Source organism: Pedobacter sp. MR2016-19 (genome assembly GCF_014947265.1).
Taxonomy (GTDB): domain Bacteria; phylum Bacteroidota; class Bacteroidia; order Sphingobacteriales; family Sphingobacteriaceae; genus Pedobacter.
This window is the reverse complement of the sequence record NZ_JADCNK010000024.1, coordinates 1-56,876: the sequence shown is the minus strand read 5'-3', so window position 1 is coordinate 56,876 and position 56,876 is coordinate 1. Positions and strand designations below refer to the sequence as shown.

General features: G+C 37.7%; 63 protein-coding genes and 3 pseudogenes (1 of these 66 running past the window's edge). 47 read left to right on the top strand and 19 right to left on the bottom strand.

From position 1 onward, the window contains the following. From gcvP to IM793_RS21830, 3 genes are all read left to right on the top strand, one after another. On the top strand, positions 1-778 hold the 3' portion of the coding sequence (gene gcvP / locus IM793_RS21840; protein ID WP_193425044.1) for an aminomethyl-transferring glycine dehydrogenase. 2,099 nt of this gene lie to the left of the window's left edge; only the last 778 of its 2,877 coding nucleotides appear in the window; the start codon falls outside the window, past its left edge; it ends in the stop codon at positions 776-778. Between the two features lie 425 nt (positions 779-1,203). Continuing rightward, complete coding sequence (locus IM793_RS21835) at positions 1,204-1,416, top strand: helix-turn-helix transcriptional regulator (RefSeq protein ID WP_193425041.1); 213 nt, start codon at positions 1,204-1,206, stop codon at positions 1,414-1,416. A 242-nt stretch (positions 1,417-1,658) separates the two neighbouring features. After that, on the top strand, positions 1,659-2,246 hold the full coding sequence (locus tag IM793_RS21830; RefSeq protein WP_138820014.1) for a YceI family protein: 588 nt from the start codon (positions 1,659-1,661) through the stop codon (positions 2,244-2,246). Positions 2,247-2,613: 367 nt separating this feature from the next. Here the strand turns inward: IM793_RS21830 and IM793_RS21825 are convergent, their stop codons facing one another. After that, complete coding sequence (locus tag IM793_RS21825; protein ID WP_193425039.1) at positions 2,614-3,381, bottom strand: MBL fold metallo-hydrolase; 768 nt, start codon at positions 3,379-3,381, stop codon at positions 2,614-2,616. A 347-nt stretch (positions 3,382-3,728) separates the two neighbouring features. On the opposite strand from IM793_RS21825, the gene recJ reads away from it, so the two are divergent. The 12 genes from recJ to IM793_RS21765 all read left to right on the top strand — a co-directional run bounded on the left by recJ (position 3,729) and on the right by IM793_RS21765 (position 12,327). Next, on the top strand, positions 3,729-5,429 hold the full coding sequence (recJ, locus tag IM793_RS21820; protein ID WP_193425036.1) for a single-stranded-DNA-specific exonuclease RecJ: 1,701 nt from the start codon (positions 3,729-3,731) through the stop codon (positions 5,427-5,429). An 89-nt stretch (positions 5,430-5,518) separates the two neighbouring features. Next, positions 5,519-6,259 (top strand): LPS export ABC transporter ATP-binding protein, encoded by a 741-nt coding sequence (gene lptB / locus IM793_RS21815; RefSeq protein ID WP_090502159.1) that lies wholly within the window; start codon positions 5,519-5,521, stop codon positions 6,257-6,259. A gap of 168 nt (positions 6,260-6,427) precedes the next feature. Then, positions 6,428-7,945, top strand: coding sequence for a GH3 auxin-responsive promoter family protein (locus tag IM793_RS21810; protein ID WP_193425034.1), 1,518 nt, complete (start codon positions 6,428-6,430; stop codon positions 7,943-7,945). Between the two features lie 31 nt (positions 7,946-7,976). Further along, on the top strand, positions 7,977-8,201 hold the full coding sequence (locus IM793_RS21805; protein WP_227256344.1) for a hypothetical protein: 225 nt from the start codon (positions 7,977-7,979) through the stop codon (positions 8,199-8,201). Between the two features lie 5 nt (positions 8,202-8,206). Further along, positions 8,207-8,614, top strand: a complete 408-nt coding sequence (locus IM793_RS21800) for a putative toxin-antitoxin system toxin component, PIN family (protein ID WP_193425032.1) — start codon at positions 8,207-8,209, stop codon at positions 8,612-8,614. 12 nt (positions 8,615-8,626) lie between these two features. Beyond that, the gene (locus IM793_RS21795; protein WP_193425030.1) at positions 8,627-9,034 is read left to right on the top strand and encodes a hypothetical protein; all 408 of its coding nucleotides are present in this window, start codon (positions 8,627-8,629) and stop codon (positions 9,032-9,034) included. After that, a complete protein-coding gene (locus IM793_RS21790) occupies positions 9,035-9,661 on the top strand; it encodes a DUF2306 domain-containing protein (RefSeq protein WP_227256343.1) in 627 nt (208 codons plus the stop codon). It begins immediately after the preceding gene. 17 nt (positions 9,662-9,678) lie between these two features. After that, positions 9,679-10,563: a YARHG domain-containing protein gene (locus IM793_RS21785; protein ID WP_193425029.1), complete on the top strand. Its 885-nt coding sequence runs from the start codon at positions 9,679-9,681 to the stop codon at positions 10,561-10,563. A 17-nt stretch (positions 10,564-10,580) separates the two neighbouring features. Beyond that, on the top strand, positions 10,581-11,009 hold the full coding sequence (locus IM793_RS21780) for a YkvA family protein (RefSeq protein WP_132403581.1): 429 nt from the start codon (positions 10,581-10,583) through the stop codon (positions 11,007-11,009). Beyond that, positions 10,993-11,313 (top strand): DUF2752 domain-containing protein, encoded by a 321-nt coding sequence (locus tag IM793_RS21775; RefSeq protein WP_193425027.1) that lies wholly within the window; start codon positions 10,993-10,995, stop codon positions 11,311-11,313. The genes IM793_RS21780 and IM793_RS21775 overlap by 17 nt, the downstream gene beginning before the upstream one ends. An 8-nt stretch (positions 11,314-11,321) precedes the next feature. Next, positions 11,322-11,819 (top strand): CCC motif membrane protein, encoded by a 498-nt coding sequence (locus IM793_RS24920; RefSeq protein WP_207908514.1) that lies wholly within the window; start codon positions 11,322-11,324, stop codon positions 11,817-11,819. Positions 11,820-11,916: 97 nt separating this feature from the next. Then, positions 11,917-12,327, top strand: a complete 411-nt coding sequence (locus IM793_RS21765; protein ID WP_025145566.1) for a BrxA/BrxB family bacilliredoxin — start codon at positions 11,917-11,919, stop codon at positions 12,325-12,327. Between the two features lie 392 nt (positions 12,328-12,719). On the opposite strand, the gene cdaA is transcribed toward IM793_RS21765, so the two are convergent. Both cdaA and folP read right to left on the bottom strand, forming a co-directional pair. Beyond that, positions 12,720-13,511 (bottom strand): diadenylate cyclase CdaA, encoded by a 792-nt coding sequence (cdaA, locus tag IM793_RS21760; protein ID WP_121287783.1) that lies wholly within the window; start codon positions 13,509-13,511, stop codon positions 12,720-12,722. Positions 13,512-13,615: 104 nt separating this feature from the next. Then, positions 13,616-14,467: a dihydropteroate synthase gene (gene folP, locus IM793_RS21755; protein ID WP_193425025.1), complete on the bottom strand. Its 852-nt coding sequence runs from the start codon at positions 14,465-14,467 to the stop codon at positions 13,616-13,618. Positions 14,468-14,566: 99 nt separating this feature from the next. Here folP and IM793_RS21750 point away from each other — a divergent pair, with 99 nt between their 5' ends. The 6 genes and pseudogenes from IM793_RS21750 (at position 14,567) to IM793_RS21725 (ending at position 18,327) form a co-directional block, all read left to right on the top strand. Further along, complete coding sequence (locus IM793_RS21750; protein ID WP_121287840.1) at positions 14,567-15,112, top strand: DUF1599 domain-containing protein; 546 nt, start codon at positions 14,567-14,569, stop codon at positions 15,110-15,112. Between the two features lie 36 nt (positions 15,113-15,148). Next, positions 15,149-16,300 carry a BT_3928 family protein gene (locus IM793_RS21745; RefSeq protein WP_193425023.1) on the top strand — a complete coding sequence of 384 codons (1,152 nt, stop codon included), beginning with the start codon at positions 15,149-15,151 and terminating at the stop codon, positions 16,298-16,300. A 2-nt stretch (positions 16,301-16,302) separates the two neighbouring features. Then, on the top strand, positions 16,303-17,358 hold the full coding sequence (locus IM793_RS21740) for an ABC transporter permease (protein WP_121287786.1): 1,056 nt from the start codon (positions 16,303-16,305) through the stop codon (positions 17,356-17,358). 3 nt (positions 17,359-17,361) lie between these two features. Beyond that, complete coding sequence (locus tag IM793_RS21735) at positions 17,362-17,697, top strand: hypothetical protein (protein ID WP_193425020.1); 336 nt, start codon at positions 17,362-17,364, stop codon at positions 17,695-17,697. A 34-nt stretch (positions 17,698-17,731) separates the two neighbouring features. Beyond that, positions 17,732-17,803 (top strand): annotated as a pseudogene (locus tag IM793_RS25195) (hypothetical protein); the annotation flags it as partial. 20 nt (positions 17,804-17,823) lie between these two features. Further along, a complete protein-coding gene (locus tag IM793_RS21725) occupies positions 17,824-18,327 on the top strand; it encodes a shikimate kinase (protein ID WP_193425018.1) in 504 nt (167 codons plus the stop codon). Positions 18,328-18,434: 107 nt separating this feature from the next. On the opposite strand, the gene crtD is transcribed toward IM793_RS21725, so the two are convergent. Then, positions 18,435-19,922: a 1-hydroxycarotenoid 3,4-desaturase CrtD gene (crtD, locus tag IM793_RS21720; RefSeq protein WP_193425016.1), complete on the bottom strand. Its 1,488-nt coding sequence runs from the start codon at positions 19,920-19,922 to the stop codon at positions 18,435-18,437. A 39-nt stretch (positions 19,923-19,961) separates the two neighbouring features. Between crtD and rhuM the strand changes: the two genes are divergently transcribed. Further along, entirely contained in the window at positions 19,962-20,954 is a 993-nt protein-coding gene (gene rhuM / locus IM793_RS21715; RefSeq protein WP_193425013.1) for a virulence protein RhuM/Fic/DOC family protein, read from the top strand. 1 nt (position 20,955) lies between these two features. Here the strand turns inward: rhuM and IM793_RS21710 are convergent, their stop codons facing one another. After that, positions 20,956-22,659 carry a M28 family peptidase gene (locus IM793_RS21710; protein WP_193425010.1) on the bottom strand — a complete coding sequence of 568 codons (1,704 nt, stop codon included), beginning with the start codon at positions 22,657-22,659 and terminating at the stop codon, positions 20,956-20,958. A 260-nt stretch (positions 22,660-22,919) separates the two neighbouring features. Between IM793_RS21710 and IM793_RS25190 the strand changes: the two are divergent. Next, positions 22,920-23,099 (top strand): annotated as a pseudogene (locus IM793_RS25190) (DUF4143 domain-containing protein); the annotation flags it as partial. A gap of 230 nt (positions 23,100-23,329) precedes the next feature. On the opposite strand, the gene IM793_RS21700 reads toward IM793_RS25190, so the two are convergent. After that, positions 23,330-23,788, bottom strand: a complete 459-nt coding sequence (locus IM793_RS21700; protein WP_193425008.1) for a DoxX family protein — start codon at positions 23,786-23,788, stop codon at positions 23,330-23,332. Positions 23,789-23,900: 112 nt separating this feature from the next. Then, complete coding sequence (locus IM793_RS21695; RefSeq protein WP_193425005.1) at positions 23,901-25,295, bottom strand: S41 family peptidase; 1,395 nt, start codon at positions 25,293-25,295, stop codon at positions 23,901-23,903. A gap of 366 nt (positions 25,296-25,661) precedes the next feature. Between IM793_RS21695 and IM793_RS21690 the strand changes: the two genes are divergently transcribed. The 3 genes from IM793_RS21690 (at position 25,662) to IM793_RS21680 (ending at position 27,894) form a co-directional block, all read left to right on the top strand. Further along, positions 25,662-25,772 (top strand): hypothetical protein, encoded by a 111-nt coding sequence (locus tag IM793_RS21690; protein ID WP_025145553.1) that lies wholly within the window; start codon positions 25,662-25,664, stop codon positions 25,770-25,772. A 206-nt stretch (positions 25,773-25,978) separates the two neighbouring features. Then, positions 25,979-27,388 (top strand): 23S rRNA (uracil(1939)-C(5))-methyltransferase RlmD, encoded by a 1,410-nt coding sequence (gene rlmD, locus IM793_RS21685; RefSeq protein ID WP_193425002.1) that lies wholly within the window; start codon positions 25,979-25,981, stop codon positions 27,386-27,388. Between the two features lie 92 nt (positions 27,389-27,480). Next, positions 27,481-27,894: a hypothetical protein gene (locus IM793_RS21680; protein ID WP_193424999.1), complete on the top strand. Its 414-nt coding sequence runs from the start codon at positions 27,481-27,483 to the stop codon at positions 27,892-27,894. Positions 27,895-28,021: 127 nt separating this feature from the next. Here the strand turns inward: IM793_RS21680 and IM793_RS21675 are convergent, their stop codons facing one another. Together IM793_RS21675 and IM793_RS21670 are read right to left on the bottom strand one after the other, a co-directional pair. After that, positions 28,022-28,726, bottom strand: a complete 705-nt coding sequence (locus IM793_RS21675; protein ID WP_193424995.1) for a head GIN domain-containing protein — start codon at positions 28,724-28,726, stop codon at positions 28,022-28,024. Positions 28,727-28,898: 172 nt separating this feature from the next. Beyond that, positions 28,899-30,152 (bottom strand): serine hydrolase, encoded by a 1,254-nt coding sequence (locus tag IM793_RS21670; protein ID WP_370629846.1) that lies wholly within the window; start codon positions 30,150-30,152, stop codon positions 28,899-28,901. Between the two features lie 272 nt (positions 30,153-30,424). Here IM793_RS21670 and IM793_RS21665 point away from each other — a divergent pair, with 272 nt between their 5' ends. The 12 genes and pseudogenes from IM793_RS21665 to IM793_RS21615 all read left to right on the top strand — a co-directional run bounded on the left by IM793_RS21665 (position 30,425) and on the right by IM793_RS21615 (position 38,106). Next, positions 30,425-30,931 (top strand): phosphoribosyltransferase family protein, encoded by a 507-nt coding sequence (locus IM793_RS21665; protein ID WP_090502125.1) that lies wholly within the window; start codon positions 30,425-30,427, stop codon positions 30,929-30,931. 192 nt (positions 30,932-31,123) lie between these two features. Beyond that, positions 31,124-31,747, top strand: a complete 624-nt coding sequence (locus IM793_RS21660) for a 1-acyl-sn-glycerol-3-phosphate acyltransferase (RefSeq protein WP_193424992.1) — start codon at positions 31,124-31,126, stop codon at positions 31,745-31,747. Continuing rightward, complete coding sequence (locus IM793_RS21655) at positions 31,744-32,841, top strand: glycosyltransferase family 2 protein (RefSeq protein ID WP_193424989.1); 1,098 nt, start codon at positions 31,744-31,746, stop codon at positions 32,839-32,841. Before IM793_RS21660 ends, IM793_RS21655 begins: the two co-directional genes overlap by 4 nt. Then, complete coding sequence (locus IM793_RS21650; RefSeq protein WP_193424986.1) at positions 32,811-33,485, top strand: carotenoid biosynthesis protein; 675 nt, start codon at positions 32,811-32,813, stop codon at positions 33,483-33,485. Before IM793_RS21655 ends, IM793_RS21650 begins: the two co-directional genes overlap by 31 nt. Before the next feature lie 32 nt (positions 33,486-33,517). Next, positions 33,518-33,724, top strand: coding sequence for a DUF2683 family protein (locus IM793_RS21645; protein ID WP_193424984.1), 207 nt, complete (start codon positions 33,518-33,520; stop codon positions 33,722-33,724). Continuing rightward, positions 33,706-33,876 carry a hypothetical protein gene (locus tag IM793_RS24905; RefSeq protein WP_227256342.1) on the top strand — a complete coding sequence of 57 codons (171 nt, stop codon included), beginning with the start codon at positions 33,706-33,708 and terminating at the stop codon, positions 33,874-33,876. The genes IM793_RS21645 and IM793_RS24905 overlap by 19 nt, the downstream gene beginning before the upstream one ends. Positions 33,877-33,888: 12 nt before the next feature. After that, positions 33,889-33,987, top strand: a pseudogene (locus tag IM793_RS24900) (type II toxin-antitoxin system mRNA interferase toxin, RelE/StbE family); the annotation flags it as partial. Between the two features lie 16 nt (positions 33,988-34,003). Further along, positions 34,004-34,855 carry a 4-hydroxy-3-methylbut-2-enyl diphosphate reductase gene (locus IM793_RS21635; protein WP_193424981.1) on the top strand — a complete coding sequence of 284 codons (852 nt, stop codon included), beginning with the start codon at positions 34,004-34,006 and terminating at the stop codon, positions 34,853-34,855. A 37-nt stretch (positions 34,856-34,892) separates the two neighbouring features. Beyond that, positions 34,893-35,435: an isochorismatase family protein gene (locus IM793_RS21630; RefSeq protein ID WP_193424978.1), complete on the top strand. Its 543-nt coding sequence runs from the start codon at positions 34,893-34,895 to the stop codon at positions 35,433-35,435. A gap of 7 nt (positions 35,436-35,442) precedes the next feature. Continuing rightward, positions 35,443-36,159, top strand: a complete 717-nt coding sequence (locus IM793_RS21625) for a fatty acid desaturase (protein ID WP_193424975.1) — start codon at positions 35,443-35,445, stop codon at positions 36,157-36,159. A 415-nt stretch (positions 36,160-36,574) separates the two neighbouring features. After that, positions 36,575-37,585: a ferrochelatase gene (hemH, locus tag IM793_RS21620; protein ID WP_193424972.1), complete on the top strand. Its 1,011-nt coding sequence runs from the start codon at positions 36,575-36,577 to the stop codon at positions 37,583-37,585. A 14-nt stretch (positions 37,586-37,599) separates the two neighbouring features. Next, complete coding sequence (locus IM793_RS21615; RefSeq protein ID WP_193424970.1) at positions 37,600-38,106, top strand: gluconokinase; 507 nt, start codon at positions 37,600-37,602, stop codon at positions 38,104-38,106. Here the strand turns inward: IM793_RS21615 and IM793_RS21610 are convergent. Continuing rightward, on the bottom strand, positions 38,084-39,331 hold the full coding sequence (locus tag IM793_RS21610) for a 3-deoxy-D-manno-octulosonic acid transferase (RefSeq protein WP_193424967.1): 1,248 nt from the start codon (positions 39,329-39,331) through the stop codon (positions 38,084-38,086). The genes IM793_RS21615 and IM793_RS21610 overlap by 23 nt on opposite strands. Positions 39,332-39,594: 263 nt before the next feature. On the opposite strand from IM793_RS21610, the gene galE reads away from it, so the two are divergent. The 3 genes from galE (at position 39,595) to IM793_RS21595 (ending at position 42,123) form a co-directional block, all read left to right on the top strand. Beyond that, on the top strand, positions 39,595-40,617 hold the full coding sequence (galE, locus tag IM793_RS21605) for a UDP-glucose 4-epimerase GalE (protein WP_193424965.1): 1,023 nt from the start codon (positions 39,595-39,597) through the stop codon (positions 40,615-40,617). Next, entirely contained in the window at positions 40,618-41,175 is a 558-nt protein-coding gene (locus IM793_RS21600; protein WP_193424962.1) for a hypothetical protein, read from the top strand. A 210-nt stretch (positions 41,176-41,385) separates the two neighbouring features. Further along, the gene (locus IM793_RS21595) at positions 41,386-42,123 is read left to right on the top strand and encodes a tyrosine-protein phosphatase (protein ID WP_193424960.1); all 738 of its coding nucleotides are present in this window, start codon (positions 41,386-41,388) and stop codon (positions 42,121-42,123) included. A 168-nt stretch (positions 42,124-42,291) separates the two neighbouring features. Here IM793_RS21595 and IM793_RS21590 read toward each other — a convergent pair whose 3' ends face one another. Then, a complete protein-coding gene (locus IM793_RS21590; RefSeq protein ID WP_121287811.1) occupies positions 42,292-43,521 on the bottom strand; it encodes an ABC transporter permease in 1,230 nt (409 codons plus the stop codon). 102 nt (positions 43,522-43,623) lie between these two features. Further along, complete coding sequence (locus IM793_RS21585) at positions 43,624-43,977, bottom strand: iron-sulfur cluster assembly accessory protein (protein ID WP_121287812.1); 354 nt, start codon at positions 43,975-43,977, stop codon at positions 43,624-43,626. A 92-nt stretch (positions 43,978-44,069) separates the two neighbouring features. Here IM793_RS21585 and IM793_RS21580 point away from each other — a divergent pair, with 92 nt between their 5' ends. The 3 genes from IM793_RS21580 (at position 44,070) to dnaA (ending at position 48,286) form a co-directional block, all read left to right on the top strand. Continuing rightward, complete coding sequence (locus IM793_RS21580) at positions 44,070-44,600, top strand: hypothetical protein (protein WP_193424957.1); 531 nt, start codon at positions 44,070-44,072, stop codon at positions 44,598-44,600. 153 nt (positions 44,601-44,753) lie between these two features. Further along, on the top strand, positions 44,754-46,301 hold the full coding sequence (locus IM793_RS21575) for a methylmalonyl-CoA mutase (RefSeq protein ID WP_193424954.1): 1,548 nt from the start codon (positions 44,754-44,756) through the stop codon (positions 46,299-46,301). Between the two features lie 554 nt (positions 46,302-46,855). After that, positions 46,856-48,286, top strand: coding sequence for a chromosomal replication initiator protein DnaA (gene dnaA / locus IM793_RS21570; protein WP_121287815.1), 1,431 nt, complete (start codon positions 46,856-46,858; stop codon positions 48,284-48,286). 164 nt (positions 48,287-48,450) lie between these two features. Here the strand turns inward: dnaA and IM793_RS21565 are convergent, their stop codons facing one another. From IM793_RS21565 to IM793_RS21545, 5 genes are all read right to left on the bottom strand, one after another. Then, positions 48,451-48,999: an NUDIX hydrolase gene (locus tag IM793_RS21565; RefSeq protein WP_193424952.1), complete on the bottom strand. Its 549-nt coding sequence runs from the start codon at positions 48,997-48,999 to the stop codon at positions 48,451-48,453. 43 nt (positions 49,000-49,042) lie between these two features. Beyond that, positions 49,043-49,432, bottom strand: a complete 390-nt coding sequence (locus IM793_RS21560; RefSeq protein WP_193424950.1) for a hypothetical protein — start codon at positions 49,430-49,432, stop codon at positions 49,043-49,045. 131 nt (positions 49,433-49,563) lie between these two features. Beyond that, entirely contained in the window at positions 49,564-50,337 is a 774-nt protein-coding gene (locus IM793_RS21555; protein ID WP_193424948.1) for a YgcG family protein, read from the bottom strand. 3 nt (positions 50,338-50,340) lie between these two features. Further along, positions 50,341-50,784, bottom strand: coding sequence for a TPM domain-containing protein (locus IM793_RS21550; protein WP_193424945.1), 444 nt, complete (start codon positions 50,782-50,784; stop codon positions 50,341-50,343). Between the two features lie 81 nt (positions 50,785-50,865). Continuing rightward, complete coding sequence (locus tag IM793_RS21545) at positions 50,866-51,447, bottom strand: LemA family protein (RefSeq protein WP_132403466.1); 582 nt, start codon at positions 51,445-51,447, stop codon at positions 50,866-50,868. A 591-nt stretch (positions 51,448-52,038) separates the two neighbouring features. Between IM793_RS21545 and IM793_RS21540 the strand changes: the two genes are divergently transcribed. Genes IM793_RS21540 through IM793_RS21530 form a run of 3 tightly spaced genes read left to right on the top strand, consistent with a single transcriptional unit; the run spans position 52,039 to position 54,458 of the window. Next, entirely contained in the window at positions 52,039-53,580 is a 1,542-nt protein-coding gene (locus IM793_RS21540) for an NAD(P)/FAD-dependent oxidoreductase (RefSeq protein ID WP_193424942.1), read from the top strand. Positions 53,581-53,613: 33 nt separating this feature from the next. Then, a complete protein-coding gene (locus tag IM793_RS21535; RefSeq protein ID WP_193424940.1) occupies positions 53,614-54,081 on the top strand; it encodes a DinB family protein in 468 nt (155 codons plus the stop codon). Positions 54,082-54,098: 17 nt separating this feature from the next. After that, the gene (locus IM793_RS21530) at positions 54,099-54,458 is read left to right on the top strand and encodes a CoA-binding protein (RefSeq protein WP_121287823.1); all 360 of its coding nucleotides are present in this window, start codon (positions 54,099-54,101) and stop codon (positions 54,456-54,458) included. On the opposite strand, the gene IM793_RS21525 is transcribed toward IM793_RS21530, so the two are convergent. Continuing rightward, the gene (locus IM793_RS21525) at positions 54,455-55,564 is read right to left on the bottom strand and encodes an acyloxyacyl hydrolase (RefSeq protein ID WP_193424937.1); all 1,110 of its coding nucleotides are present in this window, start codon (positions 55,562-55,564) and stop codon (positions 54,455-54,457) included. The two genes, IM793_RS21530 and IM793_RS21525, sit on opposite strands and share 4 nt — an antisense overlap. Further along, positions 55,564-56,520 (bottom strand): lipid A deacylase LpxR family protein, encoded by a 957-nt coding sequence (locus tag IM793_RS21520; protein ID WP_193424934.1) that lies wholly within the window; start codon positions 56,518-56,520, stop codon positions 55,564-55,566. The genes IM793_RS21525 and IM793_RS21520 overlap by 1 nt, the downstream gene beginning before the upstream one ends. Positions 56,521-56,876: the final 356 nt, after the last annotated feature.

Genomic DNA, 56,876 nt, shown 5'->3' with positions numbered 1-56,876 from the left:
CTTACACAAAACTTTCTGTATCCCTCATGGTGGTGGCGGTCCTGGTATGGGTCCAATCGGTGTGGCTAAACATCTGGTTCCTTATCTTCCAGGTCATGCGGTGGTTGATATCGACAAAGGAAAATCTATTTCTGCAGTTTCATCTGCGCCTTGGGGTTCGGCTTCGATTTTGATCATTTCTCACGCCTATATTGCGATGATGGGTGCTGATGGTTTAACCAATGCCACTAAATATGCCATTTTAAACGCAAACTATATGAAAGCGCGTTTAGAGCAACACTATCCGGTACTTTATTCAGGAGCTCAGGGCCGTTGCGCACACGAGATGATCCTGGATTGCCGTTCGTTCAAAGCTTTCGGAATCGAGGTGACTGATATTGCAAAACGATTAATGGATTACGGTTTTCACGCACCAACAGTATCGTTCCCGGTTGCGGGTACTTTAATGGTTGAGCCTACAGAATCAGAACCTAAACATGAGTTAGACCGTTTCTGTGATGCATTGATCGCGATTAAAAACGAAATTACTTCGGTAGAAAACGGAACTTTAGATAAAACAGATAATCCTTTAAAAAATGCTCCACATACGGTTTCGGTAATTACCGCTAACGAATGGGATCATGCTTATAGCCGTCAAACTGCTGCTTTTCCTCTTCCATATGTTTTAGAGCGTAAGTTCTGGCCTTCAATTGGTCGTGTTAACGATAGTCATGGTGATAGATCATTGATCTGTGCATGTCCTCCGGTTGAGAGTTATTTAGAAGAGATCGTACCGTAAGGATGTAAAAGGGAAGAGGTAAAACGGATAATGGGGTTCCTTTTCCATTGCCTTTAATCAAACGCCCGGGTTCGTGTCCTCAAGAACATATTGATCTGCAAGTTTTATAAATCCATTTTATAAAACTTGCAGATTTTTTTTTGGAAATTAATGTCGGTTTTTCATCGGAGGCTGCAGTCCTGCCATTCGCTTCAATCTTTTTGTGGTACTGTCATGCTGAGGCACGAAGCATCTGTTTCATAGGTTGCAGATGCTTCGTGCCTCAGCATGATAGCATATTCGAGGTTGCTGCAAAACAAAAAGGATTTCCGCTGCTGTCAGGTTTAGGAATGAAAAGTTGTAAGTAAAACCAATATTGCAGTTGTTAACTCTTTTGCACCTGTAGATAACTGGCATAAATATTATATTTGGGTTACCTATCAATTATGGCTAAAATCAACTATAATAGAATAAAGGCCGCTCTGGCTGAAAAGGGGATTACCAATAAAGAATTGGCCGATGCACTAAAAATTGCACCGGAGACCGTATCAAGCTGGTGCACCAATACGGCTCAGCCTTCAATTAAAAGGCTGTTTGATGTAGCAACATTTTTGGATGTTGAAGCAGGCGAGCTATTGGTTAGCTGGAGAAAGAGATGATATTTAGAGGTTAGAACAACTTTCCATCCTATGCCTTTTTAAGTTTAGCACAAAAACCCTCTATCTTAAACCTTCCGCCTTTCTATTCACATAAAAAATAAACAGATTAAACCTTAACCTAATACTACAGTCAATAGAATGATTTTAAATAAATCGATTTTTTTTGAAAAAACTTAACATAGGTCAATAGCAATAGATTGCTAGTTCATCTATATTTGTATCAAATTTTAAAAAACCAGAAAATGAAATTAAAAATTAGCTCAATTTTTTTATTAGTGGCAGTAGTAGCATTGTCAGCCTTTAAAAACCCAACCAAACCAGTAACTTATACTGTAGATGCAGCAAAATCGACCATTACCTGGATCGGTAAAAAAGTAACAGGTTCTCACAATGGAACAGTAGCTTTACAATCAGGTAGCTTAGCCGTTAACGGTAAAAGTGTAACTGGTGGTACTTTTGTTATTGATATGACTTCAATTAAAGATGCTGATGGCAGCGCGAAATTAGAAGGTCACTTAAAAGCAGACGATTTCTTTGGTACAACTAAATTCCCAACTTCAACTTTCGTAATTACTAAAGTTGCTGGTTCAGGTGCTAACGTAACCGTATCAGGTAATTTAACCATCAAAGGTATCACTAAACCATTAAGCTTCCCTGCAACTGTAACGGTAAATGCAGATGGAACAGCTTCAGCTTTAGCTGGTAAAATCATTGTAGACAGAACTAAATATGACATCAAATACGGTTCAAAATCATTCTTCGATAGCATTGGCGACAAAGCAATTGATGACAACTTCGAATTGACTGTTAAATTGGTAGCTAAAAAATAATTATTTCCGTCTCGGAAAAAGGAAAGCCTCGACATTTGTCGGGGCTTTTTTTGTTTAACCGCAAAGTTTTAACCACAGAGTACATTGAGTTTTACACAGAGCAACACAGAGACTCTATAGCTATAAGCACCCAACTCTGTGTACTTTGTGCCCTTCCTCTGTGACCTTTGTGGTAAAAAAGGTGCTATTTTTTGTTTAAACGCGAAGTGGCGCTAAGTTTTTACCACCGAGTGCATTGAGTTTTACACAGAGGAACACAGAGACTCTATAACTATAAGTACCCAGCTCTCTGTACTTTGTGCCTTTCTCAGTAGCCTTTGTGGTAAAAAAGCAACTCTGCGCGCTTTGCGGTAAAAAACGAGTTGGCTTATCTAATCTTAAACCCACCCTCAACAACATCAACAAAACCAGTTGCTGCGCTTTTACCATGGTAGAACAAACATTCCCAGTTTTCTTCTGCGGCTCTTTTTCCAAACTCTTTTCGTAATTCCATTGCCTTGCGACCGTCGAAATCGTATTTGGCAATAAAATTTTTAACCAGTTCTTCAGGTTCAGGCAAAACATCGCCACCAAAAAATACCTTTTGATTGCCTTCGGTTAAAAGAAAAACCTGGTGGTTTGGACAGTGCGCTCCAGTAAATTCATAAGCAATGGTTTCATCCAAAGCACCATCGCTCTCCACAAATTTTAATTGCGCGTTACGCTGTACGAAATCGAAAATATCGGTATGGTAAGACGAAGACGTGCTGCTAAATGCCGTTTCCCATTCACCGCGGTTAATAACATATTCTGCATCAGGGAAACTCAATTCAATCTTGTCATTACCAAGTTTATGGATCATACCGCCCGAGTGATCATAATGTAAGTGCGACATTAAAACTTTGGTTACATCAGTGGGATCGAAACCTGCATTGCGGATATTTTTATGTAAAATCAGTTCACCATGGTCATCACTAAAACCTAAACCCGTATCGAAAAGTACAAGGTCGTTTTTCAGTTCAACCAAAAAAGGCTGAACATTGATTAATAATGAAGCGGGTCTGTCTTTGTAACTATGAATAGCTGGGTCGAAAGGTACAAATTTCTTTGACGCATCAACAGAATATGTTCCTTCGAAGAGGGTGTGAACTTGCAAAATATGAGTCTTTTAATGTTTATACAAAGGTAACAATCTAAACCTGAGTATTTGTTTTGGTAAAAGCTTGGATACTTCCTTTTTTTGTAAAATAGCATATTTAAATTTCTCTCATGAACCTCTGAATTATAATTTCCCATTCGCAATTCTCATTTGCAGAAAGGTATTGTAACGGGATGGATCTACCTTTGCCGATTGGTCTGGATGGTAAATGCGGAATGGACAATTTAGTGATTTCGAAGTAAAACCTAACTTTTTGTATTTAAATGCTTTGTACAATAGCCCATTAAAGTTTACGACCAGCGTATTCAATTAAAATGTATATTTACTGTTCGGAGACAGAATAAATGGAAAAAAGATGGGTACTGGCATCAGATTGTAATGATGATACAGTAGCAAAAATAGCAGCGCAACTTAACATAGACCGATCACTTGCACAGATACTTGTGCAGCGGAATATATGTGATTTTGATCAGGCGAAAGATTTCTTTAGACCAGATCTTGATCACCTTCATGATCCTTTTTTAATGAAGGATATGGATGTTGCTATCGCCCGTATCGAAACCGCATTAGCCACCCACGAAAAAATATTGATTTATGGCGATTACGATGTTGATGGTACCACTTCGGTTGCACTGGCTTTCAGTTTCTTTTCGCAGCTCACTAAAAGTATAGAATATTATATCCCCGATCGCTACCTGGAAGGTTATGGCATTTCTACTGCTGGAATTGACTACGCTAGCGAAAATGGATTCTCGTTAATTATAGCATTAGATTGTGGAATAAAATCGATCGATAAAATTGATTATGCCAATACTTTAGGCGTCGATTTCATTATCTGCGATCACCATTTACCTGGAGATGAACTCCCTCAGGCCATTGCCGTTTTAGATCCTAAACGTTCAGACTGTCCATATCCTTTTAAAGAACTTGCCGGCTGTGGGATCGGTTTTAAACTGGCGCAGGCCTATGCGCAAAAGCATGAACTAGCAAAAGAAACCTATCTGCAATATTTAGATTTGGTGATGGTCAGTATCGCGGCCGATATTGTTCCAGTAGTGGGAGAGAACAGAATTTTAGCTTATTATGGGCTGAAAAAACTCAACTCCAATCCTTGCGAAGGCTTACGCGCCTTAATGGAAGTTTCAGGCAAAACGGAAAATTATACCATTACTGATGTGGTTTTTACATTAGGTCCGCGGATTAATGCCGCTGGCAGGATAGACCATGCCAAACATGCCGTTGCCATGCTGCTCTGCCAGGTAGATAGTAACTCACTGGAGCAAAGCGAACTCATCAACCTTAAAAATACCGAACGTAAAACCTACGATCAGGACATTACCCGTGAGGCTTTGGCTTTAATTGGCGAGAGTGATATCCTGATTAACAAAAAAACGACTGTCGTTTTTAACGAGAACTGGCATAAAGGGGTTATCGGGATTGTAGCTTCGCGTTTAACTGAAAAGTACTATCGCCCAACGATTGTATTAACAAAGTCTAACGGACATGTAGCAGGTTCTTGCCGGTCGGTAGTTGGTTTTGATTTATACGAGGCCTTAAGTGGTTGCGCTCATTTATTAGATCAGTATGGCGGGCATAAATTTGCTGCAGGCTTAACCATGCAACAACACAATGTAGATGCCTTTGCTGATAAGTTTGAAGAAATTGTGGCAGCAAGCATCACAGAAGAGCTGCTTACACCAATGATCAGGATTGACGCCGAAATTGAACTGGCGCAGATAGATGGCAAGTTTTACAGGGTTTTATCACAGATGGGGCCATTCGGGCCAGAAAATATGGCACCTATATTTGTTACCCATAACGTATATCTCGCACAGCATGCCATGGCAGTTGGCCAAAATCATTTAAAAATTAATATAAAACAACAAAATTCGCCTATTTTTGAAGGCATTGCTTTCGGGCTGGCCGAATTTCAAAACCTTTTACAACCAAAAGTACCTTTTTCGGTTTGTTATACGTTAGAAGAAAACGTATGGAAAGATAAGAAGCGTTTGCAGTTAAATATTAAAGGAATAAAAGTTAATTAACTTATAAAATAAATCGTCATCCTGAATTTATTTCAGGATCTCTTGAGTTAGATGATGAATCAAATTCAGCATGACGGATCGATAGATATATGATTTTAAAAGCCGAAAATCTGGTTAAAAAATACAAGCAGCGTACCGTTGTAAACAACGTTTCCTTTAACGTAAGTCAAGGGGAAATTGTTGGCCTTTTAGGTCCGAATGGTGCAGGGAAAACAACTTCCTTTTACATGATCGTAGGTTTGATCAAACCAAATGAAGGCCGCATTTTCTTGGAAGAGGAAGACATTACCGAAGATCCGATGTACCGCAGGGCACAAAAAGGAATCGGTTACTTAGCCCAGGAAGCATCTGTTTTTAGAAAACTTACTGTAGAAGATAATATCCTGGCCATCTTGGAAATGAGTAAATTGACGAAGGAAGAACAGCGAGATAAACTCGAAGAACTGATCAACGAGTTTAGTTTACACAAAGTGCGTAAAAACCGTGGAGATTTATTGTCAGGAGGTGAACGCCGTCGCACGGAAATTGCCCGTGCTCTGGCCGCAAATCCTAATTTTATTTTATTGGATGAACCATTTGCAGGGGTAGATCCAATTGCTGTAGAAGAAATTCAAAGTATTGTTGCCAAACTGAAACATAAAAATATTGGAATTTTAATTACCGATCACAACGTACAGGAAACACTGTCGATTACCGATAGGGCATACTTGCTTTTTGAAGGGAAAATTTTAGAACAAGGTGTTCCTGAAGTTTTGGCTGAAAACGAAATGGTTAGAAAAGTATATTTAGGATCGAATTTCGTATTGAAACGTAAGAAATTTGATGTTTAATAATATTCAACAAACAATATTTAAATTAGAGTGTTGCCTATTTGCGACGTTAAACCAAAAGCTATAAAATTTTACTGTGTATAAAAATCTCTGTTTATCCCCGTTAAACCAAGGGGCAGATGTGAAAATCTGTGGCAACATGATGCCAGTTAATTCTAACATTTAAAGATGGCATTTGTAAATTCAATTTTTACCTGGTTAATGAAAAAGCGGATCCACCAGATCGAACTTTTTATGAAATATCCCCATGATGTTCAGGAAGAGTGGTTCCATAATTTGATTGATAGTGCCGAAAATACCGAATGGGGCAAGTTGTACGATTATAAATCAATCTTAACTCCACAACAATACCAGGAGCGTGTTCCGATTCAAAACTACGATACCTTAAAGCCTTACATTGAGCGCATGCTTAATGGCGAACAGAACATCCTATGGCCATCTGATGTCAAGTGGTTTGCAAAATCATCAGGTACCACGAGTGATAGAAGTAAATTTATCCCGGTTTCTCCGGAATCTTTGGAAGAATGCCATTTTAAAGGTGGTAAAGACATGCTATCCATTTATTGCAATAACCGCCCGGATAACCAGATGTTTACCGGAAAAGGTTTGGTTTTAGGTGGCAGCCATCAGGTGAACCAGTTAAACGAAGATTGTTTTTATGGTGATTTATCGGCTGTACTGATTAAAAACCTGCCAATTTGGGCTGAATATTACCGTACGCCTGATATGTCTATCGCTTTGATGGACAATTACGAAATCAAGATGGATAGGATGGCTGAAGCCACCATCAATGAAAATGTGACCAGTATTTCGGGCGTACCCACCTGGACCATCGTATTGGCTAAAAAAGTGCTGGAACTTACCGGAAAGCAGAATTTATTGGAGGTTTGGCCGAATTTAGAATTATATATCCACGGAGCAGTAAACTTCGCGCCTTATCGTGAACAGTTTAAACAGCTGATTCCGTCCGCTGACATGTATTATCTGGAAACTTACAATGCGTCCGAAGGATTTTTCGGTATTCAGGACCAAGATAACTCAGAAGAAATGTTGCTGATGCTGGATTACGGTATTTTCTACGAATTTGTTCCGATGGAAAACATTGGAGAAGAGAATCCTAAGGCTCTGTTACTGGGCGAAGTAGAACTCCATAAAAACTACGCTATTGTGATTTCTACCAATGGTGGCTTATGGCGTTACATGATCGGCGATACCATTCAATTTACTTCTCTTTCTCCCTACCGCATTAAAATTACAGGACGTACCAAACACTTTATCAATGCTTTTGGCGAAGAAGTGATTATAGACAATGCAGAACAGGCCTTAACCAAGGCCTGCCAGGAAACCGGTGCCGAAATAAAAGATTATACTGCTGGGCCAATTTATTTTAAAGATGAAAAAGCGGGTGGGCACGAATGGATCATCGAATTTGATAAACAGCCAAGCGATTTTGAAAAGTTCGTTGATATTATGGATCAGACACTCCGCGAAGTAAACTCCGATTATGATGCCAAACGCTTTAAGGATATGGCACTGGCCCGTCCTAAAGTACATAATGCCCCCGCAAATACTTTCTATAATTGGTTAAAAGCAAAAGATAAACTAGGCGGACAGCATAAAGTACCACGTTTAGCTAATGAGCGAAAATATGTTGATGATATTCTGGATATGATGAAATCTTCTTAAAATATTATTGATTATATTTGTTTAGTTCACAATGAAAAATATGGAAGCGACAGGGAAATTGACAAATGTTCAGCTAGAGCTATTAAAATTATTTCAATATAATTTACCCGATAATCAATTAAATGATATTAAAGAAATGTTGACCAAATATTTCGCAAAATCAGCATCGGATGAAATGGATAAACTCTGGGATGAGAAAAATTGGGACGAAAATACAATTGAATCCTGGAAGAATGAACATCTAAGAAAAAAATAACATTAATGAAAGTTGTACTAGATATTAATGTACTTCTTGTCTCAATTCCTAAAAAATCAAAATATAGGCCTATTTTTGATGCCTTAATTAGTGGAGATTTTCGCTCAGTAATTAGTAACGACGTTCTTTCAGAATACGTCGAAATTTTAGAACAAAAAACAAATTTTCTCATAGCAAGTAATGTTGCAGAATTGTTGCTAAATCTTAAGAATGTAGAAAAAGTTGACATATATTTTGAGTGGAAACTAATTTTATCCGATTTAGATGATAATAAGTATGTTGATGCTTATGTGTGTAGCAATGCTGATTATATTATAACAAATGATCATCACTTTAAAATCTTAAAGCAAATAGAATTTCCTAAAGTTAATGTGCTAACAATTGATGAATTTTTATCTGTAATCGAAGAATAACGCTATTCAATCATGAAAAATATTCTATTTCTTCTTTTTATTCTTGTGTCATCAATATACCAATCAAAAGCACAGGTAAAGGAAAGCTACAAAGCACAGGTTGACTATAAAATTGTAGAAACTTCCCCACGCTGCAAACAGCTTACCAAAGGCTTGTACGAAAGGATTGTTAAAAACAGTGGCACTTCTTACGGCATTATGCTCGAGAGTAGCCCTAACCCTAAAACGGATCCATCGCAGGAATACTCAAAAACCTATAATTTTAACCTTCACGAAAGTTATGCCGATAGGATGCCTATTCTTGCGAGGTTTGTATTTGACCCCAAAAAGCAACAGCTTTACGAAGAAGATGTAGTAAACAATAAACTGATTGCAATCGCTTTCGATAAAAAGTTATTGAGGCTCTTTAATCAAAAATAAATGAAAAGCATCAGCTATAAACAGGTAGCCTGGCTATTGTTTTTTGCCTATTTTTTTATGCTGATGGTGCAGATTACTTTGCGTTACATTCCGCTGAGTAGTGAAGTATCTTTTCTGCAAATTAAACAAACCGAAGTATCAAATATCAAAGCTTATCTCCCTATATTTTATGTGCACGTTTACAGTGCAATATTTGTATTATTGGCTGGTTTTACGCAGTTTAATCCTAAAATTTTATCCAGATATCCGAAGATACACAAATGGTTAGGCTATTTATATGCTGGTCTTGTATTGTTCCTTGCTGCACCATCTGGCATTTTTATGGGCTGTTTTGCAAATGGGGGCTTAATGGCTAAAACTTCATTTGTTATTTTGGGAGTTTTATGGTTCTGGTTTACATTGAAGGCCATTTTGCTTATCTTGAAAAGAAAAGTAACGGTCCATAAAAAGTTTATGTACCGCAGTTTTGCCCTGGCAGCTTCAGCCATCACTTTAAGGTTGTGGAAAGTTATTTTAGTATATTTATTCCACCCGGCGCCGATGGATGTTTATCAGATTATTGCCTGGCTCGGCTGGATCCCCAATTTATTGATCGCCGAATGGCTGATTAAAAAGAAAATTCTTTAACCTATTAAAAAACATAAATGAAAAAAATCTTATTATTCGCGCTGATCCCTTTTTTGATGTTATCCTGTAGAGATACTAAGAAAACCAATACCACAAAAAATACTACGGTAGCCCAACAGGAAATACATAAAGAACTTTATGGTTTTTGGGTTGGTGATTTTTACACTAAAGAAGAGCTGGAATATGATGGCGATATGCAGGGTTCTTTTGATAAACTGAACATTAACATTAAAAAAATTACTAAGGATACCGTAATTGCACAGAGCGTGGTGGCGGGGAACAGCCGGCCATTATTGGGTAAACTATCAGAAGATGGAAGTAAAATCACTTTTATTTTAGATGAACCCGGTAGCCATAAGTACGATGGAAAGTTTGAAATTACCCTGGTTGGCGATACCCTGATCGGCAAATGGAATGCCTATAATAAGGAGCTTAAATGGCCTGAAAAAGAATTTAAATTATTAAAAAAGAAATTCGAATACAATGCAAGTTTGATGTTGCCCACAGAAGCGAGCTACGTAGATTGGAGCGAGCATAAAATGATAAAAAGAGTGGATACAGCAGAAGATGGAAGAGTAGATACACTCGAGGCTAATCCTTTTTACAGAAGTGCTTCCGATCAGATTTTTAAATTAAATGCTTCTACCAATCTGCTTAAAGAAGACGATGTGAAGAATTTAAGGAAATTAGACTTACAGATTATTAAAAATACCATTTTCGCCAGACATGGTTACGTCTTTAAAAAACCAACTTTTAGAAATTTTTTCGATCCTGTAGAATGGTATGTCCCTGTTAAAAACAACGTTGATGATGATTTAACGTCGATAGAAAATAAAAATATCAAGTTATTAGATCGCTTTACCAAATATGCGGAAGACAATTATGATGCTTTTGGCCGTTAATTTGTAAAGTATTAATTATGAAACTGAATAGGGATAAAATACTCGGATTTTTTAAGAAATCGCAAAGCAAAGCCTCGGTAATCTTAAGTGATAAAACCAAAGCCAGCAATACGATTAAAGATGCACTTGGCAAGGCGGTAACCAATAAAGGTGATTTAGAAGGGGTTTGGACCAAACTGGTATTGTTGTTTGCGGTATCTAAAGATTATGTGAATGGCGATTATACCGAAATCCCTAAAAGATCGATTATTGCCATTTTAGGAGGTCTGATTTATTTCTTATCTCCTATTGATGTAATTCCGGATTTTGTACCTGTTTTAGGTTTCATTGATGACATCTATATCTTAAATCTGGTGTACAGGCAGGTGCTCAAAGACCTGGAAAAATATAAAGTCTGGAAAGATGCCCAGGGGAAAATAATAGATATAGATGGCTCAACCACATAAAAGTTTTTTAGACTGGTTGGGCGAGCATCTTTTCAGTTGTCCGTTTAAAACCCATTTCGGGATCGATTGTCCGGGTTGTGGCTTGCAACGCTCAGTTTTAGCATTATTTCGTGGCGATTTAATCGCATCATTCAAGTTTTACTCTGCAACAATTCCCCTCATTTTTTTAGTGATATTTACCATTGTTCATCTTAAGGTTGATTTTAAGTTCGGTGCACAGCTAATAAAAATCGTTTTTGCAGGGGTTGCAGTAATTATTTTAATCAATTACATTTACAAAATATACACTCACCAATTTATCTAAATATACCTATGTCAGAAGAACAGGAAAATCCTCAAGAAAATAGACCTATAGATCTTTCAAAGAATCAAAATCCCGAACCAGCCCCTTTTCAGCCACTTGATCAGGGACCTGCAACGCCACCACCTTTCCAACAACCGCCGCCATTTCAGCAGCCACCACCGTTTGGCCAGTTTGGAGGGGGAGGTTTTGGTCAGCAGAACTTACCAAATGCTACAGCTTCTCTCGTATTGGGTATTTTAGCGATCCCAGCTTGTTGTTTCTACGGGATATTTGGAGTGATATTTGGTGTAATTGCATGGATATTAGGTGCTGGTGATATGAAAAAATATCAGCTTAACCCGGGTTTATACACAGAATCATCATATAAAAATGCAAAAGCAGGTAAAATCTGTGGAATGATTGCGACTATTTTAAGTGTGTTATTTATCGTGATCGTTGTATTAATGATAGCTGGAGCAATTACTAATCCTCAAATGTTTGATAACTTTATCAAAGGTTTGAAATAGATCATTAATTTTACCTTAAAAATATAAATCGGATGGCGCATGCCATTCGATTTTCTTATTTTTGTACTATTGATATTGTAAAATAAAAACTAAGATAATGTATCCAGAATATTTAGTAGAGCCAATGCGTAAGGAATTAACTAACGTTGGTTTTCAAGAGTTAAAAAATGCAGCAGACGTAGATCAGGCTATTAAAGGCGAAGGAACTGTGTTGGTTGTGGTGAACTCAGTTTGTGGTTGCGCAGCAGCAAATGCGCGTCCGGCAGCTCGCGCAGCAGCCGCACACGAAAAACATCCTGATAAATTGGTTACCGTTTTTGCAGGTATGGAAAAAGAAGCGGTAGATCAGGCTAGAAATTACATGATGCCTTTTCCTCCATCATCTCCGGCAATGGCTTTGTTTAAAGATGGTAAATTGGTTCATATGATCGAGCGCCACCAGATTGAAGGAAGACCAGCACAGATGATTGCTGATAACCTGATCGGTGCTTTTGAACAATATTGCTAACATTTAATCACAGCTTGTTGGCTTACACCGATAGGTGATTCTTAAAATTATATTGAAAAGGTGAATGGAAACATTCGCCTTTTTATATTTATGAGTTTCGTTAATTTGTCATCCTGAATGCAATGAAGGATCTAAATAGACGATATATGCGAAAATAATTAGATCTATATTATAGTTTAAGGTTCTGTGTGTTCAGTAAGAGATTCTTCACTGCGTTCAGAATGACAACACTCACCTAATCTTATCGTCTCGCTAAGGCTTTAGTTTTTTATGGAATCTTGGAGAAAATTTAAGTAAATAAAGGTCTTCACTGCATCCGATAGCTGTCGGATCAGAATGGACAGAGAAGTAAAAATCTGTGTAATCACTAAAAATCACCTTAATCTGTGCTTTTAAAAATCCTTATTCAGCAATTTCTCCAGTTCTCCGAAAGAAACATTCATTCTTACCCTTCCTTGTTTGGCATATGAGATTTCTCCGGTTTCTTCTGATATAATTACCGCAACAGCATCAGTTGTTTCCGAAACACCAATACCTGCACGGTGTCTTAATCCAAATTGGGAAGGTAACTGGTCGTTATCTGTTAAAGGCAAAATACAGCTGGCACTTTTAATTCTGTTTTCAGAGATCACTACAGCGCCATCATGCAGTGGACTGTTTTTCTGGAAGATACTTTCCAGCAAACGTTTCGATATTTTGGAGTCAACAAATTCGCAGCTATTGGCAAAAAATTGTTCATCATAAAATTTAACGAATACGATTAATGCCCCTGTACGCGTTTTCTTCATGCTTTTACAGGCGTCGATAATTGGTTTTATCCGGGTTAAATTATTCCTCTCAATTTCTTTCCGGCCAAATAAATAACCCCACCACGCTTTGTTTTTTTGTAAAAAAGCATTTTTCCCGATCAGTAAAAGGAAGCGCCTGATCTCCGGGTGGAAAATTACGATCAATGCAATAATCCCCACGCTCATAAACTTTTCTATGATTGCGGTCAATAACTCCATGTGTAAAGCCTTTACTATCCAGTAAAAAACTGTAATAATAAACATTCCAACAAGCAGGTTAACAGCTAGTGTATTGCGGATTAGGGTATAAACGTAATAAATTAATAAGGCCACCAAAATAATATCAACGATATCAGTTGGCGATACTTTAAGGAAGTCAAAATCAAAACCTTTCATTAGTGGCAAGATAGCAAAACGGATTTCAGTTTACAAGATAGGTTAACTGTTTAAAGCTGTTAATTGTAGATAAAATATTATAGATGTACAAAAACGCTAACCACTCAACCCAACCTCTCCACCAACCGCACACACTCTACCGCTTCCTTAACATCATGTACCCTTAAAATACCTGCACCTTTTTGCAGCGCAATGGTATTAAGTACGGAAGTTCCGTTCAGGGCCTCTGCTGCCGAAGTGCCAAGCGTTTTATAAATCATTCCTTTACGTGAAAAGCCCACTAAAATAGGCAGCTTGAATATTTTAAAGGCCTCCATCTGCCTGAGCAACTCGTAATTATGTTCGGTCGTTTTTCCGAAGCCAAAACCAGGATCTATGATTATATCATGGACGTGCAGGGCCTTAAGTGCCGCAACTTTTTTCGCCAGGTAATCGATTACTTCCAGCAATACATTATTATAAACCGGATTTTGATGCATATTTTGAGGAGTACCCTGCATGTGCATCATCATGTAAGGTACCTGTAGCTTAGCTACTGTCTCAAACATCTGCTCATCCATATCGCCAGCGGCAATGTCATTGATGATATGTGCACCGGCCGAAATGGTTTCCTCAGCAACTTTTGCCCTGAAAGTATCGATAGAAATGACTGCTTCCGGAAATGTTTTTACCAAACTTTCTACCACGGGCACCACACGGTCTATTTCTTCATTGATTGAAATGTCCTTTGCGCCTGGTCTCGATGAGTATCCCCCTATATCAATAAATGTGGCACCTTCATCAAGAAACCGGGCTGCTTTGATTAAAGCCTCGTCTATTGATTTTGTGCGGCTATTGTCGTAAAAAGAATCGGGGGTTATATTTAAAATACCCATCACTTTTGGGCTGCTTAAATCGATCATTCTATCCTTAATATTTAAGCTTTTTTTGGGCTCAAAAAAGTTTTTTTCTGCCATAATAAACCCTTTCGGGATTTGGGTTTCGCTTTAAAGATGTATCTTTAGCTTTTGTTTTTTCAGAACAAAAATACACTAAAAACTAAATAATTATTGGCTTTGACACAAACAAATACCTCTACCGAGTTTGATGAAGTGATTGCAGTTTGCAGATCATTATTTTTAAAAAAAACTAAAGATTACGGCACTGCTTGGCGGATTTTAAGGCCAAGTTCGATCACTGACCAGATTTTTATCAAAGCACAACGCATCCGTACCCTGGAAGAAAAAAAAGTAAGTAAGGTGGGAGAGGGTGTGATTTCTGAATACATTGGGATTATTAATTATTGTGTTATTGCCATGATGCAGCTGGAATTGACCGAAAGCGACCCCAATGAAATGCCCTATGATGAAGTTGAAAAAAGGTTTGTAGAAAAGGTAACAGAAACTAAAGATTTAATGTTCGCCAAAAACCACGATTATGGTGAGGCCTGGCGCGATATGCGTATTAGCTCGTTAACCGACCTGATTTTGATGAAAATATTTAGGGTTAAACAGATAGAAGATAACGAAGGACAAACGCTGGCTTCAGAGGGTGTTAACGCGAATTATCAGGATATGCTGAACTATTCGGTTTTCGCGCTGATCAAACTCGGCGTTAAATAAATAGCATTATAAGGCTTTAAAAAAATAAATATATAGATGCGAAATATAATTTTAAGATTCTCCAGGATTTTTGTCGGTGCTTTATTCATATTTTCAGGATTGATCAAAGCTAACGATCCGCTTGGCTTTGGTTATAAGTTGCAGGAATATTTTGAAGTTTTTCATATGAATTTCCTCAGCGGTATGGCCACAGGTATAGCCATTTTGCTCTGTACTTTGGAAATTGTGCTGGGTGCGTTATTGTTATTGGGTTTCTGGAGTAAAAAAGTAGCCTGGGGCTTATTGTTGCTGATTATATTTTTTACGCTGTTAACATTTATTTCTGCCGCATTTAAAGTGGTTACCAGCTGCGGTTGTTTTGGCGATGCCATTCCGCTAACGCCTTGGCAATCGTTCAGTAAAGACCTGATCCTTTTGGCGCTGATTATTGTGATTTTCTTAAACAAAAACCTTATTCAGCCATTATTTAAAAAAGAAGCTACACAGAGAAATATTGCTATTACAGTAACGGTTATATCCTTAGGTTTTGGGTTATATACTTACAATGTTTTGCCGATTATTGACTTTCTGCCTTATAAAGTTGGCTCACATCTTCCTTCATTAATGGTAATTCCTCCGGGAGAAAAGCCTGATGAATTTGAAATCATGTACCACCTCAAGAATAAAAAGACCAAAGAGGAGAAAGATATGAGCGATAAAGCCTATCTTAAAACTGAGATCTGGAAGGATGAAAATTGGGAAATTATTGGTGAACCGGCAAAAAGACTGCTTAAAAAAGGCTTTGAGCCTAAAATCAAAGATTTGAATATTACTGACGCTTCAGGCACTGATTATACCAAGGAACTGATCGAAAATCCATACTATAATCTGATTTTTGTGGCTTACGATCTTCATAGTACAAATGAGGCAGCTATTGGTAAATTAAACGCACTTGCCATTAATGCTACACAGCAGTTTAATATCCGTACGGTTTTGCTTACTTCCAATTCTGCACAGGATGCTCAGGCGTTTATCAAAAAGAACAACTTGTTTTCTGAAGTGTTTTATGCAGATGCAGTGCCTTTAAAAAGCATGGTAAGGGCAAATCCTGGTGTTTTGTTAATGAAGAATGGTGTGGTGATTAATAAATGGCATTTTCATAATGTGCCAACTTTTGACCAGTTAAGCAGAAAATATTTCGATAAATAAATATGATCGGATACGCACTGAAAAAACTGATGTATGGACTACTGGTAATGGGTGGTGTAATATTGGTTGTTTTTGTGCTGTTTAATATTTTGCCCGGCGATCCTGCAAGGATGACAATGGGGCAGCGAGCCGATGTTCAGTCACTTGAAGCAGTTCGCAAAGAATTTGGTTTAGACCGATCAAAGCCTGTGCAGTTTATTTTATATATTAACGATTTATCTCCAATCAGCATTGTGGATAACGATAGTACCAGTCAGCAGAAATACCATTATGCAAAACTCATTGCTTTTGATAAAAAAGTACTGGTATTAAAATGGCCCTATCTGCGGAGCTCGTACCAAACCAAACGCGATGTAACTGCAATCCTTTCTGAAACCGTACCAAATACCTTCATCCTTGCTTTAACGGCCATGATTTTTGCCACCATCATTGGTGTGTTTTTGGGTGTGCTATCAGCGGTTTATAAAGATTCATGGATTGATAAATCAGCAAATGCATTTGCCATCCTGGGGATATCTGCACCTTCTTTTTTTGCGGGAATTATTATTGCCTGGCTTTTCGGATTTGTGCTGAGCAACTACACAGGTTTAAAAATGAGTGGTAGCTTATATTCTTACGATCCTTTTAATGGTGAGGTATTGACCCTGAGAAATTTATGGTTACCGATGATAACGCTGGGTTTAAGGCCATTGGCCATTATAGTACAGCTTACCAGAAGCGCCATGCTGGATGTTTTGGCGCAGGATTATATCAGGACTGCAAGGGCCAAAGGCTTAAGTAGAAATGCCATAATTTATAAACACGCTTTAAAAAACGCCATGAACCCGGTTATTACCGCTATCTCAGGATGGTTTGCCTCTTTATTGGCAGGTTCTTTTTTTGTAGAGTACATTTTCGGCTATAATGGCTTAGGAAGAACAACGGTAACCGCTTTAGAAATGTCCGATTTTCCGGTTGTAATGGGTTCAATTCTTTTTATCGCTTTCGTATTTGTAGTCATTAATATCCTGGTTGATATTTTATATGCTTATGTCGATCCAAGAGTTAAATTAAGTTAGATTATGCGAGAGGAAGAAATTATAAATTATACCCAGCTTGCCGATGCCCGCATCATCGAAATTTTTAAATTGGCAACCATTGAGTTGCCTGATGCAGAACGTTTGTTCAGTCACGTGCTTAATGCACAGCATATTTGGGCACAACGGATTTCTGGCAAAACACCGCTCTATGGGGTTTGGGATATCCACTCAACAGAGGATTTTGAAAGCCTTTCTTTAGAAAATTTCAGGCTGATCAGGGAAGCATTGAATAATCATCCTTTAGATAAACGGATTTTATATACTAATACAAGAGGCGATCAATATGAAAACCGCATAGACGAAATTTCATTTATTTAATCACTCTACTTATCATCGCGGACAGGTTGTAACTTTATTAAAAAAGGCAGGTTTTACACCGCCTGTAACCGATTATATTATGTTAAAACGCGACCATTTGTTATAGGTCGGCTATAAGAACTTTAGATGAAAATTTTCCTTATCGGATATATGGGCTGCGGCAAAAGCACCAAAGCAAAACAATTGGCACAACGTTTAGATTGTCCTGTAATTGACCTGGATGCCGAAATTGTTTCGAAAACTGGTAAAAGTATTGCCGAATATTTTGCAGAATTTGGAGAAAGCGGTTTTAGGGATTACGAAAGTGAAATGCTTAAAACATACAATTATCCCGAAACCTGTGTGGTGGCTACCGGAGGCGGATTGCCTTGTTTCTTTGATAATATGGAATGGATGAATGCACATGGCGAAACGGTTTACCTGCAAATGAATCCTGCGGCTTTGGTTTCACGTTTACATAACCGCCAAAAGCGCCCTTTGATTAAAGATTTGGATGATGAACAACTCTTGGTATTCATTAAAGAAAAACTTCAGGAGCGCGATCCTTTTTATACAAAAGCGAAAATAATTATAGATGCATTTGATCTTGATGGAGAGAAGTTAGAGGAAGCAATTAGGGGAAGTCGTTAGGCTGCAGTCCTTAGTTCCGGGTCTTAAGTCTGTAGTAGGTTAATTGCTTTAATATAGTTATAGTTCATGAGCTATCGACCATGAACCATTAAACTATTGACCAATGACTAATGAACAACTGAACTAATATCATCATCAATGATCTTGGCCGACAACAATGCCAAAGGAATTCCTCCGCCCGGATGTACACTTCCTCCACAGAAGTATAAATTTTTAACCTTAGAACTGAAGTTGGGGTGTCGTAAAAAAGCAGAAAACTGATTGTTGGAACTGTTGCCATACAAAGAACCCTGATACGATCCGGTTTTGCTTTCGATACTCCGGGGATCCAGGATCTGTTCGCAAATGATATCTTTTTCAATATTCCTGTTCAGAATCCGGCTGATTTTTTTGATAATATTTGTCCTTGACTCCTTAATCAACTGGTCCCAGTTTTGTCCCGTATTAGCAGGTACATTAATCATCACAAACCAATTTTCAGCATTTGCAGGCGCATCGCCTCTGAGGTGTTTAGCGCTGATATTTATGTAAACAGTAGGATCATTGCAAATGGTTTTATCTTTCCAGATGGCATTAAATTCATTTTGGTAGTCTTCAGCGAAGAAAATATTATGTAAGCCTAAATCACTGTAGTTCCCATCCATACCCCAGTAAAAAATCAATGCTGAACTGCTGCGTTCCTGGGTTAATAATTTTTTAGGTTCAGCTATGCCTTTAAGTAAATTTTTGTAAGTAAACCAGATGTCAAGGTTAGAGATCACTAACTCTGTTTTGTAGGTTTTATCGTTAACTTTTACCCCGTTTATTTTAGGTTTGTTTTCATTGGTGTATAATATTTCTTCAACTTTTTGGCTGTAATGAAACCGGGTACCCAGTTCTTCAGCCAGCTTAATTAAAGCCTTAACAATACCATACATGCCATCTTTTGGAATAAAAGCGCCAAAATGATATTCAAAATGTGGAATTACATTCAATGTAGCTGGCGCCTGATATGGATTTGAGCCATTATAGGTGGCATACCGGTTAAAAAGTTGCGTGATCCGCTCATCTTTAAAAAATGATTGGTTAGCCCTGGCCTGTGTTCTAAAGGCATCAATCTGCCCAAAACGGAATATCGATTTTAAAGTATCCCAATGCAGGTAACTTTTAAGTTTATGCAAACTCCTTTCTAAAAATACACGATGAGTAACCTCGTAGATTGTCTCGCTCTTTTTTAAAAAATGCTCAACTTCTGCTGCGGTTGAATTGGTTTTCTCTTCTATATCCCTTGCAAATTTATCAAGATCGGAGGTAGCGTTTAACCTTAAACCATCTTCGTAAAAGTAACGGCAAACTTCTTTTAGTTTAATGTACTTAAAATAATCTTCAGGATTCTTTCCAGCCAGTTTAAAAAGTTCATCCACATATTGGGGCATGGTAAAAAGACTTGGGCCGGCATCAAACCTGAAACCATTTATTTTTATTTCCCCTAGTTTGCCTCCGGGTTTCGAATTGGCTTCAAAAACTTCAACATCATACCCCTTTACAGAGAGGCGAATGGCAGACGCAATTCCCGCAATTCCGGCACCGATAACTATGGCTTTTGGTTTAGGCATAATGCGAAAATAGAATAAATATTTTACTAACTTAAGGCAATGACTAAGGATGATATTATAATTTATAAAAATGAAGAGGGATTGCCGGCAATAGAAGTGGTTTTCGGTAATGATACTGTTTGGCTTACTCAGCAGCAGATGCAACAGCTTTTTAATAAAACTAAACAGAATATAAGTCTCCATATTAAGAATATATTTAGTGAAAATGAACTGGATAAAAGTTCAACTGTCAAGAAATCCTTGACAGTTCAAAAAGAAGGCAATAGATCAGTTAGCAGAGAAATCGAATTTTATTCTTTAGATGTGATTATATCAGTTGGCTATCGGGTAAAATCGGTAGAGGGAACGAAATTCAGGATATGGGCCAATCAGATTTTAAAAGATTATCTATTAAATGGGTATGCCTTAAATCATAAAAAATTACAAGAGCAAAGCCAGCAACTCATAGAATTAAAACAGGCGATTAAGTTGGTTGGTGCTGTTCAAAATAACCACTTGCTTAATAATGATGAGCTAAAAGATACTTTTAAAATTCTTACAGATTATGTTTATGCTTTAGATGTTCTTGATCGTTACGATCATCAGCAGCTAGAAAATGAAGTTTCTGGCAATAGAGGCGATTTTAAAATAGAGTACGATTCTGCACTTGAAGCCATAGATGATTTGAGAGTGAAATTTGGTGGAAGCAAACTTTTTGGAAATGAAAAAGACCAATCATTTAAAAGTTCATTATATACGATTTATCAAACATTTGATGGAGAAGAGCTTTATCCGAGTATGGAAGAAAAGGCGGCCAATCTATTATATTTCGTAGTAAAAAACCATTCATTTTCTGATGGAAATAAACGGATCGCTGCCTTTTTATTTGTTTGGTTTCTGGATAAAAATAAAATGCTCTATCGCGAAGATGGTACAAAAAGAATTGCTGATAATGCGCTGGTTGCGCTTACCTTACTCATCGCAGAAAGTGATCCTAAAGAAAAAGAGATGATGGTTAAAGTAGTTGTTAATTTGATCAACTATAAAAACTAACCTACTTCAATTCGGCTAAATACACTTTCGTTTGTTTTTCGATCTCGTTGGTCGCAAATTTAATGGACGAACCTACTTTTGTGGTTTCTGCTTTTACGGGCATTTTATTGATGGTTGCCAATGCATCAACATACCATTTGCACCAAACCTCAATAATATGCTTCTCGTCATTTGCTGCTTTTCCATCAGCAATTGCTTTTTTGCTGAGCTCAAATTCAGTTTTTAGGCGTGTCAAAGCATCTGCTTTAACTTGCGAAACAGTAGCTATAACCGTGTTTTCATCCGCCGAAATCAGAGTATACGCTGCTGTTAAGCCACTTATACCAACGTTTTTCATTTCAGTTGGCGAAACTTTGTCGATCCTGTCGTTATCCGTATGGTAAAATACATCCGTAAAGTGCCACATCAGTAGTCCTGGGATTTTATTTTGCAAAAAAGGAGTGTGATCGCTACCGCCTTCAAAAGGATTATAGTTAACCGTCCAGTTTGCATATTTACCCTGGGCCTTGCAGATATCAAAGATGAAGTCATTGAAATAATGTGGGAAAAGATCTTTTTCACTAACATCGCCGGCGCCCCATTCGGTATGTTTATCTTTTCCCCTTGTCCAGATGGCAGATGGATCGGGCATCTTTTCAATCAGAAAAGAACCTCCGGTTTTTTGGGTGTCTTCGCCAACCATATCTAAACTCATTCCCCACATAATGCCTTTAGCACGCGTAGTATCTTCTGTAATATACCTTCTGGTCGACACAATTTCATCACCCCATAAAAAAGTCAGGCTGCGCTTCGGATTGATCTTTTTTGTCTGGTATAATTCAGCAGTTAGTCTCGCCATTTCTGCCAATGTACCTACGCCGCTCGCATTATCATTTGCCCCGGGCTCCTGTACGTGTGCGCTAAATACAAAACGTTCAGTAGGGCTTACACTGCCCCTAACATTTGCTACAATGGTTAATTCTTCTGAAGGATATATTTTGGTCTGGATATTTACTTTCAATTTCGTTTCACCTTTTAAACAAGCTGATTTTAGTTTTTCTTTAGCAGCATAAGATAGGAGCAGCGTCCATACTTCACTATTGGCTTTCATGCTGCCAAACTGGATAGAAGTTTGATGAAGCTCTGGTTGGGTGTATTTTGGCATCGAATAGCCTAAAACGCCAATGGCTCCGACTTTGGTTGCGATTTGAAGTAAGCGTGACGGATTATTTTCTGAAAACATGATTTTCCCTTTTAAATCCATCTTTTCTATCTCCGCCGGAGCTATCTTTTCGATGTAAACCACATTGGCCGTAATGCCATCAGGAGGAGTTGAGCTGCAGTTGATGGGAATCATGTTGCGGTTGGTTTTGTAAGAAATAAGTGGCTGTGCTTCACCTACAATATCAATATTGGCATCAACAGGTTCCCAGGTGCTGTTTTTCATCGTCCTTTTTTCGATGCGATAAGTTAAAGGAGCTTCAAACTCATTCTGTTTCTGTTCTACAAAACCAGCTTTTTTAAGGATATTTTCTACATAATGGATACTGGCATTAAAACCTGTGTTGCCGGGTACACGGAAATATTTCTCTACAAAAGCTGTGGTTTCGTAGGCATTTTTTTCTATGAAACCAGCCCGCGTCAGCTTGAAATATTCATCTGTTGGGTTTTGTGCATAACATGCCACTCCCGCAAAAAGCAGTGCAAAAAGTATCTTTGTTTTCATGATCATTGGTAAAAGCGAAATATAACAATAGCTTTTGAATCTTTTTATCAATTTAAACAAGTATTCATGTATGCAAATATAATATTGCATGTTAGATTTGCATACATCATTCTCCGAAATTTAGAACCGATACTTAAAGAAGCTTCTGCGTAGCCCTGTTGTGGTGTTGTTAGGTTCCCGTCAATAGGTACTACATTGGCAATCAGCCTTATTGATCAGGTTAAGTCTATGTATGTATATCTTGAGTTAACGTTGGAAAACGACTTGTACTATCACCAAAAATATATGTAAGAGATAGCGGCCTTACTCATGCCTTGCTTAATATAAAAAGTTATAATGAACTACTTGGTCATCCCGTAGTAGGTGGAAGTTGGGAAGGCTTTGTAATCGAAAATATTATGTCTGTAATTCCATCTGGAGTGCAAACCTACTACTATTGAACACCTGGAGGTGCGGAAATAGATTTAATTCTGGAATTTTCAGATACGGAAAAATGGGCAATAGAAATTAAAAGAAGTTCTGCGCCTTCATTGTCAAAGGGGTTTTACTTTGCTTGTCAAGAAGTAAAACCCAGTAGTAGCTTTGTTGTTTATGCAGGTAATGATACCTTTGCAATGCAGGGCGGAGCCATAGCGCTGTCACTGCATGCATTGATGCAAAAGCTTATAAGCTACGCGTAACGCTTGCCCGTTTTACGTTTTAACCCTTCATCAACCGATAACGGGCCTGAACCTACTACCCAAAACATAATCAGCAGAAATAACACCAATATTGAAAACCACAATTCAGAATTCGGTGTAGAAAAACCCGGGGTAAGGTTAACAAAAAACACGGCAAACAGTAAGATTGGGATCTGGATGACGACGGCAAAGCGGGTAACCAGGCCTAGCGTAATCAAAATACCGCCAACTAAATGTGCAAAGGCAACAATGTGAATGGCTACACTGATCAGTACGCCTGAAAAACCGAATACGTTGTTTTGTGTGATCATATTCTGGAGTACGGATGTGTCGCTAACGAAAGAAACACCTTTTCCAAAAATGATCAGGCCAAGTACAATCCGAAGATAATCCAGCCATTTTGAGTGATGAACATCTCCCCAATGTTCAATTTTACGGATAACGTTCATAATGAACCTCCTTTTTATGTGAATGATATATTAAGTTACGGATTTATATCGTAATATCAAATAACATATTGAAAATCAGGTAGTGCCAGTAGGTTTGTGAGCTACATTGAATTTACTTTTCAACGTAATCCTTCGCCTCATTAATCCAGTTCTGTTCGGGTCTTAAAATTTTGTCAGGCCTAATGCCTACGTTATCTATTGCTATCCCGGCATCAATTCTTCTGCTTCTGGAAGTAGCCCAATAAAGCATGTAAGGCATACAGCTAAAATCTGCCCCTCTCATATTAGAATAATCTAAAACACCAGCGGTATGCTCGCCCATTAAGGTTACTTTACTACTTTGTTTAGCCAATAAGAGAAATTCTTCAGTAGTGCTTCCACAGTTTTTATTAATCAAAATGATTACTTTTTGAGGGTAGGGCGTAACGCTGTCTAAACTGAAATTGCTATCATCGGAGAAGGAGACAAGTTTACCTTTACCTTGTTCCATTTTTTTAATGACATTGCTAATAAACACCTTTTGATCAGGTGGAAGGCCATTTGTTGTAGCTATTGCAGCCCAACCTGCTATATTGTCATCTGTAGACAGTACATCTGCACCGATTTCTCTGAATGTGTTTGTGTAGAGATATGGCGTTATGGGCCTGTAAGCAAAATCAGCGCCACCACCATTATTTCTTAAGTCAAGAATCAAATAGGGCATTTTACTTAAGTTAGATCGATTTGCTTTAAACAAGGAATCTATGTTCTTTGCATTCAGCTGATTAAATGTGCTAATCTTTATGTATAGTGTTTTTGTGGAAAGTGATTTACTGGCGACAGGTGCTTCACCAACAGGCTCTGCTGACGATTGCTTACTTCCTTCTCTTTTAAAAGTGCCTAAAGTATTTCCTTTAATTTGTAATAACACATTTGTAGGAATATAATATCGATCATACATAATGCCTTTAAGCGTATCCTTGATGCTTTTAAGCGATAACACTACCTGTCCAGGCAACCATTTGCCAGGTTTTGAGGAAATGACAACCCCCGCATAATCCCGAAAGCTTGTTTTGTTTTTGATCACTGCTATTCGGGATGTGGAATCCTCATTCCAATAAATGCCCGTAATCCCTTTTGTGTTTTTAAGCTCGGCGAGCTCCTGGCTTGACAGGCTTAAGCGTTCCATTGCTTGAATACGTTCTTGTAATTTAGTTTCTTCTCTTTCTTTCGAGATCCTGTTTCTGCCTATTTGAATATGCCCATCTTTGAAAAAGGTTAACCACTCATTAATTAAATAAATACATTGCGCGGATGTTGTTATTGATTGTGATTGCTCAAGTGCAGCCTGTGTGCGTTTATGATAGATAGCTTCTGTTTTAGCATTCACCTTATCTTTAAAACCCGCATAATTTTTTTCAATTTTATCTTTAACATAATTAAATTCCAGGCTGCAATTACAAGGCTGTGCAAAAGAGTTAAAAGAAAAGAGGAATAAAAGTAATACACTGGTTAGGATGGATTTCATAGGGGATAGCATCATTAAGCTTAACAGACTACAAGTATAAAAAATAAATCTAACCTCCGTTATCTATTGGTGTACATGGCAACTAAGTTTAATGATTAAGCCTTTGTATCAAAAAAGGGCTAATTTAGTAATGCATGAGAACTTGCTTTCACCCGGCGATCTATTTGGTGGCCACTTTGTACTAAAATGTTGAGGGTACGGTTGGTGAGATATAGAAACTGATGATGCCAATACAGATCAAAACTGAATTTTCTGATGGAGACGGCTTTTAACCATTTGATGTAAAATTAACATAAAATTAATCTATACCGTTTCGGTTTTTGGTATGAATTTGGTATTATTGCTTAAATAGATAGGTTTTTTATCATGAGCAAAGAAATATTAGAGTTTTCTGTACAGGTAGATGAAAAATTTGACCTAAAATTTAATTGGTTAGATGGCTTTTGGGGCGCTGCATTTAAATTTTTTGGAAAATAATTTTTAAAATCAAAAATATATTGAATCAGTTACTCTGAACTGAACGGAAAAGTATTGCCTGATCTTTCTGAAAGACCATTTATCTTGATCATTAATTCTGCTTTAGTCTTGCAGTTATTTATATTCATTCCAACTTTAGTACTCATCTTTAGTCTTTAGCCTTTGGTCTTTCCTCTTTCAGCTTTTAGCCTTATCTTTGCAAAATAATGAGTAGAAGAAAGCCCGGTACGGTAACTATTGTTCCAAACGTACATATAATCGATATTGCTGAAGAGGGAAAAGGTGTTGGCAAGTCCGACGAATTGGTCATTTTTGTTGACAAAGCTGTTCCTGGCGATGTGGTAGATGTGCGGTTGACCAAAAAGAAAAAGAATTTTGCAGAAGCAATCATCGAGCAGCTGCATACAAAATCGGAACTCCGTACAGATCCTTTTTGTCCTCATTTCGGAACCTGTGGTGGTTGCAAATGGCAACACATGGGTTACGATGCGCAGTTAAAGTTTAAGCAGAAAAATGTTGAGGCTGCGTTACAACGCTTAGGTAAAATAGATACCTCAGGAACTGAACCTATTCTTGGTTCGGCAAAAAACAGGTATTACCGTAATAAACTAGAGTTTACTTTTTCGAATAAACGTTGGTTAGAAAAAACCGATATGGAACGCGAAGAGGATTTTGATATGAATGCATTAGGTTTTCACGTACCCTTGCGTTTTGATAAAATTTTAGACATTGAGCACTGTTACCTGCAGGATGAGCCTTCTAACTCGATCAGGAATTCGGTGCGTAAATATGCTTCTGATCATGGTTTGTCTTTTTACGATCTGCGTAACCATGAAGGCGCTTTACGTAACCTGATTATCCGCACTTCCACTACCGGAGAGGTAATGGTAGCGGTAGTTTTCGCTTATCCGGAGCAAGAGCAGGTTGATGGTTTAATGGGTTTTCTTCAAAATGAATTTCCACAGATTACTTCTTTGCTGTATATCGTTAACCAAAAGAAAAACGATACCATTTTTGATCAGGATGTGGTGGTTTTCTCCGGTCGTGATCATATTTTCGAAGAAATGGATGGCATCCGTTTTAAAATCGGGGTGAAATCTTTTTACCAGACCAATTCTGAGCAAGCTTTTGAATTATATAAAATCACCAGGGATTTTGCCGGTTTTAAAGGCGACGAACTGGTTTATGATTTATATACTGGTGCAGGTACCATCGCGAATTTTATTGCAAAAAACGTGAAGCAGGTAGTAGGCGTAGAATATGTGCCAACCGCAATTGAAGATGCGAAGTTTAACTCTGAATTAAACGGGATCGATAATACCATCTTTTATGCTGGCGATATGAAAGATATCCTGACTTCAGAATTTATATTGGCGCATGGTAAACCAGATGTGGTTATTACCGATCCGCCACGCGCTGGTATGCACGCAGATGTAGTACAAAGGTTACTGGAAATGGAATCTGAAAAAATTGTTTATGTAAGCTGTAATGCGGCTACGCAAGCAAGAGATTTAGAGTTACTGAAAGAGAAATACGATGTGGTGCGCATTAAACCTGTGGATATGTTTCCGCATACGCAGCATGTAGAAAATGTAGTATTGTTAAGGTTAAAGTAATAGAATTGATTGAATGAGTGAAGGATTGAATGAGGCAATTGGGCATTAACATTCAACAATTCACTCAATCAAAATTCAATTAGTAGTTAGGTATGGATAGAGAAGAATTATTAGGCGCAACGCCCGAGGAGAACGGAGCAACACAAAAGAAGCAGGAAAGTCCGCTGGTAAGCTTAGAAAAAGACCTGGAGTTTTATGCTGATGCGATTAAAGAAGTAGCCATCGAAATTATGGTTGAAGGCATTTCAGCCCACCCTATTTTTATTGCGCACCAACATGAGGTGAACATTGGCGAACTTATCTTAAACAAAGAAGAACTTAATACCGATTGGACGATACAAGCTTCTACTTTAGAAGAGTTTGTAGAAAAAGGAATCATCAGTAAGGAGAAAAAAGAACCCTTCTTAAAAGTGTATAAAAAACCGGAAGATTTTATGTGCGTATTCGTAGTTGTTCCTGAAGGTGCCAACTTTATTTATTATCCGTATAAAAAAGGTAGAGGGTAGAAAGGTTGAGGGTTTAAGGTTTTCTCACTATAGCCTTTAATGACCATAATCTGTGCAATCACCTATATTAAAAAAAGTGCCGCTTTGCATCCACAAAGCAGCGCATATTATTAACTAAACTAAACTTTTAATTTACGTGGTGTACATCTCCGCTTTTTGAGCTTGATGTTTTTTTAAGTGAAGCGTTTCCTTTATAACTCACGTCGCCACCACCACTCGCACTGGCCTCCAGGCCTTTATTTACATAAAGACTTACATCAGAACCACCAGAAGCCTGCACTTTTGCATAATCAGTAATCAATTCATAAGCGTCTATATCACTACCGCCACTGGATTGAATGGTCATATTTTCTGCTTTGCCTTTTAAATCGATATCACTGCCGCCGCTTGACTGGATGGATAAGTCGTTACAAACCACCGTTAGTTTTAAGTCTGACCCACCAGATGAGCGAATAGCAAGTTTATCGGTTTTGATCTGATTTTGTGTAAAAACATCCGACCCTCCGGATGCTGCAATTGCATTTAGGCTTTTGAAACTTACATAAGCTTTAATGGTACGGTTTTTAAACATACCGCTCCAGTTGATGCCGTCTTTAAATTTTATGGTAACATTACCGCCACTTTGCTCAACAATAATATCTTTTAATGTTTCCGAATCTGATTTTATGCTCACACTCTCACTACCACCTTGGGTTAGGTACAAGTCAATTCCACTGCTTACACCGATACTATTAAAATTTTTAACCGTGAAACTTTTAGTTTCCTGTGCTTTAGCGATGTAGCTTGTTAGCACTATAAATAAAATTGCGGATGATTTGGTAAGGATTTTCATAGTCGTTTTGTTAAATGATTCTGAAGCTTCATTACGCAATATTGTGCAATAATGGCTTCGATTTTGTATTTTGGTTATTCATTAGACGCATCTCTGATGAAAACGTTGCAAGCAGTGGGAATTATTTTTCAAATAGTTGAAAAACCTGAATTGTCTTCTTAAGAAGTTTAAACTATTTATTCGTTTTAGTACATTTTAGAATATTATCTCCGTCTTTAATTAAAAGCGTATCAACAATACCTTTTTCATTTTTTGTAAAAATTATTTTTGGATCAAAATCCCAAAGAAAAAATATTTCCTGTGTTTGCGGGAACAGATTGAAAGTTGGTAAACCAATGGTTTTTAAAATTAAATTCTTATCTTTTTTATAAATATTTACCTCTTCGCCATCTGGCCTCATGTATTTGCCTGTATAGGTTTTTAATATATCATCGCTTATATTAAAAACTTTCGGGATGTCATTTAGTGGTGTACTTTTGAGGGCTTTATGTATGATTTCTGTTCCTTCAGGCCAAAAAGATCTAACAATGTTATTGCAAATGATTTGCCCGTTGTCTCCATTGGTTAATACAATTATGCCACATTTTGATTTTGGAAGTAATACGATAATTGCCGCTACTCCTGCATCGTTACCTCCATGTTCCATTGCATATTCATGATTGGGTAAATCTTTAATTAGTCGCCAACCTAGTCCCTGCATTAAATTCTGATTAATTTTAGCCTGTCCTTTAATTATTTCGTTAAATAATTGCTTAGAAATATGGAGACCATTTAAAGTTTCAATGCCAAATTTACTAAGGTCAGTAACTGTTGTGATCAGATCATCTGCAGCACTTGGTTCGGAAGCATAATTACTTTTGGTGTATTCTTTTCCATTGGCATCATACCACCTGCTAAATCTTTTTAGATCTTGCTTACCATCCCATTCATGTTTGGTGTCGATCATACCGAATGGTTTAAATAAAATAGAGTCTGAAAGTTGAACTAAAGATTTGTGAAATTTATGTTCTATGGCTTTTTTGAGATACTCCACCCCTTCTCCCGAATAATTAAATTTGGTTCCCGGCGCAAATTCAAATTGAAGTTTTCCTGATGCATTCATCCATCTCCAATTGCTAAATCCTGATTGATGACTTAAGATATGGCGGGTTGTAAGTTTTTTTGATAATGAATCAGATGCAATATCAGGATCGGTATAATAATGATATAGTGGTTCATCTAATTGCCAATCGCCATTATCGATTAGTTTTAGTACAAGCGTTGAAAATACCACTTTAGTTACCGATGCTACATTGAAAAGTGTATTGACTGGTTTTAGAGACCCAGTAGAATCCTGACCATATACTTTTGCATGTATTAACTTTCCATCTTGTATTATGCCAAGGCCTACATTTGGGACATTTAAATCTTTTTGCCAGGCAGCTATTTGATCTTCTAACAGTTTGATTTTTTCTTCAGATCGATTGTGTTTGAGTATTTTACTACGACTATTATGCTGAGCATAATTGATAGTCGGACTTAATAGAAAAAAAAAATATAAAAAATTATTTTGTTCGAATGTTTCATTTTCCCTGCGTGTTCTATTGGATTATCAGACGGTGAGGAGGAGAAAACGTTGCAAGCAGTTGAAATTATTTTTCAAATAGTTTGAATTTCATCCTTAAAATCGTTCTTTTTGTATTCAATCCTTTTTATACAATGGCATCGCAACTACTTATTCTTAACAAGAAACAGATTCAGCAGAAAATAGACCGTATCGCTTATCAGATTTTGGAAGATAACCTGAATGAGAAAGAAATAGTATTGGCGGGTATCTGGGACCGCGGCTACAAATTGGCATTGAGATTAGAAAAGGTACTAAAAAAAATCTCTGGCTTTAAATTAACCTTACTGCGCATTGATCTGCAAAAGGAGAGTAGCAAATTGGTTGCTTCAACCGATCTCGATGAAAGCCATTGGAAAAATAAAGTAATTATTATCGTAGATGATGTATTGAACAGCGGTAAAACGCTCGCTTATGGTTTAGGCGTTTTCTTAAATACCCCACATAAAAAAATCCGAACCGTAGTTTTGGTTGATCGAAGTCACAAAATTTTCCCTATTGCCACTGATTTTGTGGGTCTTGAATTGGCAACTATCTTAAAAGAGCATGTAGATGTGGTGATGGATGTGGAGGGAGAGGAAGATCGGGTTTATTTGAGCTAGGTTGGATGTAAAATGGAAGAGGTAGGGTTAAAGGCCTATCTTTAATCGAAGTAAAAAATTTGTTTAATTCGTCATTTCGACCGAAGTGGAGAAATCTTTAAACAGTACATCAAAAATCCTATATTCCTTTTACAAGCGAGGGGGGTATTACTAAAATTTGCAATTCACCTCATTTTTTTGCAATTTCCCGAAATGTATCAGCCCAGAAAAAATAATTTGATCTTCAGCTTTTTCTCCTGGTACATTCAGTTTATCATCAAAAAAGATTTTGCAGCATTTCAGTATGATCAAATTCAGGTTGAATCTGATGCATCTTTGTTGGTTTTAGCCAATCATTTCAGCTGGTGGGATGGGTTTTTCCTCTTTTATATCAATAAAAAAATATTTAAGAAACAATTTCATGTTTTGGTAAATGCCGAAAACTATACTAAAGTTGGTTTTCTAAAGTATCTTGGTGCTTTTGCTGCCGAAAATAAAGGTAAAGATGTTTTAGAAATGCTTAATTATGCAGGCAAATTGTTAGATAATCCTGCAAATATGGTACTTGTATTCCCTCAGGGCAAATTGTATTCAAATCACTTGAAAAATATCAGTTTCGAAAAAGGAGTAATGCAAATGATTAATGCCAGTCAGAAAAAAATCAATATTATTTTTGCTGCTACCTTTATCGATTATTTCGCGAAAAGAAAGCCCTCTGCCTATACTTATCTACAGCATTGGGAGAACGAGGAGTACGTGAGTTTACAATTACTAAAAAGCGCCTACAATAAACATTACGATCAATCGGTTGTTAAACAAACTCAGCTAATTGAATGACAATTTTTATTTACGCCGTTTTAATTTTTCTGGTGATCCGGTTTTCGGTTACTGTTTTCAACTTCCTCTCTAACCCGAAGTTGCCGAGAGTGGTTAAACACTACCATGATAAGGTTTCGATCTTAATACCTGCGAGAAATGAAGCAGAGAATATTTTGGAATTACTTGTTTCAATAAAAAATCAGGATTATATCAATTATGAGGTTATTGTTTTGGATGATAACAGCAGTGATCATACATTCAGTATAGTTGAGGAATTTTGTTTCTCAAATCCGCAATTCAAAGTGTTAAGCGGTAAAGAGCTGCCTCAAAACTGGCTTGGAAAAAACTATGCCTGCCATCAGCTTAGCGAGTTGGCTACCGGGAAATATCTTTTGTTTATTGATGCAGACGAATCAATCAAAAGAGGACTAATCAATAGCCTCATTAACCGAATGGAAATTGGAAATCTGGCCTTGCTGAGCGTTTTTACGAACCAAACTATAAAATCGATAGGCGAGTGGTTAACCGTACCCTTAATGCATTTCATCCTATTAAATTTATTGCCTTTGCGTTTGGTTAAGCTTTCGAAAAATCCGGCATTTGCAGCAGCAAGCGGGCAATGCATGTTTTTTAATGCTAATAATTATAAAGGAAACCATTGGCATGAGCGGGTTAAACACCAGGTTGTAGAAGATGTGGAGATTATGAAGCTGGTAAAACAAGAAAAATTTAATGCAGAAGCCCTTTTAGCCAACGGACTGATTTATTGCAGGATGTACAAAAATTTAGGCGAAAGCTTAAACGGTTTCAGTAAAAATTTACTGGCAGGTTTTGGTAATAACATCATAATATTATTACTTTACCAGCTTTTGGTAACCATAGGGCCAGTAATTTTAATCTTAAACTTTAATGTTGCTTTACTTGTATTACCATTAACTTTAATAGTGTTAAGTAGAATAATGATCTCTTATTTATCTGGACAGCATGTTTTGATAAATCTGATTTTACATCCCTTACAGATGTTGTTCTTCTTAATCATATCATTTATTTCTATAAAGAAACATATTTTTAAAACGAGTACATGGAAGGGCAGAACGATCAAAACGATTTAAAGATTAAAAGAATTGCAGTTGCAATAATTGTCATTTTTCATTTGGTTGGCTTGTTTGGTTTCTTAATTCCAGTTGCACAGCCTTATTTTATCAAATTAATTCCTTTTCATTTATTGCTGATGTTTGCCGTAATTCTTTTTTCGTACAATGCGGATGTGAAAAGATTATTGTTGCTGGTTTCGGGTGTATTTCTCTGTGGCTTTTTAGTCGAGGTATTGGGCGTGCACACTGGGAAAATATTTGGAAGCTATTATTATGGCGATACGTTGGGATACAAAGTTGCTGCGGTTCCACTACTCATGGGCGTAAATTGGGTAATCCTTATTTTCAGCATTGGGCAAATGATGAAAAGTATGAAAATCAGGAATAGTATTCTGGCTTCTGTACTCGGCGCTTTTATACTGGTTGGTTTTGATTTCTTTTTGGAACCTGTGGCCATGAAATTTAACTATTGGCAGTGGGATTGGCATGAAATTCCGGTTCAAAATTTTGTGGCCTGGTTTATCGTTTCAGTAATCTTGTTGAAGTTTTATTATGCTTTAGGTTTAAAACAACAGAAATATATCGGTACAGCCATGTTTGCTTCACAGTTAATCTTTTTTGTTGTCTTATACATGACAACCGGAACAAATATTTTTGCTTAATTTTGTGGTGTTATTTTAATTAACTTTATAACATGGAAACACTAATCGTACAGCCTAAAACTAAAAAACAACTTTTGGCAGTTGAGGCCGTGTTACAAGCGTTGAATGTATCTTTTAAAAAGGAAAAAAGTTACAGTCCGACATTTATAGATAAAATAGCTAAAGGGGAAGAGGATATAAAAAATGGACGTCTAACCAGGATTAAGGATGTTCATAATATATGGGAAAGTATTTTGTAGATATTACTGATCAGGCTAAACAACAGTTGGCCGCCATACTTAAATCTGGAGATCAGGCTTCATTAAAGAAACTCCAGCAAATTTTTATAGAATTAAGTATCCATCCAGTATCAGGAGTTGGTAAGCCTGAAAAACTAAAATTTGAATTTTAAGGCTATTGGTCGAGACAGATAAATAAAAAAGATAGGTTAGTCTATAGGATCGATGAAGAGATTATTACAGTATTTGTAATTTCTGCAAAGGGACATTATGGCGATAAATAACTAATCCTAAAAACAAATGAGCAATTTAAACTTACAGGTTAACATCGATAAATCATCAGGCTTTTGCTTTGGGGTAGTATATGCCATAGAAATGGCTGAAGATATTCTGGATAACGAAGGTTATTTATACTGCCTTGGCGATATCGTTCATAATGATGAAGAAGTGGAGCGTTTAACCAATCGCGGATTAAAAATCATCGATCACGAAGTATTAAAAAACTTAAGGAACGAAAAGGTTTTGATCAGGGCGCATGGTGAAGCACCTTCAACCTATCAACTGGCTTTAGAAAATAACCTGACTTTAATTGATGCTTCTTGCCCGGTGGTGTTGAAATTGCAGAACAGGATTAAAAATTCCCATGATGATGATGAGCAGGTGCTTATTTTTGGGAAACACGGTCACGCCGAAGTTATCGGCCTCCAAGGTCAAACAGATGGTAAAGCCATTGTTTTTCAAGATTTAGCTGAATTAGATAATGTTGAGCTTCCTGCTAAATTTACATTATATAGCCAAACCACTAAAAGCACCGATAAATTCTACCATATTAAAGATGAATTATTAAGCCGCGGTTACGAAGTAAAAGCTAATGATACGATCTGCAGGCAAGTATCTAACCGATACGAAGAACTCGAAGATTTTGTAGGTCATTACGATAAAATCGTTTTCGTTTCGGGCAAAAAATCATCTAATGGAAAAGTGCTTTATGATGTATGTAAAAAACACAATGACCATTCTTACTTTATTTCTAACGTAGAAGAATTAGATCAGGCCTGGTTTAACGAAAATGATAAAGTAGGTATCTGTGGAGCTACTTCTACACCGATGTGGTTAATGGAAAAGGTTAAGGCTGCATTAGAAAAATACTAATTATAAGAAGAACTAATCAATTAATATTTATTATTTAATGAAAGCCTTGCTGATAATAGATATGCAGATTGGTAGTTTTAAACCTTACACTTTGCGTTATGATACTTTAGGTGTAATTGAGAGGATAAATAAATTATCACATTATTTTAGGATGAATAATTATAAAGTGATTTTTGTCCAACATGATGGTACTAAAGAAAATATATTTTTACCAAATACCTTTGATTGGGAACTCTTGCCAGAATTAGTCACCAGTCCTGCTGATGATATCGTTTCAAAATCAGCTAACGACGCATTTTATAATACAAATTTGCATCATACCCTAGCCCAAAGTAATATTACAGAAATATTTGTTACTGGCTGTGCGACCGATTTTTGTATTGATGCAACAGTTAAGTCGGCTGTTAGTAGGGATTATGAAGTAACTGTTGTGGAAGATGCCCATACAACTGCAGACCGGCCACATTTAACTGCTCCTAAAGTAATTGAGCATTACAATTGGCTCTGGCGTGAAATGACTCCAACAAACTTTAAAATTCAAGTTATAAGAACTAAAGATCTACTTACTTTATTTGCTTAAGAGTGATATGCCAATTGAACAGGGATTTTTAAATCTACAAAACCATAAATCAAAAGCTGTAAACCCATATACCGGAATTCTGGTTGCGTTAACCGTAATGGCCTGTTGGTTTATTTCTCTCTTTTTCTTATTAAACTGGCATTTTAACTGGAACAATCCTTTGGTTTATCTGATGGTTTTCGTTCAGATGCATTTGTACACAGGTTTGTTTATTACCGCCCACGATGCGATGCACGGAACAATATCGCCGAACCAAAAGGCCAATAATTTTATTGGTTATCTTTCCGTTTTTCTTTACGCAGGTTTTTTTTATAACCATTTGTACACAAAACATCACCAACACCACAAGCATGTACATACCGAAAACGATCCGGATTTTGCACCACATGGCTTTTGGAAATGGTATTTCCGTTTCATGCTAAATTATGTCACCATTATTCAATTGGTAATTATGGCCATAGCTTTTAATGTTTTGAAAATCTGGGTTGCTGAAAAGAACCTGCTGTTATTTTGGGTACTGCCATCCTTATTAAGTACTTTTCAACTGTTTTATTTCGGAACCTATTTGCCGCACAAAGGTGAACACGATAACGAATACCATTCTACTACTTTAAAGAAAAATCATTTTGTAGCTTTTATAACCTGTTACTTTTTTGGTTACCACTTCGAACACCATCAAAAACCAGGTATGCCCTGGTGGCAGCTGTATAAAACGAAAAGATAATATCATTAGTTGTGGTGTCGGATGTTGCCGTCTGACACTAAATTAACCATCTTTCGATTTCCCTAATGATCTTTTATTTATTCTAACTGTCAGATGGTAATATCTTACAGCATCCCAAAAACACACCTAAGTTGGGTTTAAAAACGTTAGAAAACCTGCACAAAACCAGGTTCATAAACCTGACTGTACGAAAATCCTTTTTGTGGTATAAACGTTTAAAAATGCATTACCAATCACAAAAAGATTGTAGGGAAGGCAGGGCTACGCTTAAATAGACTTGCTGCATTTGCTTTTCTAGTAAATAAGAAACAAATACAATATATTTTGACCGAAAAATGTCGGCCATCATATTTTTAACATAGGTAAAAAACAATAAAAAGGCGATATTTGCGCCACAAAACATATTCTTGTATACATGAGCAAAAAGGGAATTTTACTGGTAAACTTAGGAACGCCTGATAGTCCGGCAACGGCTGACGTTAGAAAATACTTAGACCAATTTTTAATGGACGAAAGGGTAATCGATATTCCGAAGTTGAACAGAACATTATTGGTTAAAGGTATTATTGTTCCCTTCCGTAGTCCTAAAACTGCAAAATTATACAAAGAAATCTGGAACGAGAATGGTTCACCATTGTTGTTTTACAGTAGGTTACAAGCTAAAATGCTTCAGGAAAGGCTAGGTGAAGGCTACCATGTCGAGTTAGCTATGCGCTACCAAAGCCCATCCATTGCTTCGGCGTTGGCAAACTTAAAAGCAGGTTTGGTAGAAAGTATACAGGTTATCCCAATGTTTCCGCAATATGCTTCTGCGAGTACTGGTTCGGTAATGCAACTGGTAATGGAATTGGTGAGCAAATGGCAAACCGTACCACCGATTTCGTTTGTGAATTCATTTCATGATAACGAATTGATGATTAAAGTTTTTGCAGAAAATGCTAAAAAACATCATGTAGAAAGTTATGATCACGTGTTGTTCAGTTTCCACGGTTTGCCGGAACGGCAGTTGTTAAAGTGCGATCATACCGGAAGTTACTGTTTAAAAAGTGCCGATTGCTGCCAGACATTAAACGATACCAATAAATTTTGTTATTCTGCACAGGGGCATGATACGGCCAGGTTAATTGCCAAAGAATTAAACCTATCGAGAGATCAATATACCGTTTGTTTCCAATCGCGTTTAGGTAAAGAGCCATGGGTGCAGCCATACACTACAGATGTATTAAAGAAGTTGGCCGCCGAAGGCAAAAAACGCCTTTTGGTTTTTAGTCCTGCTTTTGTAGCCGATTGCCTGGAAACGCTTTACGAAATCACGGTAGAATACCATGAAGAGTTTAAGGCCTTGGGTGGCGAACATGTTCAGTTGGTAGAAAGTTTAAACGATAGCCCCGTTTTTATTGAGGCACTTGCCGGAATGGTTAAATAGTCTTAGATTTAAAGATGGCGAACTTTATCATTTTAATGGGGGTATCTGGAAGTGGTAAAACGGTTATCGGAAAGGCTTTGGCACCAAGAATAAATGCTGAATTTATAGATGGCGATAACCTGCATTCACAGCGGAATGTAGATAAAATGGCTGCGGGGATTCCCTTAACAGATGCCGACCGTTTAGATTGGCTACTGCTGATTGCGAAAGTTGGGCGCGAACATGTGGCTCATGGTACAAGTTGCATTATTGCTTGTTCTGCACTTAAGAAATCGTACCGCAATTTGCTGAGAACAGATAATACCAATATCCGGTTTGTTTATTTAAAAGGAAGTTTCGATTTAATTCACGATCGTATTGTTAAACGTTCTCACCAATATATGCCTTCAACCTTATTAAAAAGCCAGTTTGATACATTAGAAGAACCACTGAGTGATGAGCAGGATGTAGTAACGATTTCAATCGATCAAAGTATTCCCGAAATTGTTGAAGAAATTGCTAAGTCCGATCTGATTTCGTAATCATCGAAATAATCTGATCAGTTGCCCCTTTTTTATTTGCAACATATCTTTTGGCCTGGTCTGCAGCATCTTGATTTTCTACGAAACCTTCAAACGCATTAATTAAATCAGTTGTGGAGCTGATGCTTTTCGCTGCACCAATAGCAATGAGATCTTTTGCTTCCTGAAATTTATCATATTTAGGTCCGAAAATTACAGGTAGACAAAATGCTGCGGCTTCTAAAGTATTATGGATACCTGTTCCAAAACCGCCGCCAATGTAAGCCACTTTTCCGTATTGATATAATGAGGAAAGCATACCGATGTTATCGATTATTAAGATTTGAGATTTTAGATCTGAGATATGAGAACTGTCAACATTCAAGTGAGAACTGAAAATTGAAAACCGCACACTGTTAACTGAAAACTGCTTCTCTATACTTTCGATATGGCTTTCGTGAATCTCATGTGGGGCAATAATAAACTTCCAGTTAGGGTATTTTTCTGGCAGGGCCGATAATATTTTCTCATCTTCCGGCCAGGTGCTTCCGCAAACTAAAGTAGGTGAGTTGCCAATAAAGCCTTCGATAAGGGGAAGCGATTTCGGTGATTGTGCATTTTCGTAAACACGGTCGAAACGGGTATCGCCATTAATGGTTACATTATTTAAACCGATTGATTTTAAAAGGTTTTCACTCTCTTTATTTTGTACGAAAAAGTAAGTAACAGATTTTAAAATATTGCGGTAAAAACCGCCATACCATTTAAAAAATGCCTGACCTTCTCTAAAAATGCCAGAAATGACATATAAAGGAATACCCTGATCTTTTAATTCCTGAAAATAGAAATGCCAAAATTCGTATTTAGTAAAAATCGCCATTTCAGGATTAATGCAAGCTATAAAACGTTTAGCATTAGTGGCAGTATCAATGGGGAGATAAAATACGTCTGCCAGTGCATAATTTTTCCTAATTTCATATCCCGAGGGAGAAAAAAAAGTAACTATAATTTTTTTCGCAGGATAAAGGGTTTTTATTTTTTCTAAAACGGGTCTGCCTTGTTCAAATTCGCCTAAAGAAGCAAAATGAAACCATATATGTTTTTCGGCAGGATTAATTTTCCGGGCAATTATGGTAAAGATATTTTTGCGCCCATTGATAAAAAGTTTAGCCTTAGGATTAAATAATGAGAATATCCTGATGATTAAAGTATAAGCCCAGATTCCGATGATGTAAAGTAATTTCATATCTTCGTGCCAAGATAAAACGAATATATTTAAAAAGCTTAAAAATATATGGACGCCTTGCGATTTTACTTAGTATTCAACTAAATAAATAGACTTCGCTGATTGGCCTATAGCTAAACAAAATAAAAAAATATAAGCTAAGGAGATACTGGGCTGAGAACCAAAATTGGACGTGCGGAAGGATTAAAAATTACATACGAATACTTTAAATCATTGCCTTCAGAGGCATTGGAAAAATAGAACATAAAGATTTAACCGTTAAAATGGCAAAAATATTAGTTACTGGTGGAACAGGGTACATAGGTTCGCACACAGCTGTAGAATTACACAACGCAGGATATGAAGTTGTAATTGTAGATAATCTTTCAAACTCGAATATCAAAATTTTAAACCAACTACATGCCATTACCGGCAAATGGTTCGATTTTCATGAAATTGATCTTCAGGATGAAAAAGCGGTACAGGAATTTGCAGAAAACCACAACGATATCGATGGAATTATCCATTTTGCGGCTTCAAAAGCGGTTGGCGAATCGGTAGAAAAACCATTAAAATATTATAAGAATAACTTTTATGGATTGATTAACCTGCTAATTTCATTTAACAGGAAAATTAATTTCGTGTTTTCTTCCTCATGTACCGTTTATGGCCAGCCAGACACTTTACCGGTAACCGAAGCTGCATCGGTTCAGAAAGCAGAATCTCCTTATGGAAATACCAAACAGATCGCTGAAGAAATACTGGCAGAAACTGCTGCGGTAACACCTGATTTAAGTGTAATCGCTTTGCGTTACTTTAACCCGGTTGGTGCCCACGAAACTGCTTTGATCGGTGAACTGCCAAATGGTATTCCGGCAAACCTTGTTCCGTTTATTACTCAATCTGCTATTGGAAAACGTGGTCCGATTACCGTTTACGGAAATGATTACGACACGCCAGATGGTTCTGCTATCCGCGATTATGTCCATGTGGTTGATCTGGCAAAAGCACACGTTGCCGCTATTAAAAAATTAGAAGATGGAAACCCGAACGGTAACTATGATGTTTTCAATATCGGTACTGGTAAAGGATCTTCAGTTTTAGAGATTATTGCCGCTTTCGAAAAAGTAAATGGCGAAAAACTGGATTATAAAATCGGTCCGAGAAGGGCGGGAGATATTGTTCAGATTTATGGCGATGTACAAAAAGCGAATAACGAACTGGGCTGGAAAGCCAATCTGGATATCAATGAAATGATGCGCTCTGCCTGGGAGTGGGAAAAATACATTAAGACTAACCCTTTTTAAATGAAGTTGTCAGAGCACAAAGACTTAAAAACCGCTATTACTGAACTGCCTGTTAAAGAAAAGGACAAGCTGTTATTGCGCTTGTTAGCTAAAGATAAAGTGCTCACTGAACACCTTCATTATAAATTATTAGAGGATGAAAGCGATTTAGAAGATCGGAAAGAAAGGATTAAAGCTGATGTTGAGGAACAGGTTCAGGAACTGAAAAAGCTAAATGCCAAAGAGGCATTGGTAAAAGTAAGGAAAATGATCACATCGGTTAACCACTTTTATAAGGTAACCAAAGATCCTGTTGGGGAAGTAGAACTTAAACTTTTTATCTTAAATGCTATTCCATTTGATTATAAAAAATCAATTTTTGGTTACCGTGATTTTATGATGCTTTTTAGTATCTATTACGTCAAAACAGTTGCGGTAACCATCAATAAATTCAAAAAACTTCACGAAGACCTGCAGTTCGATTTAAGTGAAGATCTTAATCACTTGCTTGATAAAATCTATTCTTCTAAATTAGCTGGAACAGCAGAGGCCAGTAATTTGCCAAAAGAGATCAGTTAAATACAATATTTCCGTTATGTTAATCGATAAATCTCCAGGATTAAAGAATGTAGTTTAAATTTACCTCCAAACAAAAAAGACAAATTACTTTTGAAACCCATTAGTAAGGATTTCATGTTATTAAGTCAACTAGAATATCAATTTTTAGAAATGATAGCGATCTGGATGAACGCATCGGACAAATTAAACAGGAAATAGGATAAATAAAACATGTTCGGATTATTTAAAAAGAAAAAAATAGCGCCTAAATTTAATTTCTCTGGTATCGGAACAGATATGCATTCGCATATTATTCCGGGTATTGATGATGGTGCCCGGACCCTGAATGATTCTCTTCTCCTGGCCAAAAAATTTAAAGCTTTGGGTTATAAGAAGCTGATTGCCACTCCGCATATTATGGCTGATTATTTCCGCAATACACCCGATACTATTAACCGTGGCCTGGACACATTGAGAAAAGGCTTGCTGGAAATAGAACTCGATTTGGAAGTTGACGCCGCTGCAGAATATTACCTGGATGAAACTCTTGAAAAAAAGATCAGACAAAAAGAGGTGTTAACTTTTGGGGATAATTATCTTCTGTTTGAATTATCCTATGTAAATGCTCCTCAAAACCTGATTGATTTTATAAGACTAATGCAGGATGCCGGATATAAGCCTGTACTGGCCCATCCTGAGCGTTATCCTTACTACTACAATTCCTTCGAGAGTTATCGTCAGATCAGAGAAACTGGCTGCCTCTTGCAGTTAAATGGTATTGCTTTAACAGGTTATTATGGCGCTGGGGCAAAAAAAATAGCAGGCGAAATGGTGGAAAACCACATGATCGATTTTTTAGGCAGCGATATGCACCATTTAAAACATGCTGCAGCGCTACAAGATAGCCTTAGTACGCCATCAATGCAACAACTGCTCGCTCAAGTGCAACTGAATAATGCCTCACTGTAGTTGCATTAGTGCATTGCCATTCATTTATTCTTTTTTTGCATGTTGCTAATTGCAAATCACGTCATCCTGAATGATAAACAATTCACCAATTAAAACCTATTAAAGAGTAAAGGATTCGCCTTTAATCTTTCAGAACATTGATTACTAATGGACGGTAAACCAAGTAGCCTATTCGTACCTCAACGCCTCTACCGGGTCTAGCTTTGAAGCTTTTTTGGCAGGGTAGTATCCGGAAAGGATTCCTACCAATACACATAATACAAAGCCACCAATAATAAATAGCCAAGGGATCAGGAATGACCCACCCATAGCAAGAGAAATCAGGTTTCCTAAAACTATTCCGAGAAAAATACCTAAGGCGCCCCCCATTAAACAGATTACTACTGCCTCGATTAAAAATTGGCGACGTATGACCTTAGGATTTGCGCCGATCGCTTTACGGATACCAATTTCCCGTGTACGTTCGGTAACTGAAACCAGCATGATATTCATTAAGCCTATTGAGGCCCCAATTAAAGTAATAATTCCAATGGCCACACCGCCAATAGCCACAAAGGCCAGGTTCTCAAATAATGTTTGAGCAATGGCATCACTCTTGGTAATCTCGAAATTATTAGTTTCGTTTACCTTTACTTTGCGGATATTCCTGAATAGTGCAGTAGATTCGCCAATAATGTTTTCCTGCATCTCATTACTAGGTACCATTACCGTAATGGTGTAAGATGGGTTGGCATTGGCATTAATCTGATTCGCTTTTAACAGCGGTACGTAAACGGCCCTGTCGCCACTAAAGCCCATGCTCGATCCTTTTTTCTCTAATATGCCAACAATTTTAAAACGATTATTGCCCACATTGATCAGTTTATCCAAAGGGTCTGAGTCTTTGAACAACTTTTCTACTACTTCACCACCAACAATACAAACATTACTTCCCAACTGTATTTCAGAAACGCTAAAATTTCTTCCTTGCGAGAGATTTAAACCCTGAGAGGCTAATCCATTTTCATCAACCCCCTGAACGTTAATATTTGGGTTGGTTTTTAAACTTCCATACTTTATGGTAGAGCCATTGCTGGCAAAAACACTTACTGCAACAGTAGCAGGAGTATTCAGGCTATCTTTAAATTTAACGGCATCTTCATAACGGATGGCTTTAAAAGGTTTTGGTCTTTTTCCATTTCCAATCCTGATTCCTGTACCACGGTTTCTGATGGTAAATGAGTTGGCCCCCATGCTACTAAAAGCATCTGTCATACTTTTCTTTACAGCATCAAGAGTGGTTAAAATCCCGACCAAAGCCATTAAACCAATAGCGATAATCAAAGCAGTAAGCATAGTACGCAAGCGGTTAGCTTTAATTGATTCTAATGCCAGTCTGATGTTTTCTCTGTAATTCATTTAGTATTGCGGTAAGCGTTTGGCGGGCAAAGCTTGTAAAAATAAAAAAAGTCCCGATGTTTAGACAAGGGGACTGCACTATATGTTACAATAATATTTTATTTATGCCGAGAAACTCGTGCCACAGCCGCAGGTGCTCGTTGCATTAGGGTTAACGAAGGTAAAACCACGAGAATTTAATCCATCCTGCCAATCGATCATCATGCCCATTAAGTACATCTGGTGTGCTTTATTCATGAAAACTTTAATGCCCTCAATAAAATATTCCTGATCGCCATCTTTTTTCTGATCAAACCCCAAAACGTAGTTCATACCAGCGCAACCACCGCCCTCTACGCCAACGCGTAATCCGTAATCCTCACCGATCTCCTGCTGATCTTTTAATTTATATAACTCTTTAGTTGCTCCTTCAGAAAAAGTAACCGGTGCAAATGCTGTATCAACTGTTGTGCTCATGTTATTTAAATTTTATCTGTTACAAATATAAATAATAATGCACATTTTTGCTTTTAACGGTTCGTTAATATTACCGTAATTAAACAATACTTATGAATACCCAACAGATTTTGATTGATATATTGACCTTATTTGCAGGCATTTTTGCTGCTTTAATGGCCGTTTATTATATTTTAAAGAGCGATATTAAACGATTTTTCGACCTCAAAAATATTGAACTGAATAAAGAGAGCCGGGCGCATATTTTACCCTTACGCTTACAGGCGCACGAACGTTTAATTATATTTATCGATCGTATTAACCCCGCTAATTTGCTTGTTCGCCTGCATCAGCAAGGAATTGCCATAGCTACTTTACAAGCAGGTATTTTAAATGAAATCCGATCAGAGTATCAACATAACATCACCCAACAGTTATATGTAGATGGGGTAACATGGGGTGTGGTACGGAAATTAAAAGACGATACCATTGCCATGATTAATAATGCAGTACAAGGTTTACCAGCCGATGCAAATGGGATTGTGTTGAGTAAAGCTATTTTACAGCACATGGCCAGTATAGATGAAAACCCATACGACTTAACGATCGGGCTGATTAAAAAAGATATCCATAAGCTATTTTAAGGTTAATCTTTTAATTGATTGCGCAATTGCTGGTCATCTGTTCAGTTAACCGATTAACCAGTTTCAATAATTAGCTTTCGAGTGCAGTTAACCCAAATACACACCATTACTGGACCAATTAACCAATGGCCACTGAACAAATGAACTAACCAAATGAGCGAGAAAAAGCACACTACTACTTCGGGGATTGAAATAAAGGCGCTTTATACCGAAGCGAAGCCAATGGAAGAACTGCCCGGAGAATTTCCTTTTACCAGGGGGATCCAGAAGGATATGTACCGAGGTCGCTTGTGGACGATGCGGCAGTATGCTGGTTTTTCGACTGCTGAAGAATCAAATAAACGCTATCATTATTTATTGGCTCAGGGAACAACAGGATTATCTGTTGCTTTTGATCTTCCAACGCAAATTGGTTACGACTCCGATCATGAAATGGCTGATGGCGAAGTAGGCAAGGTTGGTGTAGCTATCGACTCGTTAAAGGATATAGAAATTTTATTCGATGGTATTGAGCTGAAAGACATTACAACTTCGATGACGATTAATGCAACGGCTTCGATTTTACTGGCCATGTATATTGCACTCGCCAAAAAACAAGGCGCAGATTTAAAGCAGATTTCGGGTACAATACAGAATGATATCTTAAAAGAGTATGCTGCAAGGGGAACCTATATCTATCCGCCAAAGCAATCAATGCGTTTAATTACCGATATTTTTGAGTTTTGTAGCAAAGAAGTGCCTAAATGGAATACCATTTCCATATCTGGCTATCATATTCGTGAGGCTGGCTCTACTGCTGTGCAAGAACTTGCCTTTACATTGGCTAATGGCAAGACCTATCTAAAAGCTGCTTTAGATAAAGGTTTAGATATTAACATCTTTGCGAAACGATTGTCGTTTTTCTTCAACTGCCACAACAATTTCTTTGAAGAAATCGCCAAGTTTAGGGCAGCAAGACGGATGTGGGCCAAAATTACAAAAGATTTGGGAGCTACAGATGAAAAAGCGCAGATGTTAAGGTTTCATACCCAGACCGGAGGCTCGACTTTAACTGCACAACAACCACTAAATAATGTGATCAGGGTAAGCAATCAGGCTATGGCTGCGGTTTTAGGCGGAACCCAGTCTTTACATACTAATGGCTACGATGAGGCACTTTCACTTCCAACAGAATCGGCAGCAAAGATTGCTTTACGTACCCAGCAGATTATTGCTTTCGAGAGTGGTGTTACCGATACTGTAGATCCATTGGCCGGATCATTTTTTGTAGAAAGCCTGACAGATGAAGTTGAAGCAGCTGCCTGGATCTATATTGATAGGATAGATGCTATGGGTGGCTCTGTTAATGCCATCGAAAGCGACTATATGCAAAATGAGATTGCTGGTGCAGCTTATCAATATCAAAAAGAAATCGAAAGCGGCGAAAGGATCTCGGTAGGTGTAAATAAGTTTACACAGAAGGAGGAAGGTTTAACGGAGGTATTTAATATTGATGATTCGATCCGCAAGCTACAATCTGAAAAGCTTGATGAGCTAAAATCAATCCGCGATCAGGTTGCGGTTGAGCAAGCGCTTCAGCAATTAAGCGAAGCTGCCAAAGGTGAAGCCAACCTCATGCCTTTGATTATCGATGCCGTTGAAAAATATGCCACCCTTGGCGAAATTGCAGATGTGTTTAGAAATACTTTTGGTGTTTATTAGGTAACTTAAATACCCTGATTCTTGTGCTTTATTCAGATTGAGATTTAAAGGTGTTCTGCTTTTGGTTATTGATCATAAAAATGAATAGATATCTTGTTTCATTAAAATCAAAATTATGCGCTAAACTGTAGTAAAATTCATACAAAAACAAAGTATAATGAAATAATACGAAAACAATTTGGGCGATCGACCTCAATTAATATTATTTATTCATCTTATGGCTTTGATTTACAGGTTATTCGGATTAAAAAAGGCTAAAACGCTTAACTAGTGCTTAAAATGGCTTGGATTTTGCTTTTTCAACAGCTATTCGAAGTGATGATTGGGGGCGTTGGTATTAAATGATAGTTAATGTGGATAACCAGTGTTAATAAATAGTTATCAACATAAAAAATTGAGGTTAACTGGGCTACTATATTCCTTATCAGTATGTTACGATTTATTTGAGATTTTTGTTTAAAATGTTGATAATTTTCTCAATATTCGTAGTCCCTAAACGGACCATCCCTTTAATTCGAATAGGTACTGTAAACCAATAAATTATAGAAATCGCAATGGAAAAAACTTGTACAGAAGTATGGAAGAACTGTCTTCAAATTATTAAGGATAACATTCCGAGCCAAAGTTTCAAAACTTGGTTCGAGCCAATAACGGCTCTTAAATTGGAAGGCAAGGTTTTAACTATACAGGTGCCAAGTTTGTTCTTTTACGAATGGCTTGAAGAACATTATGTGGGCTTGCTGCGCAAGACTGTAAAAAAACAACTTGGAGAGGATGGCAGGTTGGAATATAACATCGTTGTAGATAAATCATCAAACAGCGGTAATCCTTATACTACCAATATGCCCTCAAATGGAAATGGAGCGGAGGCAAAGGTACAATCGATGCCGATTCCGGTTTCCATTAATAAGGATATTAAAAACCCATTTATTATCCCGGGATTAAAAAAATTAAATGTTGATCCACAATTAAACGCTAACTATACTTTCGAAAATTACATTGAGGGAGATTGTAATCGCTTGGCGCGTTCTGCAGGTTACGCTGTAGCAGCTAAACCAGGTGGCACATCTTTTAACCCCCTAATGATTTACGGCGGAGTAGGTTTGGGTAAAACGCATCTGGCACAGGCAATCGGTAACGAAATTAAACGCAGCATGCCAGATAAGTTGGTGATCTATGTAAGCTGTGAGAAATTCTGTCAGCAGTTTGTAGATTCCTTAAAAAACAACACCATTAACGATTTCGTTAACTTTTATCAGGCAATGGATGTAATCATCATGGATGATGTGCACAACTTTGCAGGTAAAGAAAAAACACAGGATATTTTCTTCCACATTTTTAATCATCTGCATCAGTCGGGCAAACAGGTAATCTTAACATCTGATAAAGCACCGAAAGATTTAGCCGGTTTGGAAGAGCGTTTATTAAGCCGTTTTAAATGGGGTCTATCTGCAGATTTACAGATTCCTGATCTGGAAACCCGTATCGCTATTTTAAGAAAGAAAATGTATGCTGATGGTATTGAGTTACCAGGCGAGGTGGTAGAATATGTTGCGCACAACATTGATAACAACGTACGTGAGTTAGAGGGCGCTATGGTATCTCTTTTGGCACAGGCTACTTTGAACAAGAAGGAAATCGATTTAGCCCTGGCTAAACAGATGTTGAAGAACTTTATCAAAAATACTTCAAAAGAAATTTCAATGGAATACATCCAGAAATTGGTTTGCGAGTATTTTGAGGTTCCTGTTGATATGGTAAAATCGCAAACACGTAAACGCGAAATTGTTCAGGCACGTCAGATTTCGATGTATCTATCTAAAAGCCATACTAAATCATCATTGAAAACAATTGGTGCTTTCTTTGGTGGACGTGATCATAGTACCGTAATTTATGCTTGCCAAACCGTAGAAGATTTAATCGATACCGACAAGAAGTTTAAAGCTTACGTACACGATATCCAAAAGAAATTAAAAATGAGCTAAAACCGGTTCAGGAATAGAAAGGTAGAAGGGTTTAAATTAAAACCTTTCGTTCATGTTCAAAGGTTTATGCAAATTAATAAAGGCTAGGTTTTATGCAATGGCCCTGGAAAGTCTACTTTTTGGGGCCATTGCAATTAAGAAACTTCGTATTTCAATGTGAACTTCTAAAGTTTTTCCAGTTCTGCTAAGCCGTAGTATAAAGCGGCAACATGTAGTGCCTGGGCTATTTTGTTTTCCTTGATGAACTGTTTTACCTCGTCTACAGTATATTCTTCTACATTTAAAATTTCATGTTCATCTAAATGCTGTTCATGGGTTTTAATGCCGCCTGTTAAGAAATAGGTAAAGGTTCTGTTATCTGAGGTTGCCGGATTGGGATAAAGTTCGGCAATAAACTTACAGGTTTTAAAAATGTAACCGGTCTCTTCCAAAAGCTCACGTTTAACGGCAAATTCTGGAGCCTCATCACCATCAATTACACCGCCCGGAACTTCAAGAGAAACAATATCAGCTGCATGGCGGTACTGGCGTACCATAATTATTTTTCCTTCTTCTGTTAATGCAACCGCATTTACCCAGTTGGGATATTCTAAAACATAATAATCATCTTTTATCACGCCACCCGGAAGTTTCACTTCATCAACGCGCAAGGTAGCCCACTGTTCGCGTACTAAATATTTAGAGGCAAGTTTCTGCCACTTTTCTATAATCATTTATTTACGTTGTTTATTTTATTTAGCGCCATGCGTTTGGCACTTAGCTCAGGTATTGTTGTATTGTTTTCTGGCGGTGCAAGTTTACCAAATGTACAATCTTGTGCTGATCTGACAGGTATTGATAAACTAAATTAAGTTTTGGTGCAATGCTTTGGTTGCGATCCTGACTCACACCTAACTCATAATACAGAAATTCGCTTAACGAGTCGAGTTTTTCAGGAGGAAGGTTGCCTTCGGTTAACCAGTTTTCAAAAACAGAAAGATCTTCATTTTCAAGAATTTCTTTAGGCAATTGAAAGCCACCTTTCATGGTTTCTTCAAAAAGCTGATTGGCTTCAGCCAACTTGCCTTCTAATTTTAAGCCCATAATACGGGCCAAAACTTGTGCAAGTTTCTGTATTTCTGCTGTGATTAAATCTCTTCGGTACATTATTGTTGTAATGTTAGGTTGTTGAAAAGTTAAAATGTTCTGTAACGTTCAAAACAAAATCTTTTCCAATCTATGGACTATGGACTATGGACTATGGACTATGGACTATGGACTATGGACTATGGACTAAACTACCAGCTTCCGCTGCTTCCGCCACCGCCAAAGCTTCCTCCGCCAAAACCACCGAATCCACCGCCTCCTCCACCAGAAGAACCGCCTCCCCAGCCACCGCTGCTTCGGCCTCCGCCACTTCCAAACAGCATAGCCCAAAATAGCGCATTAGATGCCCCGCGTCCGCCAATTACTTCGCTTCCGCCTCCGCCACCTTTTCGCATAATGATGATGATTACGATGACAATGATGATAATAATTACAATACTGCCACCTCCGCCACCTTTTTTTGAAGAAGCTTTTGGGTTATCATTTTTATATTCGCCCCGGGTATATTTTATTATTGAAGTAGTAGCTTCATCCAGGCCGGCATAATAATTTCCAGCTTTAAAATTGGGTTTAATGTCGTTATCAATAATGCGCTTGGCATAAATATCGGGCAATGCACCTTCCAAGCCATAACCTGTTTGAATAGAGATTTTTCGGTCGCCAACTGCAACAACGATCATAATGCCATTGTTTTTGCCGCTTTGGCCAACACCCCATTTTCTACCCAGTTCTACAGCGTATTCATTTATGTCGTAATCGCCGACTGATTTTAATATCGCTATAGCAATTTGTGTTGATGACGAATCATTAAAGGTCACTAATTTAGTTTCCAGTTGCTGCTTTTGATCGGCTGATAATACATTAGCGTAATCATTAACCAAAGTATTGGGTTTCTCTGGGAAATCCTGTGCAAAGGCGAAAGTGAATAATAAATTCAATAACGAGATAAGGAATATTTTCTTCATCGCTTATTTCTGCTCTAGATTGTCCATAAAAACGATATCATTTGGCAATTCATTAATGTCACCTTTTTGAGGCGGGAAGAACAAGGCCAGTTTTTCTCCAGCCAAGGCTACGCCTGCAATAATGCCATCGGCTAAATTTCCTTTTGCAAAATGTGCAGTCATCGCTATTTTGGTTGTTTCCCAAAAATTTTCAGGTACCACCTGGTGAATCCCGACATCGCCGATAATGGCAAATTTATGATCGGCATGTGCCAGATAAATCAGCACACCATTTCTTTTTGCTGTTTTATCCATGTCCAGTTTAGCAAAATATTCGGTGGCTTTTTCATACGGATCGCCTGCGCAATGTTTATCAATAGCAATCCTAATTTCTCCGGAAGTTGCTTTTTCTGCATCGGAGATCGCGTTTGCTATTCTTTCTTGTTCAATATCTGAAAATAACGACATGTGCTTATTTTATATGAAGTAAAAAGGGTAATAAATGTTCAGTTAAACACTCACTACCCTTATATGTTGTGTTAAGAATAATTAAAATTCTACCTTAGGTGCATTTTTAGCTGAAGCATCAGCTTCGAAATACCCTTTAGGTTTAAAACCGAACATGCCGGCTGTTAAATTGGTAGGAAACGATCTTATTTTACCATTATATTCCTGTACTGCATCGTTAAAATCTTTTCGTGCAACCGTGATCCTGTTTTCAGTACTTTCTAATTGTGCCGATAAATCACTGAATTGTTGTGTAGCCCTTAACTCAGGATAATTCTCTGTAATGGATAATAATTTACCCAATGCCTGACTTAATTCTCCCTGCGCAGCCTGGAATTTTTTGATATTTTCTGGTGAAAGATCATCCGTGTTAACCGTCATCTGCGTAGCTTTCGCACGTGCCTCCGTTACCGCTGTTAATGTACCCTGTTCAAATTTAGCAGCACCTTTTACGGTTGCTACCAGGTTAGGAATCAAATCTGCTCTTCTCTGATATTGGGTTTGTACTGTTCCCCATTTCGATTTAACGTTCTCATCCAATTTAACCATGCTGTTGTATCCGCATGAACTTAAAGTGCTCACTGCAATAACTGCAGCTAAAATTCCAAATATTAATCTTTTCATTTTTATAGTTTTGTCTTTTTAATCAAACTGAATTTTAATTCAATTTACGAATTAGATATCAAATTGCATGCCTTTGTTACAGTTTAGGTATTTATCTGACAGGTTGACAACCTACTCATTGAATTTAACAAGGAAAAATCAGGATATTTTGATTAAGTAATTTGTGTATATAAGCCTGTTCTTTTGTTTTGGAGCGCAGGGCTTTTCGCTTTTTTGTATGGTTGTCCCGCTCTTTGCTTTATCCCGATACAAAACCTGTGAAACAAGCAAGCACACCAAAATATAACATAAACCGGTGCTTGAATCGGGATGCCCGCTCCGATCGGGGCTAGAAACCTGGGCCTGTAGCACGGAAAACCGGCATAGTTGCAGAAAAATAACCTAATTAAACCCGATCGAACGGGTCCCGACTTTACGTCGGGAGGAGGGAGAGCGGGACTGTAGTTTCCAATGAATACTGCAATTGCTTTCCAAAAAAACATAAAAGCATATACTTTAGTCTGTTAATAGTTTTTATTCATATGCTGAAATCATCAAATATGCTATCAGATATCTATCTTTGTACTGTTCGGGATAAAAACCTGACATGATATGCAAAAAGACATCGAAATTACGCTGCTCCCGCACGAGGTAGAGCAAACAGAGATGATTAACCAGAAACTCGCTGAAGCGTTAAAATTACCTGGTTCAAGAATTAAAGGCTATGAGATATTAAAACGATCAATAGATGCCCGTTCCAGAAAAGTGATTTTCCGCTTGCAGGTAAAGGTTTTTGTTGATGAGGAAGCCATTCCTGGTGTTTATACCATTAACTATCCTAACGTAAAAGAAGCGAAACCGGTAATTATTATAGGCGCTGGTCCTGCAGGCTTGTTTGCTGCTTTGCAATGCATCGAAAATGGATTAAAGCCTATTATTATAGAACGGGGAAAAGATGTAAAACAGCGACGGAGAGATCTGGCTGCCATAAACAAGCAAGGTTTGGTTAATACCGAATCTAATTATTGTTATGGAGAAGGTGGCGCAGGAACTTATTCGGATGGTAAACTATACACCCGTTCAAACAAACGGGGCGATATTAATAAGGTGCTCCAGGTTTTTGTAAATCATGGCGCAGAGCCAGATATTGCGATTGATGCCCGTCCACATATCGGTACCAACAAACTTCCACATATTATCACTTCTATAAAAAATACGATCCTGAATGCTGGGGGGGAAGTGATGTTCGATAGTCGGATGACTGATATTTTGATCGAATTCGGAAAAGTAAAAGGAATTGAGATCAATTTTGAAGAAAAGTTGTTAGCTGATGATATTATCCTGGCAACTGGTCATTCTGCAAGAGATGTGTATGAATTGTTGAACAGTAAAAATATCCTGATTGAAGCAAAACCATTTGCTTTAGGCGTACGGATTGAACATCCTCAGGAAATTATTGATTCAGCCCAGTATCACTGCGATATCCGCTCGGAATTCTTACCACCAGCTTATTACAGTTTGGTTGAGCAGGTTGGTACCCGCGGGGTATTTTCTTTTTGTATGTGCCCGGGAGGTATTATTGCACCTTGTTCTACCGGGGAAAATGAAATTGTGGTAAATGGCTGGTCGCCATCTAAAAGGAATAATCCTTACGCCAATTCGGGGACAGTCGTTCAGGTTACGTTAAATGATGTCCAGGGTTATGATCCGCTTAGAATGTTGCATTTCCAATCGGAGATTGAAAAAATGGCTTTTGAGGCCGGTGGCGGAAATCTGGTAGCGCCTGCTCAGCGTATGGTCGATTTTGTGAACAATAAATTATCGATCGATTTACCAAAGAACTCCTATCTGCCTGGTACCAAAAGTTCGATGCTGGATAATATCCTTCCTGAATTTGTATCTGATAGTTTGCGCGCAGCATTGCCTTTATTTGGCAAAAAAATTAAGGGTTATTACACAAATGAAGCTATTTTGGTAGGAGTAGAGAGCAGAACCTCTTCTCCGGTTAGGATTCCAAGAGATAAAGAGACTTATCAGCACCCTCAGGTAAAAGGTTTATATCCTTGTGCAGAAGGTGCGGGTTATGCGGGTGGAATCGTTTCGGCAGCAATTGATGGAATTAACTGTGCAAATGCGATATTGAATGCATTTTAACAAACTTTATAGTGCACCGATTGTTGTTTTGGTATGTTTAATATCACGAACGAAATAAAAAAAGCTTTCAATGGTGATGCATGGCATGGCAATCATGTAATGCAAACATTGAATAATGTAAATCCGGAAAAAGCGTTTAACCATTTAGTACCAGGGGCACATTCGATAGCCGAAATTGCACTGCATTTAACCGCATGGACAGAAGAAGTTTCGTCTAGATTAACCGGTAAACCAGCTGCTGAACCAGCAAGGGGCGATTGGCCCGAGCCTGAAGCAAGAACACCACAGGCTTGGGAACGCATTATCTTTGATTTTAAGATCGCGAACGAAGAACTGATCCGTGTTTGCGAAAGCCTGAAAGACAACCAATGGAATGATGAAGTAAAGAACGAGCGTAATCCTGCTTTAGGTACAGGGGTAACCAATATTGAATTGGTAAGCGGGCTTGCACAACACCATGCCTATCATTCCGGTCAGATTGCTTTATTGTCTAAATTTTAATCTGTTGTAATCACATTATGAAAAAGACTTTGATTATTGGCGCCTCGCCAGATCCTTCAAGATATTCGTACAAAGCAGCCCACATGCTTAAGCGCTTTAACCATGATATTGTCAATGTTGGCATAAAAAAAGGAGAAGTTGCAGGCATTGAAATTGAAAAGCCTGGAGAAATCCACCATGATATTGATACCATTACTTTGTATATTGGTCCTGCTCTACAGCCGCAATACCACGATTATATTCTGGCTACCAAGCCAAAGCGGGTAATCTTTAACCCAGGGACAGAGAATTACGAATTGGAAAAGCTATTGGATCAGCATGATATAGAGCCTGTTGAAGCCTGTACTTTAGTATTGCTTAGTACCGGACAATATTAAAAACGGTATACCACGCCCCAGTTTACAAAATCAGCCTGGGCAAAATGCATATAGGTTTTTGCCTGTAAACCAATATGTGGTGTAATATTAAATGTAGGTCCAAATGTCCAGTACCAGTTTGCTTTATCCATCAATCTATTGTAGTGAATGTATTTCCCAACCTGTGCCGCAACAGTTATGCGCCATAGGTTGATATCAGCGCCAATGCTGATCCCGGTGCGCCAGCGGTCGTAAGAAGTGCCATAGTTCTGGAAAGTATCCCCATAATTATTAGGGTCAAATACGGTATAATAATAAACGGCATCCGCACCGGCTTTAAGCGATATGACATCATTCAGGTAAAAATTGTAACCGGCATATAATCCACTTTTGTACAAACTTTTAGTTCTATTGGCAAATACACCCCTTGCACCTAAGCCAGCACTCAGCTCAATAGAATTTCGCTTCAAAGTAGTGTAGGTGCTTTTCTGCTCAGCAGTTAATGTTTTAGGGTTGTTTAATTTAATTCCGACATAAATGTTTCCCGTATTCAAGCCACCATTTGGAACAGTAGCCCCTCCGTTAGATACATGTAGAAAACCTAAACCTAAAAGTAAATCAGTGTATTTGCCCATTGGCAGCTCCATTCCTAAATCTGCTTTTATGGTTTCATTAATGGGGCTTCCCAAAAACCTGTTTTTGGTATTGTTGTAGTAATACTTATTCGTGTATCCTAAACCAACCCCTGGGGTGAAATTAATTTTAGTTTTTCCAATTTTAAACAATTGGAAATCCATCTGAGCCACCAAACTATATACCTGCCCAAAGGCATGTTCCGAATTATCTTTTGTCCCCTTTAATTTGCTTAGGTCTCTGAAAATAAAACCGATCCCGTAAGATTTTGCACCACTAAATCCGATCCATTTATCACTATTCTGGCTAATCTCCTTGAAATAAGCCGCGTCAAATCCTGTAATCTGATCCTGAAACAAGTGTCCCTGATCATTATTGATGTGTGTGCCAAATATAGGCTTAAAAATAATAGAATGGTTTTCTGGAGCAATTTGAGCCTCAGCAAATGCCCAGCCTGTAATCACGAAAATAAAAGTGAGTAATTTTTGTTTCATTAGTTTTTACTAAAACGGTAAGCAAGACTATAATAGGCATAACGGTAGCCAGTGGCGCTGTTTTTAACTTCGTTAGATGTAAAGGTAGCGGTGTAGTTGGCTGTCCAGCGTGCAATGGCGAAAGTTAATCCCACCTGTGTGGTAAAAACAAAAGGTTTTGGTTTAAAGGTAATTGGTCCCTTATCACTCCTAAATAAACCACCCTGCAAGCTCGAATCAAACGCAACAGCATGTAATTGCGGACTAACCGAAAGAAAAAGTTCGTATTTACGCGTAGTTTTGTAGTTATTGTTATTACTCACCAAACTGTTAAAAGCTGTTGAGCCTTCCATATCGTTAAATCTGCCTAAACGGAACATGGCGCCAAGATTGGCCTTTGTAATTACATTGCCTAGCGCAGCCGAAGCCGTTCCCGTAGCATCAAATACCTTATTATTGGTGGTGATTAAAAGTTTGTTGTATTCGGCGCCCAGGTTCAATGTCGGCTCACTTTTTAAACCGTATTCCCAACCTTCAATCTGGTTTTGACCAACCAGTTTATGAAATGCTTTTTGAAATTTTTCACCCAAAGCATCTTTTCCGGTAATTCCAATTTGCGCAGAAACCTTTAGCATTTGTTTATTGCTATAAAAACGACTATAATTTGCTTCTCCATAAAGGTAGGCTGTAAAAGGGCGGTCGTGTAGAGCAGGGTTTGGTACAAAGCTGTAGTAGGGGTTATATATTTTTTGACCAAGCTCAAAGCCAATAATCTCTTTGCTTCTCCCGGTTTTCAGGTTTTCACCATTTAAAGCGTGCCTAAATTTAATAAAGGCACCGTTTGTATAATAGCGGTCGCTGGTAATATCAATGTAAGCATCATTCTCGGAAATAATAACAAGCTCATTTTTATAATTTTGCGCGTAACTGATTTCTGCTATGCCCATAAATAGCAGAGAAAAGTATAATTTGAGCATCAACTTCATTTGTTTGGATGATTTATTAAGGCTATAAAAGTATTAATTATTGTTCAAAATATCGATACCACAATCCTTAGTTAAGTTTTGTTTATTCATTTAGTATCTATTATGCTATTGTTTTTTCAGCAAAGCAGTTTTTGTGCTACTATATAGGTATGTCCCCGCTTTCCGTTTGTAGTGCCGGCGTGAAGCCGGCAGCTACCACTGCAATCGGGTTTAGTTGGCGGAGGGCAGTGCTAACTTACGAAGTTTCTAATGGCAGGGTGCAGGGAACTTCGTAAGTTTAATGGGAGTGGGGTGTACAAACAGCTTTCGTCTTAAAAAGTTTTAACTCCCAGTAAAACTTTTTCCTA

Bases quoted from the DNA above. Each gene is read 5' to 3' on its own strand.
- IM793_RS21580 (WP_193424957.1), top strand. From the start codon at position 44,070: ATGAATACCCAACAGATTTTGATTGATATATTGACCTTATTTGCAGGC.
- IM793_RS21810 (WP_193425034.1), top strand. From the start codon at position 6,428: ATGGCATTTGTAAATTCAATTTTTACCTGGTTAATGAAAAAGCGGATC.
- IM793_RS21630 (WP_193424978.1), top strand. From the start codon at position 34,893: ATGAAAGCCTTGCTGATAATAGATATGCAGATTGGTAGTTTTAAACCT.
- IM793_RS21615 (WP_193424970.1), top strand. From the start codon at position 37,600: ATGGCGAACTTTATCATTTTAATGGGGGTATCTGGAAGTGGTAAAACG.
- IM793_RS21700 (WP_193425008.1), bottom strand. From the start codon at position 23,788: ATGAACGTTATCCGTAAAATTGAACATTGGGGAGATGTTCATCACTCA.
- IM793_RS21650 (WP_193424986.1), top strand. From the start codon at position 32,811: ATGGAAGGGCAGAACGATCAAAACGATTTAAAGATTAAAAGAATTGCA.
- IM793_RS21600 (WP_193424962.1), top strand. From the start codon at position 40,618: ATGAAGTTGTCAGAGCACAAAGACTTAAAAACCGCTATTACTGAACTG.
- crtD (WP_193425016.1), bottom strand. From the start codon at position 19,922: ATGCCTAAACCAAAAGCCATAGTTATCGGTGCCGGAATTGCGGGAATT.
- IM793_RS21680 (WP_193424999.1), top strand. From the start codon at position 27,481: ATGGATAGAGAAGAATTATTAGGCGCAACGCCCGAGGAGAACGGAGCA.
- IM793_RS21695 (WP_193425005.1), bottom strand. From the start codon at position 25,295: ATGAAATCCATCCTAACCAGTGTATTACTTTTATTCCTCTTTTCTTTT.
- IM793_RS21690 (WP_025145553.1), top strand. From the start codon at position 25,662: ATGAGCAAAGAAATATTAGAGTTTTCTGTACAGGTAGATGAAAAATTT.
- IM793_RS21595 (WP_193424960.1), top strand. From the start codon at position 41,386: ATGTTCGGATTATTTAAAAAGAAAAAAATAGCGCCTAAATTTAATTTC.
- IM793_RS21635 (WP_193424981.1), top strand. From the start codon at position 34,004: ATGAGCAATTTAAACTTACAGGTTAACATCGATAAATCATCAGGCTTT.
- IM793_RS21660 (WP_193424992.1), top strand. From the start codon at position 31,124: ATGTATCAGCCCAGAAAAAATAATTTGATCTTCAGCTTTTTCTCCTGG.
- IM793_RS21675 (WP_193424995.1), bottom strand. From the start codon at position 28,726: ATGAAAATCCTTACCAAATCATCCGCAATTTTATTTATAGTGCTAACA.
- dnaA (WP_121287815.1), top strand. From the start codon at position 46,856: ATGGAAAAAACTTGTACAGAAGTATGGAAGAACTGTCTTCAAATTATT.
- IM793_RS21530 (WP_121287823.1), top strand. From the start codon at position 54,099: ATGAAAAAGACTTTGATTATTGGCGCCTCGCCAGATCCTTCAAGATAT.
- IM793_RS21535 (WP_193424940.1), top strand. From the start codon at position 53,614: ATGTTTAATATCACGAACGAAATAAAAAAAGCTTTCAATGGTGATGCA.
- IM793_RS21735 (WP_193425020.1), top strand. From the start codon at position 17,362: ATGCGAGAGGAAGAAATTATAAATTATACCCAGCTTGCCGATGCCCGC.
- IM793_RS21665 (WP_090502125.1), top strand. From the start codon at position 30,425: ATGGCATCGCAACTACTTATTCTTAACAAGAAACAGATTCAGCAGAAA.
- IM793_RS21805 (WP_227256344.1), top strand. From the start codon at position 7,977: ATGAAAAATATGGAAGCGACAGGGAAATTGACAAATGTTCAGCTAGAG.
- folP (WP_193425025.1), bottom strand. From the start codon at position 14,467: ATGGCAGAAAAAAACTTTTTTGAGCCCAAAAAAAGCTTAAATATTAAG.
- lptB (WP_090502159.1), top strand. From the start codon at position 5,519: ATGATTTTAAAAGCCGAAAATCTGGTTAAAAAATACAAGCAGCGTACC.
- IM793_RS21585 (WP_121287812.1), bottom strand. From the start codon at position 43,977: ATGAGCACAACAGTTGATACAGCATTTGCACCGGTTACTTTTTCTGAA.
- IM793_RS21560 (WP_193424950.1), bottom strand. From the start codon at position 49,432: ATGTACCGAAGAGATTTAATCACAGCAGAAATACAGAAACTTGCACAA.
- hemH (WP_193424972.1), top strand. From the start codon at position 36,575: ATGAGCAAAAAGGGAATTTTACTGGTAAACTTAGGAACGCCTGATAGT.
- IM793_RS21555 (WP_193424948.1), bottom strand. From the start codon at position 50,337: ATGAAGAAAATATTCCTTATCTCGTTATTGAATTTATTATTCACTTTC.
- IM793_RS21710 (WP_193425010.1), bottom strand. From the start codon at position 22,659: ATGAAAACAAAGATACTTTTTGCACTGCTTTTTGCGGGAGTGGCATGT.
- IM793_RS21780 (WP_132403581.1), top strand. From the start codon at position 10,581: ATGAAACTGAATAGGGATAAAATACTCGGATTTTTTAAGAAATCGCAA.
- IM793_RS21835 (WP_193425041.1), top strand. From the start codon at position 1,204: ATGGCTAAAATCAACTATAATAGAATAAAGGCCGCTCTGGCTGAAAAG.
- IM793_RS21520 (WP_193424934.1), bottom strand. From the start codon at position 56,520: ATGCTCAAATTATACTTTTCTCTGCTATTTATGGGCATAGCAGAAATC.
- IM793_RS21565 (WP_193424952.1), bottom strand. From the start codon at position 48,999: ATGATTATAGAAAAGTGGCAGAAACTTGCCTCTAAATATTTAGTACGC.
- rlmD (WP_193425002.1), top strand. From the start codon at position 25,979: ATGAGTAGAAGAAAGCCCGGTACGGTAACTATTGTTCCAAACGTACAT.
- IM793_RS21550 (WP_193424945.1), bottom strand. From the start codon at position 50,784: ATGTCGTTATTTTCAGATATTGAACAAGAAAGAATAGCAAACGCGATC.
- IM793_RS21525 (WP_193424937.1), bottom strand. From the start codon at position 55,564: ATGAAACAAAAATTACTCACTTTTATTTTCGTGATTACAGGCTGGGCA.
- IM793_RS21790 (WP_227256343.1), top strand. From the start codon at position 9,035: ATGAAAAGCATCAGCTATAAACAGGTAGCCTGGCTATTGTTTTTTGCC.
- recJ (WP_193425036.1), top strand. From the start codon at position 3,729: ATGGAAAAAAGATGGGTACTGGCATCAGATTGTAATGATGATACAGTA.
- IM793_RS21625 (WP_193424975.1), top strand. From the start codon at position 35,443: ATGCCAATTGAACAGGGATTTTTAAATCTACAAAACCATAAATCAAAA.
- IM793_RS24920 (WP_207908514.1), top strand. From the start codon at position 11,322: ATGTCAGAAGAACAGGAAAATCCTCAAGAAAATAGACCTATAGATCTT.
- IM793_RS21785 (WP_193425029.1), top strand. From the start codon at position 9,679: ATGAAAAAAATCTTATTATTCGCGCTGATCCCTTTTTTGATGTTATCC.
- IM793_RS21540 (WP_193424942.1), top strand. From the start codon at position 52,039: ATGCAAAAAGACATCGAAATTACGCTGCTCCCGCACGAGGTAGAGCAA.
- IM793_RS21740 (WP_121287786.1), top strand. From the start codon at position 16,303: ATGATCGGATACGCACTGAAAAAACTGATGTATGGACTACTGGTAATG.
- IM793_RS24905 (WP_227256342.1), top strand. From the start codon at position 33,706: ATGGGAAAGTATTTTGTAGATATTACTGATCAGGCTAAACAACAGTTG.
- IM793_RS21655 (WP_193424989.1), top strand. From the start codon at position 31,744: ATGACAATTTTTATTTACGCCGTTTTAATTTTTCTGGTGATCCGGTTT.
- galE (WP_193424965.1), top strand. From the start codon at position 39,595: ATGGCAAAAATATTAGTTACTGGTGGAACAGGGTACATAGGTTCGCAC.
- cdaA (WP_121287783.1), bottom strand. From the start codon at position 13,511: ATGAAAGGTTTTGATTTTGACTTCCTTAAAGTATCGCCAACTGATATC.
- IM793_RS21830 (WP_138820014.1), top strand. From the start codon at position 1,659: ATGAAATTAAAAATTAGCTCAATTTTTTTATTAGTGGCAGTAGTAGCA.
- IM793_RS21765 (WP_025145566.1), top strand. From the start codon at position 11,917: ATGTATCCAGAATATTTAGTAGAGCCAATGCGTAAGGAATTAACTAAC.
- IM793_RS21745 (WP_193425023.1), top strand. From the start codon at position 15,149: ATGCGAAATATAATTTTAAGATTCTCCAGGATTTTTGTCGGTGCTTTA.
- IM793_RS21800 (WP_193425032.1), top strand. From the start codon at position 8,207: ATGAAAGTTGTACTAGATATTAATGTACTTCTTGTCTCAATTCCTAAA.
- IM793_RS21610 (WP_193424967.1), bottom strand. From the start codon at position 39,331: ATGAAATTACTTTACATCATCGGAATCTGGGCTTATACTTTAATCATC.
- IM793_RS21775 (WP_193425027.1), top strand. From the start codon at position 10,993: ATGGCTCAACCACATAAAAGTTTTTTAGACTGGTTGGGCGAGCATCTT.
- IM793_RS21725 (WP_193425018.1), top strand. From the start codon at position 17,824: ATGAAAATTTTCCTTATCGGATATATGGGCTGCGGCAAAAGCACCAAA.
- rhuM (WP_193425013.1), top strand. From the start codon at position 19,962: ATGACTAAGGATGATATTATAATTTATAAAAATGAAGAGGGATTGCCG.
- IM793_RS21575 (WP_193424954.1), top strand. From the start codon at position 44,754: ATGAGCGAGAAAAAGCACACTACTACTTCGGGGATTGAAATAAAGGCG.
- IM793_RS21645 (WP_193424984.1), top strand. From the start codon at position 33,518: ATGGAAACACTAATCGTACAGCCTAAAACTAAAAAACAACTTTTGGCA.
- IM793_RS21795 (WP_193425030.1), top strand. From the start codon at position 8,627: ATGAAAAATATTCTATTTCTTCTTTTTATTCTTGTGTCATCAATATAC.
- IM793_RS21590 (WP_121287811.1), bottom strand. From the start codon at position 43,521: ATGAATTACAGAGAAAACATCAGACTGGCATTAGAATCAATTAAAGCT.
- IM793_RS21545 (WP_132403466.1), bottom strand. From the start codon at position 51,447: ATGAAAAGATTAATATTTGGAATTTTAGCTGCAGTTATTGCAGTGAGC.